The organism is Leptolyngbya sp. O-77 (assembly GCF_001548395.1).
Taxonomy (GTDB): Bacteria; Cyanobacteriota; Cyanobacteriia; order Elainellales; family Elainellaceae; genus Thermoleptolyngbya.
The window spans coordinates 4,358,710-4,415,473 of sequence record NZ_AP017367.1; the positions used below are offsets into that span (position 1 = coordinate 4,358,710).

The following is a 56,764-nucleotide window of genomic DNA, read 5'->3' on the forward strand; positions in this document are numbered from 1 at the left end:
AAACCCAAATAGCTCGATCGCCGTGCCGATATTGAACGGGGTGCGGCGCTTGTCGTCGATCAGGTCAGAGGGGGTGGCCACGCCAAACAGCGCGAAGCTCAACTGCTGAAACAGCGGATTGGGCGATCGCTGGTTATAGCAATGCCGAATCCAGGCAAAGAAATCGCTCACGCCAAAGGGTAGGCTCAGCAGGCTGTCGATTTCGTCAATCAAAACCACAATGGACTGCTGCCCCGACCGAGCTGCTAGAACATCTTCTACAAACTGATGCAACTGCTGCACGGGCGACAGGTCGGCGTGGTCATCGCGCCACTGCTTCAAGCTAAGCTGCCCATCCAGACCTAAGCCGTGGTGCAGGATCGTGATAATGCCGCGATACCACTGGAGCGGTGTCAGGTTTTCGCTGCCCAGTTGCGTAATGTCGAGATAGATGCAGAGATAGCCCGCTTTTTGAAGACGGGCGCTCGTGCGCTGGAGCAGCGACGACTTGCCCATCTGCCGCGAATTCAGCACATAGCAAAACTCACCCCGACACAGCGCCTGATAAAGGTGTTCGTCGGCCTGGCGCACTACATAGGTCGGGTCGCTGGCACGGAGGCTGCCACCAACTTGATATCTCATGGCAAGGGCGACTCAGACAAAAACTGCTGCCGGAAATATTGGTGATAAAGCTGACAGCGCGACAGCACGCGATTTCCGCTGAGATCGCTTCGCGAATCGCCCTCGTAGCAAAGCAGCCCCCGACTTTCCAAACGATAGGCTTGGATTGGGTCAAGCCGCACGTTCTGGCACTGATCTGCCAGCACAACGGCGCGGAGCGCTGCCAGCATCTCCGGATGCTGCTGAAGGATCACCCAATGCCGCCATAAATGCGGACGAAAAATGCCACCCGTGGCGATCGCCCCCTGCACCAACTGCGGTAGCGTCAGCCCGTAAGTACAAATGTGATACAGCGCCACTCGCACCAGCGCCGGATGGCCGCCAATCAGGTCAATCAGTTGCTCTACCTCGTCCATGCCCCAGGGCAAGCCGTGCAGCTGTGCCAGATCCAGCACCTGCACCGCCGTAAACTCCGGCAGCCGCAGCGGTAGCCCGATATTAAAGGGCGATCGGTTGATATCCAGCGTCACGTATTCTTCGGTGGAATAGACCACCACCAGACGTAGTTTTTGCAGCTCTGGGTCACGGCGTGACTCCTCATACCAGGAGCGCAGCAGCGGAAAAAAGTCTTGGGCAAAGGCAGTATGTTCAAAAAAGCGATCAATTTCGTTCAGCACCAGCACCAGGGGCGTGTCGATCTGCTTGAGCAAGTAGGTCTTCAGATAAAAGCTACAGCTCAGCTTACTGCCAATGTCTGCATCCCAATAGTCATCTAGATTGGGCGGAACCCGCAGCGCCTGCGCCAGCCGCAGACAAAAACTCCGCAAAAACTTGTTGAGATCGTCCAACAGCGCCGAGTCAAACTGGTTGCAATCCAGCGTCACCGTGCGATAGCCCTGCGCCTCCGCCACCGTCAGCAGGCGCAGGGTCAGCGAGGTCTTGCCCATGCCACGCGGCGCACGGATGCGGATGACGCAACCCGGCTGGGAAATTTCCCTGATAGGCTAGGGCCTCGATGGGGCGGGCGATCAATGTAAAACGGCGAATCGAGTGGCACGGGCCCATCAGGATAGGGCAGCGCTCCTGACGGCAGCGGGTTTTGAGCCGTTGTCGGGATCTATTTCGAGGGCTGCTGACTGTGGGCAGAACTTGGCGACCTGGGCGCTGTCTCAGGAGGTTGTTCGGTTTCGGCTCCGGGCAATTGGGTAGCGCTAAGGCTATCTGGCTCGTTCACAGGGGCTTCAGGTTCCGCCAAATCGCCGACGACAACATAATCGCCAGGCTGCAAATCTAAATTAAAGCTACTAAAGCAGAGGTGCAGAGTCTTCCGATCGAGTCCGGAGTTGAGAGACCACAGACGGCTTAGGGTTTTGGTAGAAACTCGAATTCGATCGCCCAACTCTTCTAAGGTGAAACGATCGCCATTGTTTTCCGCGATTTCTACAGCGGCGATCGCCGCTTGCAACCGCTTCAGCCCTGCGTGGGTCAGCACCACTCCTCTCGCCGTCGTTCATTTTCGGCTGCTTTACTGTACCTGATTTTGATGTACCTGATATCGTCGCCTGATTCGCGTCTGTCGTCGCCATAGCCTCCTTCATTTCGCCAGTTCCGGTGACCGCCGCGCGGAGAGAATACTCTGCCTCGCCCTACCACAGATATCTCTAGATGTCTTCTCTAGATGTCTTCTCTAGATGTCTTTAGATATCTCTAGATATCTATCGTCTAGAGTCAGGTTTGATGCAGGCGATCGCCCGCTTAATTAATACCTCAGACTAGCCTCCGGGTTGCCCAGCCCTAACACCCGTTCATATTGTTTGTCATATTACCTGCAAACCTTCTGTAAAACCTTAGAGAACTCTCCGATAAGTATCTTAACTGTCTATCTTAACTGTCCTAGGGCGTGTCATCAATTAAGCCAAATAAGGGCAGCCGCCATGTAAATTGCACTCAGAAACGTCTCGGCTAACTTGTCATAGCGTGTCGCAATCGCTCGATACTGCTTGAGTTTGGCAAAGAAGTTCTCAATCAGATGCCGCGCTTTGTATAGCTCCTTGTCGTAATCACGCGGTGTCTTGCGGTTTCGCTTGGGCGGAATCACAGCCGTCTTGCCCTGTTGTTGGAGTCGCTCAATCACCCGTTGGTCTGCGTCATATCCTTTGTCAGCCAGGACTGTATCAGCTTGAATATTCTCTAGCAGCACATCAGCCCCATCAAGGTCACAGGTCTGCCCGGGTGTGAGGTGAAAGCCTGTCGGATTGCCCAGTGCATCGACAGTCGCATGAATCTTGGTGCTCAATCCCCCTTTACTACGACCAATGGCTTGGGCATTGGCATCCCCCCCTTTGCCCCAGCACTATGCTGATGAGCACGCACAATCGTGGTGTCGATCATGGCGTATTCGTTGTCTGCATCTTCAGACAGCACCTGAAACACCCGTTGCCATACGCCCGTCTTTGCCCAGCGCCGAAAGCGGGTGTGAACCTTGCGAAAATGACCAAACCGCTCTGGCAAGTCTCGCCAGGGAATGCCGGCTCGATATCGATATAGCACTGCCTCGACAAACAGACGATTATCCTTTGCTGTGACTCCTACCGCCCCCGCTCGTCCAGGGAGCAAATCTTGGAGCCGTTCCCATTGGTCATCGCGCAGGGCGTAGCGTCGGGTTGTCATAATCGTCAGATAGCTGAATCACTGCTGATTACAGCTTATCTAATTGATGACACTCCCTAGTAAAACATCTCCCCCAGCAACAAAAATCCACCCACAAAATTCAACCCTTATAGCAACTAGTGTCTCTAGTGTCTGTAGTCTTAGGTGCTATTTCAGACAAAGTATCGATTTTCTCCTGCTTTCCCTGAGTTGGGCATTCGGTCACCTCTAGGCAAGTCTCAATCCTATGTCTACAGGAATCTAGATCTCTCCGTACAGGCAACATAACCGTGAGTAAATTTGCAACTTTCTCATGGCATGGGCTGCATTTTGGACTTTCTTTTGTAAACATCCATGCCTGCTTAGGTATCCCCTCTAAATTATGGGTATCCTGGTTTTTAGTGAAAACTTCCAAGATATCGCTTTATTCAGGCTATTTTGACTGCTTTTCAAATTTTAGCAGTTTCGTCAACCCTCCAACGGATGATTCTTCCTTGGCAAACTTGTTGCTTTTGCATCTTTGTTGATAGTTGACTTGACTCGTTGTGTAAGCGCTTTCTTCCTGGCTGCTTTCTGCCTGTGGTGAGATCAGTGCGTTTCTTGTGGTGCGTTTCTTGCTAGTTCACGGTTTAGTAGAAAAATGTTCAACCTCTTGAGTGGTCTTCTGTCGTCTGAGCAGTATATACCTCACGGGCATTGCTATCTTTGGCAGACACCGCTGGTCAGCTTGCATGTGGTCAGCGATGCCTTCGTGGCGATCGCCTATTTTTCCATTCCGGCGATCCTGATTTACTTTGTTCGCAAGCGCGAAGACCTGCCTTTCTCCAAGGTGTTTGTCCTGTTCAGCGCGTTTATCGTGCTGTGTGGCATTGGGCACCTGCTTGATATTTGGACGCTGTGGCATCCTGACTATTGGTTTTCTGGGCTGGAGCGGGCGCTCACAGCGCTGGTGTCTTGCTATACGGCGCTCCAGCTTGTGGAGCTGGTGCCACAGTTTTTAGCGCTCAAAAGCCCTGAGCAGCTAGAGCAGCTAAACCTCCAGCTTGCCCAAGAAATCGAACAGCGCAAACAGGCAGAGTCTTTGCTAGAAGCCCGCGTGCAGGAGCGCACCAGCGAACTGCTGAAAACCAACGAGGCGATGCGCCAAGAAATCGAAGAGCGCACCCTTGCCGAACGCAAGCTAAAGCAGTCGATTAATCGAGAACAGGCGATCGCCCGTATTGTGCAGCGGATGCGCCAGAGCCTCAGCCTGAGTCACATTTTTGAAACCACCACCCAAGAACTACGCCAGGCCCTAGCGTGCGATCGCACGCTGATCTATCGGTTTAACCTAGACTGGAGCGGCGCAGTCGTCGCAGAGTCAGTCGCTGATGGCTGGAGCAAAATTGTCGTGTCGCCAGAACCCGCTTCTCAAAACTCGTCCCAATTCTCTCAGCTACGAGCCGCAGAAGCTAAGCCTGCCGGGACTGACAGACTGATTGACCAGGCAGGTTGCACGGTCAAAAAGTTTGACGGCACTGAAACCTTGATCCAGGACACCTACTTGCAAAATACAGAAGGCGGTATCTATCGGCAAAAGACAGGCGCCTACTGCTGCGTTCCCGACATCTATACGGCTGGCTTTTCTTCCTGCTATATCAATGTTCTAGAAGCCTTGCAGGCTCGCGCTTATACCACCGTTCCTATTTTTTGCCGCGATCAGCTTTGGGGGCTACTCGCCGCCTATCAAAACAACGCTCCCCGCCAATGGGAAGACGACGAAGTGCAGATGATTCTGCAAGTTGGTAGCCAACTGGGGGTTGCCGTGCAGCAGGCAGAACTGCTCGCCCAAACTCAGACCCAGGCAGAGGACTTGCAGCGGGCAAAAGACCAGGCCGACGCTGCAAACCGAGCCAAAAGCGAGTTTTTGGCCAACATGAGTCACGAGCTACGCACCCCGCTGAATGCCATTCTGGGTCTGAGCCAACTGCTCAGCCTAGATCACAGTCTTCATCAGGACTATCGAAATGACTTGGATACCATTCAAGCCAGCGGGGAACACCTGCTCCAGCTGATCAACGACGTGCTGGAGATGTCGAAGATTGAGTCAGGACGACTCACCGTTCAAGAGAGCGTGGTGAATTTCCACGATTTGCTCGACGGTTTGCACAGTATGATGCAAGTCCGAGCGGCTGAAAGGGGGCTGCGGCTGGTGTTTGAGCTAGATGCGGATCTGCCAGTGGCGATCGCCACCGATGAAGGCAAGCTCCGCCAGGTTCTCATCAACCTACTGGGCAATGCGATTAAATTCACAGAAGAAGGTAGCGTAACGCTACGGGTTCATACAGGCCTGTATTCTAGCGATTTGACTGCCTCGGATCTGCTGACGTTCTACCGTTCCCCGGCCGACTCCTACGTAGATTCCATCAATTCAAAGGCTCACTCAGCCGCCCACTCTGAAGCAGGGGTGAAGCTCGCAGCACGACCCGCATCCAACTCCACAGCCCCCCCCTCACCGTCAGATGCCGAATCCGGCGGCGCTGCTGCTCAAAAATACACACCTATGTATCTGGTGTTTGAAGTAGAAGACACAGGCTATGGCATCGCTGAGGACGAGCTAGGCCAGCTCTTCAAGCCCTTCAAGCAGACTCGCAGCGGCATGAACGCCTCTGAAGGAACCGGTCTGGGGCTGACCATCAGCCGCAAGTATGTGCAGATAATGGGCGGCGACATCACGGCTTACAGCAAACTGGGGCAAGGCAGCGTGTTTACCTTCTGTATCCAGGCAGACGCGGTAGATGAATCCCTCTGCACCTCCGAAGCAGCAGAACCGAAGGGACGGGTTTTGGGGCTGGCGACGGATCAGCCCACTTGCCGTCTGCTGGTGGTAGAAGATCATCCGGTGAATCGAGATTTGTTGATCCGCTTGCTTAGTATTCATGGATTTGAGGTGCAGCAGGCGACCAATGGGCAAGAGGCGATCGCCCTCTGGAAAGCCTGGCGGCCCCACCTCATCCTGATGGATATGCGAATGCCCGTGATGAACGGCTACGAGGCAACGCGGCAGATTCGCCAGGAAGAAGAGAAACTGTTAGACACTGACCCCACCGCCAGCCGCACCTGCATCATTGCCCTCACGGCCAGCGCCTTTCGAGAGCAGCGCCAGGAAATCCTGAATATGGGCTGTGACGACTTCATCAGCAAGCCCTTTAAGCGAGAGCAAATTTTTGAGGCGATCGCCCGCCATCTCTCTGTGCGCTATGTCTACGACGAGGTTCCGTCAGAATTTGCAGCGGGTAGCGCCAGCACCACCCTCCCCATGCAGCTAGAGCCAGAGCAGTTTCAGTCGATTTCCGTTTCCTGGATTGCCAATCTCCATCAGGCCGCTCTTCAGGGGAACGATCTGCGGATTTTAGACCTGCTGGGCGAACTTTCTTCCGATCAAGCCGAACTGCATCAAACCTTGTCTCACCTGGCCCAAGAATTCCAATTCGACAAAATTCTGGCGGCGACTCAGCCGCTTCTTCCCAATGCCGAATCCTAATCCCCTGATGGCTGAGACGGCTCAGCACACCAGTATGCCAGACGCTATACCCGACTCCACCCTAGACCCGTCGTTCATCTCAGCGTCGGAGCAACCACTGGACTCGCCCCAGCCCGATCTGTTGATCGTGGACGACGTCCCTGACAACATCCGCTTTTTGTCAAAATTTCTGATGGCGCAGGGCTACGAAGTCCGCAAAGCCACCAGTGGGGCAATGGCACTGCGGGCGATCGCCGCCTTGCTGCCAGATCTAATCTTGCTCGATGTCAACATGGGCGAGATGAGCGGCTATGAACTTTGCACCCGGCTCAAGACCGATCCGGCAACCCAGCACATCCCGATTATTTTTCTCAGTGCAGGCAGCGATGCCCTCGATAAGGTTCGGGCTTTCCAGGCTGGTGGTTCGGACTACATTACCAAGCCCTTCCAGCTGGAAGAAGTGCTGGTGCGGATTCAGACTCAACTCATGTTGCGATCGCTCCAGGAATCCCAAAAAATTCAAAACCAAAAGCTGCGGCAAACCCTGGAAGACCTCAAACGGGCGCAGGCAACCCTGATCCAGCAGGAAAAAATGTCCACCCTGAAAAAAGTTGTGGCTGGCGTTGCCCATGAAGTCAACAATCCGCTGAACTTTATTTCTGGCAACGTCGAACCGGCCCGCCAATACGTGCAAACTATCCTGGAATTTGCCCGACTCTATCAGCAACACTACCCAGATCCACCTGCTGCCATCCGCGACTTCCAGACCGAAATAGATCTAGATTTCGTCATTAACGACCTAAACAATATCTTGCAGTCGATGAAAACAGGTGCAGCCCGCATCAAAACCGTCGTGTCGGCCCTGCGTAGCTTCACGCATCTGGACGAAGCAGGCCTCAAGCGCATCAGCCTGCAAGATACGGTCGAAACGGTCTTAACCCTCCTCCGCTATCGTCTGGAAAACCGCTCCACAGACACGACCATTCAGATTCGCAAAAACTATCAGCCGATTCCCTTGGTAAACTGCTATGCCGAGCAAATCAGTCAGGCAGTTTTTAATCTATTGGTCAATGCGGTCGATGCTGTCGAAGCAAAACTAGACCTTCTGGAGAAACATCCCTCAGAGGTTCCCTACACGCCAGAGGTCGTGATCACAATTCAACAAGAGTCGGAGCGGCGCGTCCTGCTTCAGATTCAAGACAACGGCATCGGTCTTTCCCAGGAAAAGCAGAGCCGTTTGTTTGAACCATTTTTTAGCACCAAGCCTGCGGGGAAAGGGCTGGGACTGGGGCTAGTGACGACTCGCCGCATTATCGAGGAGCAACACTACGGGCGACTCACCTATGCCTTCGAGGATCATTGCACTACATTTTCAATTTCCATGCCCATTAGCGATCTCGCGCTCTCTCCTGTCTCTCGCCCTTAGAATAGGCACACTGTCTTAGAGAGAGCAACTTCAGGGTACCTTCAGTTTGTAGGTTTTGCTTTGCGACGCTGGTTTTATGCCAGTGTAGTGACTAATCGAACTCTTCAGTAACAGAAGTGTTGAAAGATAGATTAAGCGACGAAAAAAAGGGACAGAATGCAGTATTCTGTCCCCTAGTAAACAAAAAATGATGCCTGATGATAGCCTCATTTCCGAAGCTTGTCAAATCGATCTTGATGCAGCTTTGTCCGCATGACTATCCCGTTTTGAACTCGCGCTTGTTCTTTGAAATCTGGTTGACCTTTGTGTTGGACAAGGCTTAACCAGCATGAGAGACTTATTTTACCGCCTAAATCGTACAGGTGTTGAGGTCGATATATCCACCTTTTCTAAAGCTTGCAAAACTCGAACGGATGGGCACTTTTGTCGAATCTATGCACAGTTAATTGAGCAAGTAAAGCGCAAACAGCCGACCGCGGCTCAGATACTTTTTCCGATTGATTCAACCATCGTTACACTTACCAGCAAGCTATTTTGGCTGCAAGGATATCACCAAGTTAAATTACTGAATGGAATCAACTTAGAGCAAGGATATTCGAGTGAATGCTTGATTCATTTTGGGCAAGGACATGATGCAAAGTTTGCCGATTCGATTAGCACGATGATTCCCGAAAACGGCATCGGCATCATGGATAGAGGCTTCGCAAGCTGGGAATTTCTCGACCAAATGAGTCTCACTCAAACAAAGTTTGTGGTGCGAATCAAGAACAATATGAAGACTGAACTTGACCACGACCGTTACCGCGTGGTTTGGTTCTGTGATTTGGAGAGTCGGAGCGAGTTTCGTCTGGCAACTAATGTCAATGAGATGAGCGACGAAGAAATCAGTGATACCACAAGTGTTGAATCTTAAGATTTTGGCGGGTAGTGCCAAGTTGTGCGTTGGTGCTGGTGATACCGAATTGGTCTGACTATTGACCCCATTCTCATTAACAGAAGCTCAAACTCGCCAAAAATCTCCAGGTTTGTAAAGTTGTGTATCGAGATTCAACACTTCTGCAGTGATACCTATCGGCATCGTTGGCAAATTGAGGTGTTATGGAAGTTTCTCAAGATGCACTTAAAGCTCGATCGTCTCATCACCAAGAATGTGAATGGGGTGAGTATTCAGATTTATATGGTGCTCATCACGTATTTAATCTTATTGTTAATCGAAATTCCAGCATTCTATGGCAGTGAATTGCTCGACAAGTTTCGGTATTTACAACTGGAACTGAGCCGTCGCTGCTCAATGGTTCATTGGAGCTACGATCTGCTGCCCGAAACACTCGTATGACTCTTGTAAGCTAAAATGTAAAGTTTTCTATCTGGATTTAACACTTCTGCACCTTTACCTAAAGAATACTTAGATAGCCATTACACTCAAATAGATACAGACGGTCGGCGATATCAGTTGGTTTCTGCTCACGGTGCAGGTGGAGGATCACCGCGAAGATTTTTTGGAAGAGAATTATCACCACCTCCTGGAAGACATTGGGCATATACACAAGAGAAAATTGATGAGCTAATTGATAAAAAGCGGATCGTCCTGACATCAACAGGGATGCCAAGAGTAAAAAGATACGCAGATGAAGCATCTATGCCAGTCCCATCACTTTGGACTGATTTAGCTGTTATTAACTCTCAAGCAGATGAGCGTGTTGACTATGCAACTCAAAAACCAGAAGCTTTAATTGATCGCATTATCCAAGCCTCTTCCAACGAAGGCGATCTGGTTGCCGATTTCTTTTGTGTACGGAAGGGTACGCAGGTCTGGCGGGTTGACAGCCCCCCTGAGCAGCCCCCCCTGTAGTCCCCCCCGCGCACGGGGGGGACAGGACTCTGACTCTTACTCCCTCCCCGCGTGCGGGGAGGGCTGGGGAGGGGCAAATTCCAGCATTACCCCCGAAGGAGCCACCCTCTCCCTAGTTCCCCAGGTCGGGCGAGTTAGTCCCCTGAGCAGCCCCCCCTGTAGTCCCCCCCGTGCACGGGGGGGACAGGACTCTGACTCTGACTCTTACTCCCTCCCCGCGTGCGGGAGGGCTGGGGAGGGGGCGAATTCCACTGCCGCGTGCGGGGAGGGCTGGGGAGGGGCGAATTCCACCATTACCCCCGAAGGAGCCACCCTCTCCCTAGTTGCCATCGAAACCATCCAACCCGGCGATTTTGTCCTCGCCCATGACGGCAAAGCCCATCGCGTTCTGCGCACCATCCACCGCCCCTACCAAGGTCAAATGATTGGCCTGCGGCACTCTCGCACAGAAGCAACCCTCTGGCTCACCGCCGATCACAAAGTTCTCGCTAAAACAGCCCCCCGTACCCTGGGCGGCCACTCCGACTGGTCAGGCATTCCAAGACATATGCGGGGTCGCAGTCGTGAATTGCGTCAAACCATGACCCCGCCAGAACGCAAACTGTGGGGTGCATTACGGAACAACCAACTGGGGGTTTCCTTTCGCCGTCAACATCCGATCGGCCCCTACATTGCCGATTTCTACTCCCGTGAGGCACACCTGGTTGTCGAAGTCGATGGTGCCATTGCTCACAGCAGTCCAGAGGCGATCGCCCATGATGCCAACCGGGATGCTTACCTGCGATCGCTAGGATTACGGACAATGCGGATTCCTGCCAAAAAAGTCATGACTAACCTAGAGGGAGTCGCAGCGTGGATTCAGACCATCAGTGCCGAGCCATTTAGCCCCCAAGGGGCTAAGTGGATTGCCGCCAGCGATCTCAAAGCCGGTGACATTGTTTTTTGGGGTACCGCCCTAGAAGGTGTGCGTTTGACCAACGTGGTCGCCGTCCCCAGTGAAGAAGAAGTCTATGACCTAGAAGTAGAAGCAGCCCATTCTTACCTCACAGAGGTTTGTGCCATCCATAACTGTGGCAGTGGCACCACTGGGGCGGTTGCCGAGCGGTTGGGGCGCAGGTGGTTGATGTGTGATTTGGGGCGGTTTGCCATCCACACCACCCGCAAGCGGATGATTGAGCTTCAGCGCAAGTTGTACAGTAAGGGCAAACCCTATCGCGCCTTTGATGTCTATAACCTGGGGCGCTACGAGCGGCAGTGGTGGCAAAAAGACCGCTTGCAGGGGGCAGATGAAGAACATCGGCGGGTGATTCTGGAGTTTTTCAAAGCCGAGGTGCTGACCAATCCGCCCTCACCGCTACTGCATGGGCGCAAAGCGGGGGCATTTTGCCATGTGGATGGCATCGACTCCATGTTTACCCGCGAAGAAGCCAAACAGGTGGCGCAGGCAACGGCGCAGGCGGGCGGGCGGGAGTGCTATTGCCTCGCCTGGGAGTTTGAGATGGACTTGCATCTGCTGGTGAATGCCCTGGTGCAGGAGTTGGGCGTAAAGCTGAAGCTGGTGCAGATTCCCCGCGAAATTATGGAGAAGAATCGCAAGGCACCACCCCCGTTTTTGGAAGTGGCTGTCCTCGCCGCCGAACCCGTCTACCGTAAAGCAACGACTAAAGTCGTTACTACAAACCAAGCTCGTAGTGAGGACTTTAGTCCTCAAACCCAACCGCAAGGAACGACTGAAGTTGTTACTACAAACCAGGCTCGTAGTGAGGACTTTAGTCCTCAAGCCCGCACCGTAGACATCAAACTCACCCAGTTTCTTCCATCCCTTGCCGAAGTGCCCACCAAGGAACTGGAAGCCATCAAAGAACGGGCGATCAAAAGCGGCTTTGATTTTATTGATTTCTGGGCAGTGGATTTCAACTGGCATCCCGGTAAACCCTTCACCCACGACTGGCAAGACTACCGCACCCGCAAAGATCGCAGCCTCAAAACCATCAGCGATGCGGGCTACACCTACCCCGCTCCCGGCAAATACACCGCCTGCGTCAAAGTCGTCGATACCTTCGGCTGCGACACCTCGATTACCGTAGAGGTGGAAGTATGACCCCAGTTCGTAGTAAGGGCTTTAGCCCTTATCACCAGGAAATAACGACTAAAGTCGTTACTACGAACCTTGATGTCGGAGGTACTTGCCATGTATGAGTATCGCCAACTAACACCCGTGCAGCGGGCTGAACTGGTGCAACAACGCTTAGCGAAGGGCTATCCACCCCACAGCCCACCTCATCCGATTCAGGATCAATCGTTCTACTTGCTAACAGCAGCTTGCTACGAACACAAGTGCCATATCAAGACTGAGCAACGACGCAAACAGCTTTTAGATTTGCTATTTGAGCAGTTTATAGATTGTGGTATTGAACTGCGAGGATGGGTGATCTTGCCCAATCATTATCATGTGTTAGTTTATTTGGGTGATTTTGGTGAGGACTCAAGTCCTCACTATGAACCTGTTTGTAGTAAGGGCTTTAGCCCTTATCAACAAATCGGGAAAGTTTTACAACGAGTGCATGGCTCTACCTCTCGACAGTGGAACCTGGAAGATCAAACAGTCGGGCGGAAAGTTTGGTATGCCTATAGCGATCGCGCTATCCGCTCCGATCGCCATTACTACACAACCCTGAATTACATTCACTACAACCCGGTTAAACACGAATGGTCAAAATCACCCTATGACTGGATTTGTAGTAGTGTGCATTGGTATTTGGCGCAGCAAGGACGTGATTTTTTACGGGATGCTTGGGTGCGCTATCCCATCAAAGACTATGGAAGAGAATGGGATGAATTTTTAATGCCTGAATATGCCTCGCTAAAGCGAGAACTACAAACTCATTCAGGAGAAACTCTATGGCAGAGCGAGTAAAAGTTTGGTTTGATCCGGAAGCTGACTTTCTAGAGGTGATTTTTTCGGACGCTCCGGGCTATATGCGGGAAACCGAAAATGATGCCGTTATGGAGCGGGTGGATTTAGAGAGCAACCTGCTCGGCTTCTCCATTCTGGCGGTTAGTCAGCTTGCCAAATCAAAGCCATTGATGGCTGAGTTGCTTTCAGGAAGAGGAAGTGTAGCATGATCTCTATCAGTCAAATTCAGGCTTTTAGTCAACAAATTGCTGAGAAATTTCAGCCAGAACGCATTATCTTGTTTGGCTCTTATGCCTCTGGACAGCCCACCGAAGACTCAGATGTAGATTTATTGGTAATTTTGCCCTTTGAGGAAATGCCAGTGCAAAAGGCGATCGCCATTCGGCAACAAATTAAGGCTCCCTTCCCCCTAGATCTGATAGCAAGAACTCCTGAACAAATTCAGCAACGCCTGGAAATGGGTGACTTTTTTATTCAAGATATCATGAAAAATGGTCGTGTTCTCTATGAAGCCAATCACGCAAGAGTGGGTCAATAAAGCAGAAGGTGATTTTGCCACCGCTCAGCGAGAGCTTCAGGTTCAGCAACTGGCTAATTACGATGCCGTATGTTTTCATGCTCAGCAATGCATCGAAAAATATCTGAAAGCTTGCCTCCAAGAAGAAAATATTCCGTTTACAAAGACTCACGACCTCAGCGCATTACTCGATCTGTTCTTACCCATCCAGCCGGGGTGGGCATCTTTGCGTCCGATTCTTGATGCCCTAACAACCTATGCGGTTGAGTTTCGCTATCCGGGTGTCTCAGCTAATCAGGCGATCGCCAATCAAGCCTTTCAAGATTGTGCCGCTATTCGTCAAACCATTCGCCAGCATCTTTCGTTGTAAATCTCACACGCCCTACCCATGACCTCCTCCACTCTCAACCCCACCGTTCTCGAACCCCTCTTTGCCCCCTGGCAGGAACCCAACGCCCATCGCGTCCGGGCAGAAAAATCTGGCGACCCTGCTGTGGTAAAACAGGGACGCAGAGCTTCCCCGATTGAGGTGGTCAATAACCTGCGCTCAGCGGTGCGAGAATGGCGAGAAGCGTTTTATATCGGAGCCAGCGACACCACAATTCAATTGCTCAACCACTGGTTCAACCGCGCTCATCGCAAAACCACCCCCGATGGTGAAGAATTCGAGTTTCGCTATTACTTCTGCCAGCGAGAAGCCGTCGAAACCCTGATTTACCTCAAGGAAGTGCGGCGGATCGAATGCCTATCCCAAATCATTGCCGAGTTTGGCGGCACAAATGCCGAATTGCAAGCCTTGGGCATCACTGAAGACGAAGATGCCTGGAGCCGCTACGCCTTCAAACTGGCAACCGGGGCAGGTAAAACCAAAGTCATGAGCCTGTGCATTGTCTGGAGCTACTTCCACGCCCTGCGGGAATCCGACTCTGAAATGGCGCGGCATTTTGTCGTCATTGCCCCCAACCTGACGGTCTACGAACGCCTCAAAGACGACTTTGGCAACGGGCGCGTGTTTGACGAAGACCCCCCTGATTCCCCCCCGAATGGCGCGGCGATTGGAATTTATCCGTGGTGCTACAGGACGAAGCCAGTGGTGCCGCTACGGGTGGGACGCTCTATCTCACCAATATTCATCGTCTCTACGACACTGCCAAACGCAAAAAGAAAGCCGAGGAAGACACCTATGCCTGGATGGGGCCAGCCGTCTCAAAAACCAAAGCGCTGGATACGGGAGCGGCATTGCGGGACAGGATCACGGCCCACCGCCGCGTCATGGTGCTGAATGACGAGGCTCACCATGTTTGGGATGCTGGCTCCGCCTGGAACGAAGCCATCCGCACCCTGCACGAAACCATCCTGGCTCGGAGTGGTTGCAAACTGGTGACGCAACTGGATTTTTCCGCCACGCCCAAAGACAACAAAGGGCAACTGTTCAAACACATTGTCTGCGATACACCGCTGGGGGAAGCGGTGGATGCCGGAATTGTCAAAACCCCGCTGATCGGACAAGCCAGCCGCAAACTGGTGGAGCAAGCCGACGACAACGCCGCCTATCGCTGGGAACAGCATTTACTATTGGGTTACGAACGCTGGAAAGCCAGCAAAGCCGAGTGGCAAGCCAGCGGCAAAAAGCCGCTCCTGTTCATCATGTGCGACGATACCGATGCCGCCGATCAAATCACTCAACGCTTCAACACTGACCCGCTATTTGAGCAACTCAACGGCAAAACCATCAACCTGCACACCAACCTGAAGGGCAAGCTGAAAAAAGTCGGACGGGGCAAGGATGCCCGCTATGAATTTGTCGAAGACGAAAAAGCCATCAGCGACGATGACCTAAAGGCATTGCGAAAACTCAGTCGAGAACTGGATAGCAACGCCAGCCCCTATTTCTGCATTGTCTCAGTATTGATGCTGCGGGAAGGCTTGGGACGTGCGCAACGTGACGACGATCGTGCCTTTGCGTCCCTACAGCTCTAAAGCCAATATTTTGCCCGAGCAAACCCTGGGTCGGGGCTTGCGCCGTATGACTCCCCCCGGTCAAGCCAATGAACTGGTGACAGTAGTGGAACATCCCGCCTTTGCCAGCCTCTATCAGCAAGAACTGGCTCAAGAAGGCTTGCCGCTGGAAATTGTAGAACTCAATCGCGTTCCTGCCACCACGATTTCCATCTTTCCCGATGAAGCCCACAAAGATGTGAATGCCCTGAATATCCAGATTCCCACTCTTTCCGCAGGTTTTCGGATTGTGCCCAAGCTGGAGGGTTTGACGATTCAGGATGTGAAAAAAGCCTTTAAGCGGTTTCAGCCGTTGCCTTTGGGGATGACTAAAGTTGGCACTACGAACGAGTTTGTAGTAACCACTTCAGGGGTTAATGATGTTACTGGGGAGCCGACTAAAGTCGGCACTACGAACGAGTTTGTAGTAACCACTTCAGGGGTTAATGATGTTACTGGGGAGCCGACTAAAGTCGGCACTACGAACGGGACAAATACGATCGAATACGAAGGACGACATCTCTTTACAGGGGAAGTCGTCGAAAAAATGCAGTTGAATCTGCCTCTGTTGGAGTCGGGCATTGGCGCGGTTTCCTACTATGTCAAGCAACTGGAAACCATTTGCAAACTGCGAGGACTCCATCCCATTCTGGCTCCTCTGATTCAGACCTTTCTGGAAGAAATCCTATTTGAGCAGAAAACTACCTTGTTCGATCCGGCTCTGGTGGCTCGATTAGCCGATTCTGATGTGGGCGAACACCTGCGGGCAGTGTTTGTGCCCCTGATCCGCAGCCGCACCACCACCACCGAAGAACGGCTGATGGTCGAACCGCCCAAATCCCTGAATGCCTGGAAACCTTTTCAAGTCACTCTCAGCGAACGCCGTCCCGCCCTGGAAGCCGCAAAAACTCTCTTCAACCTCGTCACCTGCAATCGGGAATTAGAAGTGGCAGTCGCGAAGTTCTGCGATCGCGCCCCCGATGTCGCCGCCTTTGCCAAAAATGCCGGACCACAGTGCTTGCGAATTGATTACCTGGCGAATGGAGACAGACTTGCCTTCTATACCCCCGATTTCTTTGTCCGCACGATTGATGGTCACTACTATTTGGTCGAAACCAAGGGGCGAGAAGATCGGGATGTGCCACTGAAAGCAAAAGCGGCGATCGCCTGGTGTGAGGCTGCTTCTGGGGTGACGACTGAAGTCGCCACTACAAACCAAAACGTTCGTAGTGCTGACTTTAGTCAGCAAAAAGCAGGCACCTGGCACTATCTTTACATTCCCCAAAGCGTGTTTGAACGCATGGCAAACGATACCGTTGCTGAACTGGCTCGTGCCTGTGCCCCTGCCCTGCAAAACCTGCTCCAGGCTGAGGAATTTCAGGATTTACCGCTGTTCGTGAATTTGGGGCAGGTGGATGAAGAAGCTTCTGCTGTCGATAGCCTGATTGATCCAGCCATTCTCAATGCTCTGCCTTCTCGCTATCGCCGCGCCGCCGATCAAGCCGTCATGCTCTACCGCTTCTTCGAGAACAAAGAGGGGATGAATTATGCCCCTGTTTTTACCGCTCTGTTGGGTTCGATCGATGAAGTGGCGAAAGGCTTCCTGGCGCGGCGACTGCGACCAGAAATGCCCGTCACCGTAGAAGACCAAAAAACCTGGTTCGCTCCCTATCTGGGCAGTGTTGACCGTAAATCAGAGGACTATTACCGCAAATTGGCACAAAATCTGAAGCGGACGTTGGTGTTCAATAATGGCTTGTCGCTGATCGGGTTGCTGCGCTCGTGTTTAGACTATGCTCTCAATGACACCACGAAAATCGGCGGTGTGTTTGAAGCCTTACAAACTCAGTTACGGTTTCAGGGTGGGCGTAAGTTTTTGGAAACCGTCACCCGCATCAATGACTTTCGGAACACCTACATTGCCCATCAGGAAAAAGAATTAACCGATAAGAACTTAGCTGAGCAAGAACTCAAAATCTGGATCGAGGCATTGCATATGATTGGAAAGTAAACGAAATGTACTTGCCAAGCGAGATGACAAACCGTTGACTTAGCCTTGCCGCCGGAGTTTGGAGCCGACCGCCGAGGGGTTATCCCTCTTTTGCCAGTTTTGTGAGGGAAAAGTTTTGTGAGGGAAAATCTGAACCAGCGGTTTCTCGTGCTGCTACAGCGTGTGCATAGGAGGAGTGTTCTACAGAAAGTTGTCACTCTGGATTTTCTTTGTCCACAGTGATAAAAGAAGGGTTATCTGTGGGCGTCAAAAGGGATTTGTGGCAGATTATCTTGATCGATCACTCCATCGCGAAAGGCTGCTGCCCCTAGACAGAACCCTGCAAACAGTTCATAATAAGGGCGAGTTTACAAATCTTAAGAAATAGTTAAGAATTCTCCTTTCCATAAATCCGGTTAGGTCGCTGCGACCATTCACGACGATTCGCTTTCTGAATGCCCCATAGAAAGCTCTAGAAGGCTTCCCACCGCTTGAGGACGATCTATGCCCGGATTGACCCTACCCCTTGCCCCCGCGCCGCCAAGCGCAGCGTTGCTGTCTCAGGCCGTTACCCAGTTTGGAGCGCCGCTTTATCTATACGACTTGGCGCTGATTGAATCCCGATTTGCGGATCTCGACCACAGCCTCCCTCAGAACTTTCGCCTGCACTACGCCCTCAAGGCAAATAGCAATCTTACCCTCTCGCACCTGCTGGCGCGGCGGGGCGCAGCCGCAGAGGTCAGCTCTCTGGGTGAATTCATCGCCGCGCTGAAGTCGGGCTATTCTGCTGAGGAAACGGTCTTCACGGGCCCTGGCAAAACCAATGATGAACTGGCAGAGGCCCTCAATTACCATATTGGGCTGATTGTCGTAGAGTCGGCCAATGAAGCGCGACGGCTGAACCAGATAGCGACGGAGCAGGGAAAACAGCAGCCCATCCTGCTGCGAATTAACCCCCAGTTTCGCACGCTGAATAGCTGTGATTCTGGCTGTGCGATCGACGCGAAGACGAATCGCGTTGTACATGCTGACGAGAATTTCAAAGCAGTTTCCGAAGCAATCTCTGAAACGGATGGCAGTCACAATGGCGACACGCTAAAACCCATTGCCATGAATGGGCAAGGCGCGAGTAAGTTTGGCGTAGATGAGGCGCAGACAGCAGACGAACTGTTGCAGATTCAGTCGCTCAGTCATGTACGGCTTCAGGGAATTCATGTGTTCACCGAAAGCAACGTGCTGGATTATCGGCAACTGATTGATGCGTGGCAAAACACTGTGGCGATCGCCCACCGACTGCGATCGCAGGGCTTTGACATTAACATTATCGACTTTGGCGGCGGTATTGGTGTGCCCTACAACTCGGTCGATGCCGCGTTTGATGTGCCTGCGTTTGGGGCGGCCCTGCAAGCTCTGTTTAGCCACGAGCCGTTTCATTTCATTTTGGAAATGGGGCGCTATCTCGTTTGTGAGGCAGGGATGTATTTGACAGAGGTGCTGGACATTAAGGAATCGCAGGGCAAACGGTTTGCGATTCTCAACGGCGGTGTTCACCATCTCTACCGCACCCCCGCGATGCAAAACGCCAGCAAGTTTCTGCGCGTCCTGGGAAAAGAGTCATCCGACACAATGCCCACCACGATCGCGGGTCAGCTGCCAACGCCTATCGATGTGTTGGTGCGCGATGCGCTGCTGCCTGTGGATTTGGAAATTGGCGATCGCCTGGTCATCCGAAACTGCGGGGCTTACGGCTTCAATCACTCGCTAACCAACTTTGCGCTGCACCCTGCCCCCGCAGAGGTCGCCATTTGGGGCGATCGCCTGGAGCTAATCCGGGCCCGCAGTCGCTACGAGGACTTCTTCCAGCATCAGCGACTGATTCAGTTTTAAGTCTCTAGGTTTGAAACCGCCGAGTTGATTTTTAGCTCGACTCTGTTGAACTCTTCGCAGGTTAGTTCTGCACTGAGATGTGCAAAGTTCTATGTAATGAACTGATTCAAAAGGTATCATGACTGATCCAAGCTACGTAACAATTGGCATGCGTCGAGAGAATGAAGATCGCAAGTTTGAGGCTAGAGTTCCACTAGTTCCGACTGACATACGCCGTTTGAAAGGGCAGTTGGGCGATTGCGTTCGGTTTATTGTGCAGCCAGCGCGACTGCGGACGTTCTCTGATGCTGAATTTGCGGCGGCGGGAGCCGTGATTCAGGAAGACCTATCCGAGGCAGAGATCATCTGTTGCGTCAAAGAGCTTTACCCAGAGCAACTGCTGGATGGCAAAACGTACCTGGTGTTTGCCCATGTAATCAAGGGGCAGCCCGACAATATGCCCCTGCTGCAACAACTGCTCGATCGCCGCGTGACGCTGATCGACTATGAATGCATCACCGATGAAGAAGGGCGGCGGACGGTGTTTTTTGGGCGATCGGCTGGACAAACGGGGATGTTTGAGACGCTGCGAGCCTTTGGACAGCGCTGTGTGGCGTTGGGCAAGCCCTGCGTGTTTGCAGACCTGAAGCCTGTGTATGAGTACGTAAACCTGTCTGAAGCGAAGGCGCATCTACAAATTCTGGGCGAGCGCCTGCAACAAGATCTGGCGCTGCTGGGCGTGACGGACTATCCGCTGGTGGTGGCGATCGCCGGATTGGGCAACGTCGGTCAGGGCGCGATGGAGATTTTGCAACTGCTGTCGCCCCAAACAGTTTCGGCAGAGGCGTTGCCCGCGCTGTTTGCCTCTGGTCGCACAGGGCTGTTTCAGTGCCCTCTGCAAAAGTCCGACACGCTCCGCAATGGGGACGGTCTTTTCGACAGTGCCGAGTATGCAACTTTTCCTGAGCGCTACAGCAGCCGCATCCCTGATTTATTACCTTACGTATCCATCTTGCTGAACTGCGTTTTTTGGGCCCCGCAATATCCGCGCATCTTGCCCCACGATGCATTTCAAGCCGCATGGCGACGGGGTAATCATCGCCTGCAAGTTGTCGGAGATCTGAGCTGCGATCCGCCTGCGGGCAGCGTTGCCTGTACGGTGCAATCGGGTGATTTATACAACCCGGTGTTTGGCTATGATCCGATCTCGCGGGCAGTGCTGGAGCCATTTTCTGAAAGCGGTATAACCGTGATGGCGGTAGACAACCTGTCGGCTGGTCTGCCTCATGATGCGTCTGTTGCCTTTAGCGCAATGCTGCGCGATTGGATTCCGCCACTGGTTGCTGCGAAGCTGAGTGGAGCCAACTGGGTAGATGCGCTTCCCCCGGCCCTGCTGCGGGCTATGGTAACGCATCAGGGCCGCCTGATGAGGAATTTTCAGAGGTTACAGCCTGATCTGGAACGGTATGGTTCTGTCGTTCAGCCCGTGTAGCGTTTAGGAAGTTTAAGCAGCGATCGCCCGTGAAGATTTCTCGACTTCTAGCGTGCGATCGCTGTTCGTTCCCACTTACATTTACCTATCCTGATTCCATTCTCTAGCTTGACAAATGTTCTGATTTGTCAGGTTTATTTTGCGTGAAAACTTGCCTCCTCTCAACGTGCTGCCTTAGTGTTCTAAAAAATCCTAAAAAATCTCGCTGAATGTTTTCTAGATATCATCGGAAGCGCTTTGGCTAATTCTAAAATTAACATTAAGTTTTATTAAGCATTCGCTATCATATTCATCCTCGATACGACTCAGCTTTTCAATTTTGGATTTCTTCTGAATCTTCCCGTCCGATGGAGTGCGTATCGTGACCCTATCTGTTTCTACTGCAAGCTTTCTGAAAAAGCTGGCGATTTATGGAGCGATCGCCACTGTCACTATCCCCTGCATCCTCCTGTTCCCATTTCCGTTCAAGCTGCCGTTCCAGTTCGTGCTGGGCGTGATGTTTGCCCACGGGGTCGAGCTTTCTCACGAAATGATTCACCAGAAGCACTTTGGGCGACACTGGGGCGGGGCGATCGGCTTCCTGCTGGGGCTACCTATGGGAGTGGAGTTTACCCGCTACAGCATCACCCACAGCTATCACCACCGGGCCGTGGGCACGCCCGAAGACGAAGAATCCTTCTCCTATGACTTTGGTAAGCTGAGCGCACCGCTGAGCTTTTTGCTGCACCTGTCTATGCTGAGTCACTACCGCACGGTAGTCCGCAGCTTGCTGGGTTCTTTATTGGGCAATGAAACTGCGATTCGGATCAGCATGGGCCCGGCAGGCACAACAGCACCCCGCTGGGCGATCGCCAACGTGATGCGTGGCTATCGAGTCATGGCGCTGCTGCTATTCGGCATGGGGCTAATAACGGCCGTTCTGCAAACTCCTGTGTTCGTTCATCTCTGGCTCGTGCCGCTGCTGTTTGCTGGCCCCGTTCATGCGCTGATCGAACTGCCGGAACACTGGGGCTGTCAGCGAGATACCACGGATATGATGGTCAACACGCGCACGATCTTACCGAGCCGCTTTGCCGACTGGCTGACCAATGGCAACTGCTGGCACGTCGAACACCACTACAAGCCTGCCCTGCCCATGGCCGACCTCCCTAGGCTACATGAGGCGATCGCCCCCCAGATCAAGTATCTGAACTTGGGCTACGGGGAGTTTTATCGCGAGTTTTTCACCGAGCTATGGAGATCGCCAGTTGCCCCAACTGATTGAAGCCTATCGCAATCTTGGTCGCCTGACATTTCGCCAAGCAGTGAGGGACTGGGTTGAACGACAGATAGAACAAGAGTCAGCACAGGATTAGACCGTGTAATCCAATTTTTAGAGCCTTTTGCGTGATTTTTTTGTGTGTGGCAGCGGTACAGGTTTAGCCTATCTCTGGGAACGCAAGAGCGAATGCAAAGACGAATTGCTATTACAGGCGTTGGGCAGGGATTAGGGCGATCGCTCGCGCATCGGTTCATCACGCTGGGGCATACGGTCTGTGGCTGTGATCTGAATGGAGGGGCGATCGCCCAGTTGCAGCAGCAATACGCCGCCCTGCATCAGCTTCAGAACCACCAGTTTCAGAGCGTGGACGTGACCCGACCCGATCAGGTCAATGCTTGGGCTGAAGCGGCACTCGAACAGGGCGCACCAGATTTGCTGATCAATAATGCGGGCTATACGCCGCCGATGTCCGCTTTTTGGGACTTGTCCGCTGCCGAGTTTGACCGGACGCTGGCGGTCAACGTGCAGGGAGTTGCCAATGTGCTGCGGGCGTTTCTTCCGGCAATGGTGGCGCAGCGGCGGGGCATTATTGTGAATCTGAGTGCCCGCTGGGGCAGACAGGGAGCCGCCAACGCCGCCGCCTATTGCGCCAGCAAGTGGGCGATCGAGGGGCTGACCCGGGCGATCGCCCTGGAATTGCCGGCTGGGATGGCAGCGGTCACCTTTTCGCCCGGAGCTGTCCACACCCACGCGCTGGAAGTGGTTTACGGTGCAGAAAAGGCTGCGACCTATCCCAGTCCCGATGAATGGGCAGAGCAGGCCGCTGAAACCCTGCTGGCGATCGCCCCAGAACAAAATGGTCAAGCCCTGCCCTGAGCGCAAAATCCTGCCGCCAACTCAAAGACTTAAAGATTTTCTGGCAAACACCGTGATTTCCGAAGTGTGGCAATCCGAACTGATCGGGTTGCGAAGCGTTGCGAAATGAGAATCCTGTCGTTGGAATCCACCTATATACCAATTACTGGATTGTCACAGTTATGACTGCTCCTTCACCCCAGGGCCAATCGCTACAAGTCCCGGTTACTCGTTTGATGGAACTGCTGCGCCAAGAGCCAGCGCTGCGATCGCACCTCGACACGACTCCGGCCGAAGCGTCGCTGGCAAAGGCGATCGCCCCGACGTTTGAAATCGTCTTTGCAGGAGCCTTCAGCGCCGGAAAGTCCATGCTGATCAACGCGCTGCTGGAGCGCGAACTGCTCTATAGCGCCGAAGGACACGCTACGGGTACGGAATGTCGCATTGCCTACGCCGAAGCAGGTAAAGAGCGCGTCGTGCTGACCTTTATGAGCGAGGCAGAAATCCGCGAACAAGCGGCGGCGCTGTGCCAGCGGCTAGGCGTGACGGCTCCGGCCGACATTCGCCAGCCCGACGTGGTGAACCTGCTGCAAGGGCTGTGCTGCGACGTGATTGCCACCGAGGGCGGCGAGAGCAAGTCGGAGCGGGCCAAGCAGGCCAGTGCGCTGAATTACCTGCTGGACGGGTTTGTCACCAATGGCGATCGCATCCACCCGACGCAAAACCAGACCTATTCGATGGAGCAGTTCCAGTTTGCTACGCTCCAGGAAGCCGCCGCCTACGCCCGCCGGGGAGCCAATAGCGCCGTCCTCAAGCGGATTGAATACTACTGCCATCATCCGCTGCTGCAAGACGGAAACGTGCTGGTGGATACGCCGGGAATCGATGCACCTGTAAAGCGCGACGCGGAACTGACCTACCGCAAGATCGAAAATCCCGATACGTCCGCCGTGGTGTGCGTGCTAAAGCCTGCTGCTGCGGGCGACATGACCAGCGAAGAAACGGAACTGCTGGAGACGACCCGCAGTAATCCCGGCGTGCGCGATCGCGTCTTTTATGTGTTCAACCGGATTGACGAAACCTGGTATAACACGCAGCTCCGGCAGCGGCTGGATCGGCTGGTGCAGGAGCAGTTTCAGGATACCAACCGGATCTATCGCACCAGCGCCCTTTTGGGGTTCTATGGCAGTCAGATTCGCAATACCAGTGCGGGCGATCGCTACAGGCTGGATTCCATCTTTGCCGACAGCATTCGCATTAATGGTGAAATCGAAGACACGCCGCAATTCATTAATGAATTCAACCGCTATTGCGCCAACTCTGGCAAGCTGCCTGCCGATCGCTTTCGCATTGATGTGCGGAGTTATGAATCGCCGAATGAAAACTACGTGCGAATCCTGAGCGAACAGGGGCGATCGCTCATTGACCAACTGATTCACGATAGCGGGATTGAAAGCTTTCGCAATGCTATCACTCGCTATCTGACCGAAGAGAAGCGTCCCCAACTCCTCGCCACGCTGGCAGACGACTTGCAGCCCCTCTGCATCGCCCTCCGCAAAGCCTACCTCGACGCTTGGCAGCACATCGGCAGCCAGCCCCGCGATCTGGAGGGCATTAAGGCAATGGAACTGCGCCAGCTGAGCCACGACCTGAAGCGCGTTGGCGAAGCCTTTCAGCAGGATATCGAAGCCTCGGTGAATGAAGCCGTTGCCAGCAGCCTCAACACTGCCTTTGAAGACGATTTCAAGCGCCTCAAAGCCCGCATGGTCAGCCGCCTGGACGAACTGCTGCAAACCTTTTCCGTCAGCCAAGTGCATCGTCAGGCGCAAGCCAGCCACAAGCGCAATTCCGTCGTGCCGCTGTCGGGCATTCTGGCAGAGGCGTTCTATTACCTGGCAAACGGGCTAGAAGAGGTGCTGGTGGAATCGTCGCAAGACCTGATGGGGCGCTTCTTTCAGCGGCTGATCGACCGGGTGCGCCAGCAGGACTATTACCGCGATTTGTATCGACTGCTGGGCAACGACGGCGGCATCGAGCAAGCCCTGCGCCGACTGCGCGACCAAGCGACCTTGGCACTGGAAAACGAAGCCAGGACGGAGTGCGATCGCTATGTGCGGGAACGCCCGGAGTTCTACACCGAGGGCACCTGCTCGATCTGGCAACTGCGGCAAACGCTGCAACAGGCCTGTCGCGGCTACGACTACCAGACCATGATCGAGGCAGAACCCGCAATTCGCCAACTGCTCAAGCTCGACTTTGAGCAAAAGGTGAAGGACACCATCACCCGCACCTTCCGCCAGACGATTAACCAAACGCTGAACGCGCACCTGCTGCCCAGCGCCCAGCAACAGGCAGACCACATCCTCCAGCAATACGACGCGGCCCGCGCTTATCTGGCCCGCGTGCTGGAAAAGGAAGCCGAGGAAAAAATTCGCCAGCTCGATCGCCAAAAGGCAGACCTAGAGCAGCACATCGCCACCTACAACGAGGCGATCGCCACGTTCAACCAGCATCTAGAAGCTATGCAGCTTGACCGCAAGGCGCTGCCCAGTATCAGCGAGGCAGATCTGGTCATTTTGCCCGTCGAAGAACCCGCCGAGACGCTAGAAACGCCGCAAGTTGCGGGCAGAAAGAAGGGGCGATCGCCTAACTTCAGCACCTTAGGGAACCCGGTCGTTCTAGACGGGCGATCGGGGTTCTACCCAGCTTTAGGGATTGATTTTTCGCGTAAAGCTATCATCTCTTGCTCAAACTGACTGAGTAAGCGAGTCACTGTCACCCGCGTTGTGCCTAGTGCATCGGCTATGTCTTGATGGGTCAGTCGCAGATTAATTAGTTTCCCTTGCTCGTGTGTTTCTCCAAATTGACTTGAGAGCCACTCTAGCGAACGTTAAAGCCTCGGATGAATTTGTTGAATTTGTCCACTGCGAATACCAATTAGCTCTTGCGCTTGATGAAGATGGGAAAGCAGCGTTTGGGGCAAGTTCACGCAGTCATCCAGGGCGATCGCCCTAGCCTGCACCTCAGTCAGGCACTCCAATTCATAGGGCTGAATGCAGGTCAGATGCTGTCCGACCTAATCGCCTGCTCCCCAAAATCCCAAACCGACAATCGTGCCGTCTCCCATCAGCGTATAGGCTCGCACCGCACCGCTTTCTATCAGCCAGAGGTGCTGCGGATAGGCGGGGAGAGACTCCCGACGCTTGAATGAGCGCTTGGTAGCCGGATTAAGCTTTAGCATGGTTGGGGTCAACGATAGGCGGGGCTGGAGCAAACGATTCAGTGGGCAACTGCCTGTTCAAGCAGTTCTGCTATGGAACTTAACTCAGTGAGCTTGCACCTGTTTCACACCCTGATGGCACAGGGTGATCGCGCACCTTGGGCAGGATTCTCAACTGCTGGGGCAAAGCTCGGCATTTCTTGTCGGCAACTTGGACAGAACCAATACACTCCTGAGCTACGAAAATGGCGCAATAGGCTTGTGTTGCAGCAAAGACATCGGCTCATAGGCTGTTTACTTTTCGAGGGGCTTGTGAAATCGAGCAATGCGCCTAGGTAGACGGGTCACACCCAATCCAGAGATTGGCGCGACTTATTCACCCTATTTTTGACATTAATTCTCAATAAGTCAAGCGAAAGTAATCCAGACTCGCAGAGAAAACCTAGGCGAAAACTGAGACAAGGGCAGAGCAACAGGCTACCCTATGTGCCTTTCCCTAACCGCGAGTTTCGCTTCACGAAGTCCGAATCTCGCGAAGTGCTGGATTCCCTGGAGCGCTCCGGAAAGTGAAGTCTGCTCAGGGATTGATGGCAACGATTGAGCGTAATTGTGCGGGGGATGGGTAGGATGAAACTAGGAAAACTAGAGCGGCAATGCTGTTTTCAATGGTTCAGACGATTAAGATAGATTAAGAACTGTTTGTCTGTTACCCAATGACTCCAATTCCGACTGTGCTAGAGGCGAGCAAACCGCCTCGTCTCAATGCGCCAACGGTTCACCGACTCCCGGATGGGTTAACCATTGTTGCCGAACAAATTCCCGTAGAAGCTGTGAACCTGAGCCTGTGGCTGGGGGTGGGGTCTGCGGTTGAAACAGATGCCATCAACGGCATGGCGCATTTTCTGGAGCATATGGTGTTTAAGGGCACGGCCCGGCTCCAGAGTGGCGAGTTTGAGCGGCTGATCGAACAGCGTGGCGCAGTCACCAATGCCGCCACCAGCCAGGACTACACCCATTACTACATCACCACGGCTCCGCAGGATTTTGCAGCGCTGGCCCCGCACCAGATCGAGGTGGTGCTGAACGCCGCGATTCCCGATGAAGCCTTTGAGCGAGAGCGCCATGTGATTTTGGAAGAAATTCGCCGGGCAAACGACAATCCGCAGCGACGCACGTTCTACCGGGCGATGGAGATGACTTTTGGGCGATCGCCCTACCGCCGCCCGGTTCTCGGTCCTGCCTCTGTGATTGAAGCGCTCACGGCGCAGCAGATGCGCGACTTTCACCAGACCTGGTATCAGCCGCAATCCATGACTGCCGTGGCGGTCGGCAACCTGCCCGTTGAGCAATTGGTGGAAATCGTGGCGGAGGGCTTCGCGCAGACCCAAGCGCATCGGGTCCAGCCCGCCCCCCCGACCCTGCAAGAGCCGCTGCACACCGAGCCAGAGCCGCCGTTTCAGTCTATCCATCGCTATGAGCAGACCGATCCCACCCTCCAGCAGGCTCGACTGGTGATGACCTGGCGCGTGCCGGGGATGGACAGCCTGCCCCAGACCTACGCGCTGGATGTGTTGGCATCGGTGCTGTCGCAGGGACGAACCTCGCGGCTAGTGCGCGATCTGCGGGAAGATCGGCGGCTGGTGTCGGGCATTTCTGCTAGCAACATGACTTACACCCATCAGGGCGTGTTCTATATTTCTGCCCAGTTGCCCGCTGAGAATCTGGACGAGGTGGAAGCGGCGATCGCCCAGCATATCCGCCGTCTGCAAACCGAACCCGTCACCGACTTCGAGATTCAGCGTATCCGCACCCTCGTCGCCAACCGCTTTGTGTTTGGCAACGAAACACCCGGCGATCGCGCTGGGCTTTATGGCTATTATCATTCTGTCGTCGGCGATTTGCAGCCTGCCCTGCTCTATCCCACCCACATCCAGTCCGTCGAAGCTGCTGACCTGATGGCTGCCGCCCAGTGCTACCTCTCTCCCGATGCCTACAGCGTGGTCATCCTTAAGCCTGAGACCTGATCCTCCACCCCTTATCCCTGCTTCATGTGGAATGCGATCGCCGATCACATCCGCCAAGTCACCGGAGCGCCGCTGGGCAGCCTGCGGCAGCGCCCCGTTGGCGGCGGCAGCATCAACCAGGGTTACGCGCTGACAGATGAGCGCCATGCCTATTTCGTCAAGCTGAACCAGGCGACTCGTGTGGCCATGTTTGAGGCAGAAGCTCTAGGGCTACGCCAGATGGCGGCGACCCGCACGATTCGTGTGCCGCAGCCGCTCTGTTGGGGCACGGCAAATGGCTCGGCGTATCTGGTTCTGGAATGGTTGGACTTTGGCTATGGCACGCACCGCAGTTGGGCGGAGATGGGGCGCAACCTAGCGGCGATGCACCGGGTCACGAGCGATCGCGGCTTTGGATGGGAGATGGACAACACCATCGGCTCCACGCCCCAGCCCAACCCCTGGACGGCAAGCTGGGTGGATTTTTGGGCAGAGCATCGCATCGGTTACCAGCTTCATTTAGCGAAAAAACGCGGCGGACACTTTCCAGAGGGCGATCGCCTTCTGGACGCAATTCCCAAGCTGCTCCAGGGACACAACCCTCTACCCTCGCTGGTTCACGGCGATCTGTGGTCGGGCAATGCCGCCGTCACGAAGCTAGAGGAACCCGTCATCTTTGACCCAGCCACCTACTTTGGCGATCGCGAGGTCGATCTCGCTATGACCGAACTCTTCGGCAGCTTCCCCAACGATTTCTATCGCGCCTACAACGAAGCCTTTCCCCTGGAACCCGGCTACGCCCAGCGCAAAACGCTCTACAACCTGTATCACATCCTGAATCACTTCAACCTCTTTGGCAGCGGCTATGAAGGGCAGGCGAGAAGGATGATAGAGGGTTTGCTGAGGCTGGTGTGAGAGAGGTAATAGAGTGATGGATGTAGTGGAGTGACGGAGTGATGGAGTGACGGAGTGATGGAGATTAAGTTTTCTCTGCCTCTTTCTCTCTCCTGCTGTCTCCTCAACCCAACCCCCAACCCCTAACCCCCAACCCCTAGATCCTCCCAGTGCCGCACTAGCTCCGCGACCGACCAGGCCTGGGCGATCGCCCCTTGCGGATCGTGCGGCGGGTCACCGTCGAAGATTTCGGAGATGGAGCCGAGGCAGGCTTGGTTGGTGAAGTGGTCGAGCAAGGGCTGGGCATCCCACGGCAGCGGCTCGTTGGGATAAAACCGCTGCCAGGCGCGAATGAAGGGCCCGATTAGCCAGCTCCAGACGGTGCCCTGATGATAGGCGTGGTCACGATGCACGGGGTCGCCGATGTAGCGGCCGACGTATTGGGGATCGCTGGGATCGAGCGATCGCAGTCCATAGGGGGTCAAGAGGCGATCGCGGGCGGTCACTAGCGCCTTTTTGCCTTGCAGGTCAGAAAATCCGCAATGGCTGAGCGACAGCGCAATCACGGCATTTGGGCGAATCTGCACGCTGGGATTATCGCCGGGGTCGATCAGGTCATATAGATAGCCCAGCCGTCCGTTCCAGAACTTTTGCAGAGAGGCTTTCACCTGCTCGGCCTGCTGCCCATAGCGGCGGGCGTGGTTAGCATAGTTGGCGGGTTCTTCGCCGTTGCCGCCTTTTTCGGCCAGCCAGGTGGCCCAGCGCTCCGCCCAGCACAGCGCCGAATACCACAAGGCGTTGATTTCTACACACTTGCCCTGGCGCGGCGTGGCGGGTTCGCCATTCACCACAGCATCCATCCAGGTCAGCGCAAACCCCGGATGCTCCCAAGTCACCAGCCCGTCCATCGCGTCGATGCGGATATTGTAGGACGTACCCGTGGCAAAGGATTTATGGATTTGCCGGACGACGGGATATTGCTGCACCAAAAAGTCCCAATCCTGGCTAGCTTCCAGGTACAGGCCCAGAACCTCTACCCACCACAGCGCTGCGTCGATGCTGTTGTAAATCGGGTGTGCGCCATTGTCGGGGAAGGTGTTGGGAATCAGCCCGCCCTGGCAGTATTTGCCAAACGACTCCAGCAGCCCCCGCGCTAGGTCAAACCGCTGCGTCGCCAAACACAGCCCCGGCAGGGCGATCAGCGTGTCGCGGCCCCAGTCGCTAAACCAGTGATAGCCCGCAATCACCGTCGGGCCGCCAATAGAGGCGCGATAGGCGATGAACTGGTCGCTGGCGCGGAGCAGGGCGGCGAGTGCTGACTCTGCGGGGGAAAGATGGGGCGCAGCAAAGGCGACGGCGGGCGATCGCCCCCGTTCAGTCGTCTTCAGCATTGGCATAAAGACTTGTCTGAGTCGCGCCTGTTCTGCCTGGAGCGCGGCTTCAAACGTCTCGTTACTAGGCGGCGCGAAGGGGCGCAGCGGATTTATGGTGCGGACGCGAGCCTCTAGTACCAGGCTCTGCCCCGGATGGAGCAGTATTGCCAGATGTCCGGGGCTGTACAAATCTTCGCGATCGCCCAGGCCGCGCCGCGTCTCTTCGGGATAGCGATAGTCCCAATACCATGTCCCGTCGGGGTAATAGTCGCCCTGGCTCCAGCTCAGTTGCCAGGACGTGCCCACCCAACTGCCGCGCGTCGCCTGGATCGACACACGGTTGGGTTCGACCAGTTGCGAAAAGTTCAAGTCGGAAGCGGGGTCAGAACTGGCGTGCTGTTGATGGTGAAAGTTGCGATCGCCCACCAGCGGCCGCAGGTTCACCCAGGCAGGCTCCCGACCGGCATAGCGATAGCGAATGTAAACCTGATGTTGCAATCGGGGTTCGGGTTTGCCGTCGGGATGGGGCAACAGCCCGTGCGTCATCAAAATTTCGCGGGTCAGCGTCCAGTTCGTCGTGCCCCAAACCCACGTCGGCACGGGGTCAATCGAAAAAGATTGCAGCAGCTTGTAGCCCACAGGCGACACCGAGCCGCTGCCCCAATAGTTTGTACCCAGCGGATAGCCCTCACCCGCAATATCCAGATACGCCTCCACTCGTGACAGCAGCAGCGTCCGCTGACCCGGCGGCGACACCGCTGCAAACAGCCAGCCGTGATAGGTGCGCGTGTGTGCGTCAGCAACGGTGCCGCTGGCGAAGCTGCCCAAGCCGTTGGTCAGGAGCCATTCGCGGGTATCTAGAAAGTCCATAAGGGTGTAAAGGCTAAGCGAACCGCTAGTCTACTACAGGCGCAACTCGCGAAGAATTAAGACTGTATGAGGAAATTAGGGGTTGGGGGTTAGGGGTTGGGGGTTAGGGGTTGGGTTCAAGCTGATTTTTGGTGCGCGGTGTAAGAAAATCCAGCCCTTTCAGGCAGCTTCTCCAGGCCGCGTCAAGATAGGCGCAAAAACTTTAGTCAAAATCGTTATGACTATGATATAGTCGTAACAGTTCTCAATCTCGGAACTGTGGCGAGGCAATGCCGAACGTTGCTCGCCAGATTATCTAAGGAAACTATAGACGCATTAGGAAGTTCTAAGGAGAGTACGTTTCATGACTCACAGCACCGAATGTCTTCGCGTTGGTCAAGCGGCACCTGACTTTACCGCCGAAGCAGTGGTCGATCAAGAATTTAAGACCATCAAGCTGTCTGACTATCGCGGCAAATACGTCGTTCTGTTCTTCTATCCTCTGGACTTCACCTTTGTCTGCCCGACGGAAATCACCGCTTTCAGCGATCGCCACGCCGATTTCAAAGCCATCAACACCGAAATTCTGGGCGTATCGGTAGACAGCGTGTTCTCTCACCTCGCCTGGATTCAGACCGACCGCAAGAGCGGCGGCGTGGGCGACCTGAACTATCCCCTCGTGGCTGATATCAAGAAAGAAGTCAGCGCTGCTTACAATGTGCTAGATCCCGAAGCGGGCGTTGCGCTGCGCGGTCTGTTCATCATCGACAAAGATGGCATCATTCAGCACGCCACCATCAACAACCTCGCCTTTGGCCGCAACGTGGACGAAACCCTCCGCGTGCTGCAAGCGATCCAGTATGTGCAGTCTCACCCCGATGAAGTGTGCCCTGCCAACTGGAAGCCCGGCGATGCCACGATGAACCCCGACCCTGTGAAGTCGAAGGAATTCTTCGCCGCTGTGTAGGTTTGGCGTAAGGTTTGGCTGTCTCGGTGAGCGTTCCGCAATGGATGCTCTGTAATTGCAAGACGGGAGGGTGCATTGCATCCTCCTTTTTTTTGGGAAAGGGCAATTTTTCAACAGAGTGCGGATGCTGTTTTTCTCTAAACTAAAATCCATAGCATCGAACCATCAACGTTAGAGCTTACCCAGTTGGATGGTTTTTCGCGGGCGCAGCGCACGAAAAATCATCTAAAATCCACGAAACTTGTTTCAACTGCGTAAGCCTTGAAAGTTTTTAATGAACAGGAGTAGGCCGTGAGGATTTTATATGGGCTGTCGGTGGCGGTGCTGGTGACGCTAGGTGGGGTGGGTGCAGCGGGGGCAAATCTGCCGCTCCAAGTTGGGGCATATCAGGCGGAAAATCGCAGCGCCCGCGTGGCAACGCTGAATGATCGCCTCTGTGTGCAGTTTTTTTCGCTGGGAACCATCGTGACGGCATCGATCGACCGTAGGCCCAATTCCCTGGGCGTTTATCATATTGAGCGGATGGATCAGGTGCTGGTGCAGCCGGATGTGCGATCGCTCTTGATTGGCCCACCGCATGAACTCGTCGTCTACACGCGAGTCGAGAACGTGCCGCCGGGGACGAATGTGCTGCTGCAAGAATGCCTGACCTCTCGGCGAGAATACCTGAACCAGACGAACGCAGTCGGCAGCCTGGAACCGGATGCGCTGGGTCAGACAGACTTTTACTCGGATAGCCTTCTAGGAAACTGAACGCATGGCATCAGAAACGGCTAATTCTCCAGAATCCAACGCTGACTGGATGGAAGTTGGGCGCATTGTCGGGGTGCAGGGCCTCAAAGGCGAGGTGCGCGTCTATCCGGATTCCGACTTTCCGGAGCGGTTTCTGGAGCCGGGGATGCGCTGGCTGCGATCGCCCGGAGCCGTCGCTCCCAAGCCTGTAGAACTGGTGTCTGGGCGGCTGCTGGCAGGAAAAAATCTGTATGTAGTGAAGTTTGCCGAAGTGGGCGATCGCACTCAAGCAGAGGCCCTGCGCGGCGCGGTAATGCTGGTTCCAGCGGGCGATCGCCTCCCGCTAGCGCCAGACGAGTTCCACGTCCGCGACCTGATCGGGCTGGAAGTCTGGCACCAGGTCACGCAAACCCAGGTGGGCACGGTTATAGATTTGATTGCCGCAGGCAATGACCTGCTAGAAGTGAAACTGTTAGCGCCGCAGGGTAAAACGACCACTGTGCTGATTCCCTTTGTGAGGGCGATCGTGCCCGTGGTCGATTTGCCCAGTCGCCGCCTCGAAATCACTCCACCCGATGGACTCCTGCCTTAAAGAGGAGAGAAGCCTCAGAAGTCTTCTCCTACTTTCTCTTACTTAAGGGGGATTTAAGGATTGAGGGAGATCTCAGGGCGATCGCCTCACCAAAACTCAAACCAGCCCCTAAGCCGTTGCCTTCAGCAGGTCAGTCAGCATCGACACCATCTGGTCAATATGGTGCTTCTCAATCATCAGCGGCGGCGATAGGGCAATAATGTCGCCCGTGGTGCGGATTAATAGACCCTGCTCATAGGCCCGCACAAACACATCAAAGGCGCGGGCGGTCGGCTTGCCCGGAATCGGCTCTAGCTCGATGCCGCCCACCAGACCCAGATTGCGAACGTCGATGACGTGGGGCAGCCCCTTCAGCGAGTGCAGCGCGTCTTGCCAGTAGCCCGACAGGTCGTTTGCCCGCTGGAATAGACCGTCTTCTTCATAGACATCCAGCGTCGCTAGGGCCGCCGCGCAGGCCACCGGATGCCCGGAGTAAGTGTAGCCGTGGAATAGCTCGATGGCGTTTTCGGGCCCGTGCATAAAGGCATCGTAGATATGCTTGCGGACGAAAACCGCGCCCATCGGCACGGTGCCGTTGGTAATGCCCTTCGCGACGGTGATCATGTCGGGCAGCACGCCAAAATAGTCTGCTGCAAAAGGCGCACCCAGCCGCCCAAAGCCCGTAATCACCTCGTCAAAAATCAGCAAAATGCCATACTTGTCGCAAATGTCCCGCAGGCGTTGCAAGTAGCCGACAGGGGGAATCAGCACGCCCGTCGAACCGGCCACAGGCTCCACAATCACTGCCGCAATGTTCGACGCATCGTGCAGCGCGACGATTCGCTCCAGGTCATCGGCCAGGTGTGCGCCCCAGGCAGGCTGTCCTTTGCTAAAGGCGTTGTGTTCCAGGCTGTGGGTGTGGGGCAGATGGTCTACGCCCGTCAGCAGCCCGCCAAAGAACTTGCGGACGGTGGGAATGCCGCCGACGGAGATGCCGCCAAAATTAACGCCGTGATAGCCGCGCTCGCGCCCGATCAGCCGCTGGCGAGTGCCGTCGCCTTTAGCCCGGTGATAGGCGATCGCAATTTTCAGCGCCGACTCCACCGCCTCCGAGCCAGAGTTTGCAAAAAACACATGGTCGAGATCGCCTGGCAGCATCTTCGCCAGCCGATCTGCCAGTTGAAACGCGCCCGGATGCCCCATCTGAAAGGCGGGCGCATAGTCCATTGTGTTGACCTGGCGGCTGACGGCTTCGGCAATTTTGACGCGGCAGTGTCCGGCATTGACGCACCATAGCCCCGCCGTGCCATCCAGCACTTGCCGCCCATCAACGGTCGTATAGTGCATGTCCTTCGCTGCGACAAATAGCCGGGGCTGCGCCTTAAACTGGCGATTCGCCGTAAACGGCATCCAAAATGCCTCCATCTCCGCCGGAGTGCTGGCGGCCCAAACTGGGTGGGTCAATTCTTGCACCATAATGCTGCATCGCTCCTCGCCAAATGGCTTCAGTTAAATAGCCTTCAAACGTCTGAAATACTTACCATTCAGCCATTCTAGCGCCCGCCATCACTACCTACCCCCAATTATGTCCATCCATTAACACGGCGTAAGACGAAGGGGGCAATTGAGATTACTGGGATGAGGGAGATTGTTGGGCTTTGAACCTCCCACCGTGTCACCTCCATTCCTTTGTCCCCTTGCTATACTGTAAGCAGGCGCACAAGTGCCCTTATGGGGCTGTCACGGTTTCGACGTTTTGGCGAACACTACCTTGTGATGCAGGCCGAGAGCGGGCTACCTCTCGTTAATCAATGGCTCAAACCAACGTACATGCGAACAACATCGTACCTTTTGCTCGTAAGCGCGTAGCTGTTGCTGCCGCCTAACAACCTCCTTACGGTTCGAGCGTCTGCGATTTGACTCCGTTAAGGATTGCAGACCAACCCCCAACGGATGCTCCGGATGATTGCCTCTGGTCAATCTCCGGCTAAGACTTTACCAGAGCATCCCACTGTCCGGGATAAGTGACAGTCCCCGCCCTGAGGGTAACCAGGGCTAAGCCTGTGAATGAGTGAGGTACTAATACCCAAGGCGGACAGGAGTTCGACTCTCCTCAGCTCCACTTCTTATATCGAAACCCCCGAAATCTTAAAGATTCCGGGGGTTTTGAGTTGGGAGAGAGGAACCGAGGGCGATCGCCCTCTATGTTCACCCGCCAAAATTCAACACAGTTTCCTTGAACAAATCGATCGCAGCGCGAACCGCAGTGTACCCAAAGGTCAGGACAGCCGTGGTCAGCGTTGCCCCCATAACGCACAGCACCAGCCCGCCCAGGCTGATGGCACCATCGTCGTCTAGCAGTCCGAACCCCGTGACGAAAATGCCCATCGCAGGCAGCGTGTTGGTGAGGGGGATGGGGATCATCATGGAAATGGCCATGAGGGCGATCGCCACGCCAATCACCACGCGCCCCGGCAGGCTCGTACAGACAGGCGTGAGTCGCGGCCGAGACAGCGCCTCAATCCGCCGCAGCCAGGGCAGACCGGCTTTCAGTACGCCCTGCACCTGCTTCAAATCGAGCGCGTGCTGCTTAAACTTTTCGGGAAACCAGGGCGTTTCGCGTCCTGCAATGAGCTGCACCGCTAGCAAAAACAGCAGAATGCCAAAGGGCACAGAATAGCCCGGAGCCGGAATCGGCAGCGCCGACGGCAGCGCCAGCAGCACAAACAGGAATCCAAAGATGCGTTCGCCTGCCAGATTCAAAATATCGGCTAGCGTGACTTTTTCAGGCGGGTTTTCGTCGAAAAAATAACGTTGCAGTTCCGTTGAAAGTCGAGCCACGTTGAAAGGAAATAAAAGGGACGGTGAGCGCTGACGTTTCGGACGCGACACGCCCGAAACGTCAACCGAGTGCTTTAAGTGCCAGAAGTCCAGGAGTTGATGTACTCGATTTGCTCAGGGGTGAGCGCATCGATCGCAATGCCCATCGCTTGCAGCTTCAGGCGGGCGATCTCTGCATCAATTTCCTGAGGAATGGAGTGCAATCCGGGCGAAAGCTTGCCTTTGTTTTTCACCAGATATTCGCAGGCGAGGGCCTGGTTGGCAAAGCTCATGTCCATCACGGCGCTGGGGTGCCCTTCAGCAGCGGCCAGGTTCACCAGGCGACCTTCGCCCAGCACGACGACCGATTTGCCGTTGGACAGCTTGTATTCTTCTGTGAAGGGACGGACGGTTTTAATTTCGGCAGCGCGGTCTTTTAGCGCTACCAGATCGATTTCGATGTCGAAGTGGCCGGAGTTGCAGATGATTGCCCCGTCCTTCATGCGGTCGAAGTGTTCGCCGCGAATGACGTGCTTGTTGCCCGTCACGGTGATGAACAGGTCGCCCTGGGGAGCGGCGATCGCCATCGGCACGACGCGGAAGCCATCCATCACGGCTTCTAGCGCTTTAATCGGGTCGATTTCGGTGACAATCACATTTGCGCCCATGCCGCGTGCCCGCAGCGCTGTACCCTTGCCACACCAGCCGTAGCCCGCGACGACGACCGTCTTGCCCGCCAGCAGAATATTCGTGGCGCGGATGATGCCGTCCAGGGTAGATTGACCGGTGCCGTAGCGGTTGTCAAAGAAATGCTTGGTGTCGGCATCGTTGACATTCATCGCTGGGAAGGTCAATACGCCATCGCGCAGCATCGCTTGCAGGCGCACGATTCCCGTAGTGGTTTCTTCCGTCGTGCCGATCAGGTCGGAGATTTGCTCCTGACGCTCCTGAATCAGCGTGGCCACTACATCGCTGCCGTCGTCGATGATCAGGTTTGGGCGGTGATCCAGCGCAGTCTGCACATGGCGATGGTAGGTGGCGTTGTCTTCGCCCTTGATAGCAAAAACGGGAATGCCGTAGTCGGCGACTAGACTGGCAGCCACGTCATCCTGCGTAGACAGCGGGTTGCTGGCGATGAGCAGGGCATCGGCTCCGGCGTTTTTGAGGGCGATCGCCAGATGAGCCGTTTCCGTAGTGACATGGCAGCAGGCGACGAGACGAATCCCCGCCAGCGGCTTTTCCGCTGCAAAGCGGTCTTGAATCTGGCGCAGCACGGGCATTTCCCGTCCGGCCCACTCAATGCGCTGTTTCCCCAGGCTGGCTAGGGACAGATCTTTGACTTCGTGTTTTACCTGAGTTGTCGTGGTCATTGAGGTTCGAGGTTGAGGGTTTGCATGTAGAAATTTATGCCAGGACGATCTTAACGCTCTTGACCCCGAACACCTAAAAAGTTGGCGTGGAAGTTGGAGCAGAAGAGGCTTGCGCGGGTGGAAAAGCCTTAAAAACTACTGTCGGGAATCCGTATTTTTGTCCTTGTATCAAGTAGATACGCTATACGGCATAGTGAAAATAGATGGGTAAGCGCAGACAGGCTGCTAGCTTTGGTTTGCGTTTTACTGCCGTTTTCGAGCAGCTTAGCCTGGAGGATGATCGCAGATACGAGCAACGTTAATTGGTTTACGTAGCTTTAATAACTTTCTCTTATGAAAGTTTCGGATATGATGATACTTAAGGACAGCGTGTTCAATCGCTCTTTCCCATTAAGCTGGGTAAGCTTCAGATCAGCGCTCTGGTTTTCCTGAAGTTGCAGGAAATTCGGGGGCTTCTCCGTTTCCCAGCGCCAGCCCAAACCCGGACTAGGGTTCTGTAGCTTCAAGGCTGCAACTCCAGAGATGTTGAGGGTTTTAGGCTGTTTGTCGAGTTCTAAATGATTCATTTATGGAACCTGGTAGTCGAAACGACACCTCTCCTGAACCTCCGCTTTACCGCGCTGCTGAGATTGCAGGCACCTTCATTGCCGTGTTGACGCTGGTTGTTCCTGTGGCGGCGATCGCCTATTTTTCAACCCCGATCACGCCCTCCTCATTGCCGACTCGAACCATCCGAGCGCCTGCGGTCGCAGCACCTGCGGTCACTGAGTCATCAATTTGGAATCGTCACCATCCTTTGCAGCCCAAGTGATTGACCGACCAGGGATGGGGGTGCTACTGCTGGATGAGCCAGCAGGCAGAGGGAAAAATCAGGTATTCCAAGAAAAAGAGCTTCCAGATGAACTGATAGAATCGAGCGATCGCCCTGCGGTCGTCCAAGTTGACCTGTCGCTGCTGCCACCAGAGGGCCGCCAGCGCCAGTCCGTGCGTCGCCACCAGCCAGCCCGTAGAGGCGCGAGACAGAGCGGGTGCAGCCACAATGATGCCCCCATAGCAAGCGCTGATCAGTCCCAGCACGATGCGAAACACGGGGCGCTTGCCCAGGCTGAGGGCAAAAGTGCGGATGTGGTAGCGGCGATCGCCCTCCAGGTCGGGAATGTCTTTGCAGAGGGCGATCGCCCCCGTGAAGCCAAGAATGAACAGCGTCAGTGCCCAAACTTCTGCCGGGATGTCGCTGGGCAGCCCCAGCACATTGCTAAAGTGCAGAAACAGCCCCAGGTTTACAATTGCGCCGCGCACCGTGAAGATACACAGCGAGGCCCACACGGGAAACCGCTTCAGACGGATGGGCGGCAATGAGTAGGCTGTGCCAATCAGCAGGCTAAGTCCGACCGTCGCCAGCAGCCATGGCCCACCCCCCGCCGCCAGCATCAACGCCAGCAGCCCACAAGTTGCCACAATTGCCCAGCCCTGCTGCCGCGAAAACTCGCCCGATGCCAGCGGCAGGTGCGGCTTGTTGATTCGGTCAATATCCACATCCTCAAGCTGGTTTAGCCCGACGATGTAGACATTACCGCAGAGACAGGCGAAGAGGGCAATTCCCATGAGGATCGCTTCGCGAATCGCCACGGCTTCCCACGAGACACTGAACGGTTGGGCAACCTGAGAGCGGGCGATCGCAAAAATTCCTGCCACGCTGAGCGTTGTCCCGATAATCGTATGGGGTCGAGAAAATTTCCAAAAAGCGTAGAGCGCAGTAGATGCGGTAGAAGCTGACTTGGGCGAACGATCATCCATTAGAAATTCATTAAGCGTGTATAGGTATAGCAGGTGCAACATCTGGTGAAACATCTGATGCAACTTCTAGCGCAACATCCGGTGCAACGGATCATGCAATCATGCAAAACATTCAACTCCCGCCTCTACCGTGCCGATCCTCGGTCAGCGGATCAGTGGAAATACGGGAAATCCTGTCAGGACTTAGGATAGTTCACCTGTTGGGCGATCGCACGTTCCCTGCCCAAAAGTCCCGTGGCCAGTCCGAAAAACTGACCCGCTTTTTCCCGACTCGCAAATTTGCTGCATAACCTGGGAATCAAGGGGTTAGGGTTCACAAAGACGAAGCCAAGTCAGGACTGACCCGCTCGAAGCCGCCGAGCCTGAATCCCTCAGCCCTCTTACTCTCAACTCGCGCTCTCACCGCCATCCATGTCTACCTACGCCCAGCACGCCGGCCAGCACCTCGCGCAACTGCTCCAGTCGCGCACCGTTCCTCAGCTTGAGCAAGCCCTCCAGCCCAAGCCCCAGGAGCCGCCGCCCCAGTTTCCTGGCGGGTCGCGGATTACGCCTGCTGCCGTCGATCGCCGCTGGAAGGCCCTGGGCGCAGCGGAGAACCTGCAAGCTGCCCTGCTCGATCCGCAAACGGCTGAGCAGATGGAGGCTTACCGCAACAACATTGAGAACTTCATCGGGCACGGTCAAGGTTCCTGTCGGTATTGCCGGGCCGCTGCGGGGTGAATGGTCTGTTTGCCCAGGGCGATTACTACGTGCCCTTGGCAACGACGGAAGCAGCGCTGGTTGCCTCCCTATAGCCGGGGGGCACACCTGCTAACGGCGGGCGGGGCGGCTGCACCACACTGCTGCTGAATGAGGGTCTGAGTCGCGCTCCAGGCTTTGCCTTTGCCAATTTGATCGATGCAGGCAAGTTTGTCATGTGGGCGATCGCCCAGCAAGACACCTTCCGCCAGGTCGTCGAAGCCACCACGCGCCACGGCAAGCTGATCGACCTGCGGGTGACTGTCGAGGGCAACCACGTCTACCTCGACTTCCAGTTCACCACGGGCGATGCCTCCGGGCAAAACATGGTAACCATCGCCACCCAGGCCATTTATGACTACATTCAGCAGCACGCGCCAATCCAGCCGCAGTATGCCTTCGTAGAAGCCAACCTGTCGGGCGACAAGAAAGCCAGCGCCCAGTCGTTTCTGTCGGTGCGCGGCAAGAAAGTCACCGCTGAGGCCACCCTGCCCGCCGATCTGGTCGCAAAATGCCTGCACGCCACACCCACCCAAATGGTGGACTATTGGCGGATGTCGGCCCTGGCGGGCACGCTGACGGGCACTATCGGCGTGCAGGGCCACTACGCCAACGGCCTCGCCGCCCTCTATCTCGCCTGCGGGCAGGATGTCGCCTGCGTCGCCGAGTCTGCTGTGGGGGTTACTCGCTTTGAAGTCACGCCCGACGGTTCTCTATATGCCGCTGTGACCCTGCCGAATCTCGTGGTGGGCACAGTCGGCGGCGGCACGGGACTGCCCAGCCAGCAGGCGTGTCTAACCCTGCTGGGACTGGCTGGTAGTGGTCACGCCCGCGCCTTTGCCGAAGTTTGCGCCGGACTGCTGCTGGCAGGCGAACTTTCGATCATCGGCGCACTGACCTCCGGTGAGTTTACCCGTGCCCATGAACGGCGGGCCCGGCGCAAGGGAACCGGAGAGGGAAAGCAGCAGTGAAGGAATGGGGCGGTTTGTACGTTCCTCGATACGCCACTCATGCCCAACCCTCACTCTCCCCAAACATGCACCACCAACTCCCGCGTATGACTGTGGCGGCGGTGTTCCCAGATGTAGATGCCCTGCCAGGTTCCCAACAGTAAGCGACCATTGCCGACCGGGATTTGCTCGGAGGTATGGGTTAGCACGGTGCGGATGTGGGCGGGCATGTCGTCCGGCCCTTCGGCGCTGTGAATGTATTGATAGCCTTCAGGAACCAGTTTTGACAGAAAGGTTTCTAGATCCCGCAACACGTCGGGATCAGCATTTTCCTGAATGATTAGGCTGGCAGAAGTGTGGCGCAGGAACAGATTGCACAGTCCGGTGCGAATGCCCGACTCGGCGACGATCTGCGCCACCTGAGCCGTGACTTTTTGCAGCGTTTTGCCTTGGGTGGAGATGCGGAGAATTTGCTGGTGCTGCATGGTCGAGGCGGAGTTCTGTTGAAAAAGAGTTAGGAATCAGGAATTGGCGTGGAATTTGCGGGATTGCCAGACGTAGAGCCGCCAGATCAGCCGACACAGGGCGTAGAAGGCAACAGTGAGCAAGACCACGCCCAGCGCCAGGAAAACGAATTGCAGCAGGGCACTGAGAAAGACGGCGGCGACGAGGGCGATCGCCATCAGGTTCACCACCCAGTCGAACGGGGTGCGGCGATGGGGGGCGATCGCCTCTGGGCAAAACGGCTGGGGATACAGCACCTCCGACCCCTCAGCAGACAGGTCTGAGCAGGGCAGCGGCTTGGCGAAGGTGGAATGGACGACATTCATGAATCGTCAAAAATTCGTCAGAAGCAACGCGAACCATTTTGACCCAAAGTGGGAAGACTGAGCAGTGTTTGCAGTGACACAAATGAGGGCTGACCGGGACTGACGTTGTTGAATGATTTCTCGCAGATGCAGTATAAAAATTTTCCTCTGATTCGAGTGAATCAGCCTTATAAACAGGAGGACTTTCGAGCTGCATCCCTCTGCCCGACGTTTCCCCTCGCGCCCTTGATCATGACCTCAGTATCGATGCCCACCTATCCCCAAGTCTTCATTCAGGATCAGCATGACGCTGGCACTGCTAGATTATGAATCAGGTTCGATTCGCCTCAGCGGACAGCATGAGGAAATGCTCGTCGTTCGCGATGGCGGCGTTGTCGAGCGCATTGACACGATAGATCTAGGATTCCCGGTGGGGCTAGTGTCGGAGATTACGGATTTTGTGAACCAGACCGAAGTAAAACTCAACCCAGGCGATGGTGTGGTGCTGTACACAGACGGCATCACCGAAGCCGCAGATCTAGATCGAAACCTGTACGGACTGGAGCGGCTGTGTCAGGTGGTGAGCCAAAACTGGCATCTTCCTGCGGATATGATTCGTCAGCGAGTCATTAGGACGTTGGAGCATGGCATTGAATCAGGACAAGGGCAATTCGCGAAGCGATCCCTCCGGCGATCGCCCCATGATGCGCCGCTGTTTGGAGCTAGCCCAGCGGGCCCGTGGCAAAACCGCCCCAAACCCGATGGTGGGTGCGGTGGTGGTCAAAGACGGGCAAATCGTGGGCGAAGGCTTTCATCCGCAGGCAGGGCAGCCCCACGCCGAAGTATTCGCGCTGCGAGAAGCGGGCGATCGCGCTGCGGGGGCGACGGTTTACGTCAACCTGGAGCCGTGTAGCCACTTTGGCCGCACGCCGCCCTGTGCCGATGCGCTGATTGCGGCGGGCGTGGCGCGGGTGGTGGTGGGCATGGTCGATCCCAATCCCCAGGTGGCAGGGCGCGGGCTGGAAAAACTGCGGGCGGCGGGCATTGCCGTCACGGTGGGCGTGGAGGAAGCTGCTTGCCAAGCACTCAACGAACCGTTTATCTATCGCGTCACGCACCAAACACCGCTGGGCATTTTGAAATATGCCATGACGCTGGACGGCAAAATTGCCACGACGACGGGCCATAGCGCCTGGGTTACATCGCCCGCCTCGCGCCAGGTAGTGCATGAGCTACGGGCTGGGTGCGATGCAGTGGTCATAGGCGGCAATACGGTGCGGCGTGATAATCCGCTGCTGACCAGCCACGGGCAGGGCCACAATCCCCTGCGCGTGGTCATGAGTCGTCGGCTAGATCTGCCCGCTGACGCGAAGCTCTGGCAGACCGCCGAAACGCCCACCGTCGTTTTCACGGAAACGGGCGCAAATCCCGACGTTCGGCAGCACTTGCAAAAACTTGGCGTGGAGGTAGTGGAGCAACCGGATTTAACGCCCGCAGCGGTTATGGCGGATTTGTATCATCGGGGCGCAATGGCTGTGCTGTGGGAATGCGGCGGCACACTGGCGGCAAAGGCGATCGCCGATGGGTCTATCCAAAAAGTCCTCGCCTTTATCGCACCCAAAATCATCGGCGGCGCAGCGGCTCCGTCTCCCGTCGGCGATCTGGGTTTGACCCTGATGACCGAGGCGATCGCCCTTGAGCGCGTCCAGTGGCGGACGATTGGGCAAGACCTGCTGATCGAGGGCTACTTGCCGCGTTGACAGTCAGCATCACGTTCGTCGGATTCCGGCTCGAACTGATTGATTTCTGAAATCCACTCCCTGAACCCCTGCACCCGTTCTCGAACCGCTGCACACAGCCAGCCGTCGTATTGCGGATACACGGGCAAGCGGGGTACGAGTTGCCAGCCAGCAGGCTGAATCTGCGCTGCTAATTTCTGGGCGTTTGGATGGGCGTAGTCAGGATTCACTTCATCAATGGGGCTGATGCCGCCGAGATCGGTGGCTCCGGCGGCGAGGCAGTCCAGCAGGGTTTGGAGCGATACCAGGTTGGGGGGAATTTGGATCGCGATATCGGCGGGAAGAATCTGGCGGGCGATCGCCACCACCTCTGTCAGCCGCTCTAGCGAAAAGGGTTCGCCAATTTCCGCCTGCGAGGAGCCGGGGCTGTGGGGCTGCAAGATCACTTCCTGGATGTGGCCATAGCGGCGGTGGAGTTGGGCGATCGCTTCTAGCGTCCCTGCCCAGTCGTCCGCCGTTTCGCCAATGCCCAGCAGCAGCCCGGTGGTAAACGGAATTCGCAGTTCCCCGGCCCACGCAAGCTGTTGCAGTCGCACCTCCGGCTGTTTACTGGGCGCGTGGCGATGCACCGTCTGCATCAGGGCGGGCGTGACTTGCTCCAGCATCAGCCCCATCGAGGCGTTTACCTGTTTCAACTGCGCCAACTCCTCATAGCTCAGCGGGCCCGCGTTGGTGTGTGGCAAAAAGCCCAGCCGCAGCGCCAGTTCGCACAGGTCATAGATCCGCTGAAACCAGGCGGCGCGGCGACGGCTCTGGGGATGCACTTCGCCGCTGAGAATCAGCGCTTCGATCACGGAGCCACCGGGGAGCGATCGCAGCCTGGATTCTGCCTGTTCCAGCGACAGCCACCGATCCGTTCCAGGTTCGGCGCGAAAGTTGCAATAGGTGCAGCGATTAAAGCATTCGTAGGTCGGAACGAGCGTGTAGGACGGGCTGTAGGTAACGCGGCGCATTTGGACGGACGCTGGCGATGAGGTTGATCCGCATAAAGTTTGCAATACTGTGGACATGACCCATTGTGCGGCAGTGTCAGCGTTCATCAAATCTGCTCCTGTCCTAAGCATCCCATTGTCCTGATACAAACCCTTTCCCCACAATGCATCCCCTGCTCACGGGCCCGCTCACGCTCGAAAGCGTCACGGTTCGTATTGCCGACCTGCCGCCTTCCTGCGACGGACTGCGAATCGCCCAGCTTTCCGATTTTCACTATGACGGGCTGGGCCTATCGGATACCCTGCTGGAAGAGGCGATCGCCCTCGTCAACCGACTCCAGCCCGATTTGGTGGCGCTGACGGGCGATTTTGTCACCCATGACCCCAGCCCCATCGAGCCGCTGTCTGAGCATCTCAAGATGCTGCACAGCCGACTGGGAAGTTTTGCGGTGCTGGGCAACCACGATTCCTATCGGCCCGGCGCGGCGGATTATATTACTCGCACGCTCACTGCGGCCGGCATCGAGGTGCTGCGAAACCAGATTGCCTATCCACTGGGCGAGATGTTTCCGGTAGTAGGGCTGGCGGATTTTTGGTCGAAGGCATTTTCGCCCAAAGTGCTGGAGGCGCTGCCGCCCGACACGCCGCGCCTGGTGCTGTCGCATAATCCCGACAGCGCGGCAGAGTTGGCAAACCATCGCGTCGATTTGCAGCTTTCGGGCCACACCCACGGCGGACAGATTGTGCTTCCCGGCGTGCGATCGCCCCAGCGTCTCTATTTCAGCTTTTGCGCCAGGCTACCCCGTTCTATCCGCCGTCGGCTGCCCTTTGGCAAAAAAGAGTGCGCCCGTGTCGTCCGCCACTGGGACTGGGCGCAAGGACTGCACCAGGTGGGTAGCAATCAGCTTTATGTGAATCGCGGACTGGGCACGTATTTACCCGGTCGCTTTCTCTGCCCGCCGGAGGTGACGCTGCTCACGCTCCGCACAGCTTGAGGAATGCTGAATCGAAGCAATCTGGAATCAAAACAAAACAACCAAAAAGCAAAGTGCTGCTCACGAAGGGCAACAGATCAGAGCAAGCTCCAAGATTAGTTACCACACGCCAAGCAGCACCCTGGGCGATCGCCTTAATGATGAAAACTGACACGTCAGCGAGATTACAGTCCCAAATCTGCAAGAATGTCTGTTGCGTGGGTTTCGGTCTTCACCGAGTCATAGACCTTGGCAATCTTGCCGTCACCGTCGATCACATAGGTCACGCGCTTAGAATAGCCGCCGCCATCTACGTCGTAGGCGCTGGTTAAGATGCCGTCCACATCTGCCAGCAGCGGGAAGGGCAGGTTGAACTTCTGCGTGAAGGCCTGATGCGAGGCTTCGTCGTCGCGGCTGACCCCGAATACCACGATGTCTTTGTCCTGATAGGCACTATAGGAATCGCGAAAGCTGCACGCCTCCTTGGTGCAGCCGGGGGTGTCGTCCTTGGGGTAGAAATACAGCACGACGGTCTTGCCTGCATAGTCCGCCAGGGAAACCGTGTTGCCGTTCGTATCTTTGACCGTGAAGCCGGGGGCGTGAGCGCCAACAGAAAGAGCCATATGAAAAATCCCTTAAGTGTACACTCCGTCACAGATTGTAAGGGAAAGGTGGCTCCGGGAATTGACCTATCCAAAAATGCCGCCAAAAAACTCGATTGCTTCTTCTAGTGCGGCGATGAAGGTGTCAATTTCTTCCTTCGTGTTGTAGAAATAGAGGCTAGCGCGGGCGGTGGATTGCGCCTTCACTTCGCGGTGCAGCGGGTTTGGGGTGCAGTGGTGCCAGCGCGGATAGCGATGCCCGCCTGGTCGAGAATGGTGGATAAGTCGTGGGGATGCACTGCGCCGGTGGTGAAGGCGGCTAGGGCGGCGCGACCTTCGCCCTGGACATCGGGCTTGGGTCCGTAGGTTCGCACTTCGGGCAGTTCTGCCAGCCGCTGGAACAGGTAGGCGGTGAGGTCGGCTTCGTAGGCGTGAATTTTGTCCATGCCGATGCCGCTCAGGTAATCGACGGCCGCACCGAGGGCGATCGCCTCTGCAATGGCCGGGGTTCCTGCTTCAAACTTGTGGGGAATGTCGGCGTAGGTGGCGTGGTCAAGGAACACATCGGCAATCATTTCGCCCCCGCCCAAAAATGGCGGCATGGCCCGCAGCACTTCTTTTTTGCCATAGAGGAAGCCGATACCCGTCGGCGCACACATTTTGTGACCCGATGCCACCAGCCAGTCGCAGTCCATCGCCTGCACGTCGATCGGCATGTGGGGCACGCTCTGGCAGGCATCGATCAGCACTTTTGCGCCAACCTTGTGCGCTGCCGCTGCGATTTCCGTTACCGGGTTAATGCAGCCCAGCGTGTTGGACACATGCACCACCGACACCAGCTTGGTTTTATCCGACAGCAGCGATTGGTAATGCTCGAAGTCAAACTCTTCCGTCTTCGTCAGCCGCACAAACTTCAGCACTGCCCCGGTCTTTTGCGCCACCAACTGCCAGGGAATCAGGTTGCTGTGGTGTTCCATCACCGTCAGGATGATTTCGTCCCCCGGTTGCAGCGTGTTCATGCCCCAAGCATAGGCGACGAGGTTAATCGCTTCGCTGGCATTGCGCGTGTAGATGATTTCTTCGCGCTGTGCCGCATTCACAAACCGCTGCACCTTATCCCGCGCCCCCTCATAGGCATCGGTGGCCAGCCCGCTGAGGGTATGCACGCCGCGATGCACGTTGGAGTTATAGCGCTTGTAATAGTCCTCCAGCGCATTCAGCACCGCCAGCGGCTTTTGGGACGTGGCGGCGTTATCAAAGTAAACCAGCGGCTTCCCGTGAATGTCCTGGTGCAGGATGGGGAAGTCAGCGCGGACTTTGGTGGCGAGGGTGCGTTCTTGGGCGAGGGTCATGGCAGGGGTTTGGAACTAAGGGTCTGGAACTAGGAGTTTGGGCGAAGGAGGGATGAGGAGGCAAGCGATTCCCGCAGGGAGGCGATGGGAATCTTCTCCAAAATTTCGTAGGCGAAGGCGTAAATTAGCAAACTCTGGGCACTAGTGGCATCGATACCTCGGCTTTGCAAGTAAAATACTTCGTCAGCCTCAAGCTGGCTAACGGTTGCGCCGTGGGTGCATTTCACGTTGTCGGCGACGATTTCGAGCTGGGGCTTGGTGTCGATCCGCGCTTTGGACGACAGCAGCAGGTTGCGGTTCAGTTGTCCGGCATCGGTAAGCTGCGCGGCTTGCGGCACGAATACCTTACCGTTGAAAATGACATGAGCGCGATCGCCCGCAATATTTTTCTGCAACTGGCGCGTGACGCAGTGGGGCCGACTGAGGGCGATCGCGCTGTGCAGGTCGCTTTCCTGGTCGCCTGTGGCCACGGTCAGCCCGTTCAGCGTCACCTCAGCCTGTTCGCCCGTGGGATGTACCTCCAGGTGATGACGCGACAGGGAAGCACCCAGGCTAACAGCATTGCAGGTGTAGCGGGCGCTGCGCTCAAGGGAAACAGCAGTTTTGCCTATGTGGACGGCGGCTCGGCTATCGCGCTGGAGGCGGGTGTGGTTCACTGAAGCGTTTTCACCCACCCAGACTTCGGTGACAGGATTGACAAAGTAAGATCCCTCGCTCAGGGCCAGATAATCTTCTAGCAGCGTAATCGAGCTATTCGCCTCGGCAAGCACCAACACACGAGGCTGGCTGAAGGTCGGCGTGTCTGCTGCCGTAGACACGAACAGCAACCGAATGGGTTCTGCGGCTTCCACGTTTTTGGGTACAAACACAACCGCGACATCGCTCAAGCCAGCAGTGTTTAGCGTGGTAAATAGCTCCTCAGCATTGGGCTGCTGCGCCAAGTAAGGCTGGAGTCGCTCAGTCCAGGCAGCATCCAGTCCTGCCAGACTGGACACCGTTACGCCCGACGGCACATCCCCCAAGGCTGACAAGTTCTCAGAATACGCGCCGTTGATAAAGACCAAGCGACGGCTAGCGGTTTCTGGCATGAAAAACGCTTCCAGGTCATCCAGCCGCATGGTAGGCTCGGCCTCAGCGACCGCTAGCTTCAGATTCAGCAGCGCCGACAAGTCGTTGAATCGCCATTCCTCATCGCGGCTGGTCGGAAACACCCGCCCCTGAAGCTGGCTCAGAGCGCGATCGCGCAGTGGCTCCAGGGCTGCAACTTGCGAAGGAATCGCCCGCGCCAACTGCCGCAAGTGCTGAAGAAACTCCGCCCGCTGAGCAGCGGCTGGCGATATGGGTGTATTCACCTCTGGGGAAACTTGGACTGTCATCGTGCGATCGCCCCCTATGCCTTCACCGTCGAGTCTTCCAGCACCCACTCATAGCCGCGCTCCTCTAGCTCCAGCGCCAGTTCCTTGGTGCCGGTGCGGATAATTCGACCATTCGCCATCACATGCACATAGTCGGGCACGATGTAGTTCAGCAGGCGTTGATAGTGCGTGATCACCAGCATGGCGTTCTCAGCGTTCGCAAGCTGGTTTACGCCATCCGCCACCACCTTCAGCGCGTCAATGTCCAGTCCCGAATCCGTTTCGTCCAAAATCGCCAGCTTCGGCTCTAGCAGCGCCATTTGCAGAATCTCGTTGCGCTTCTTCTCGCCGCCCGAAAAGCCCTCGTTCACACTGCGGCTGAGAAAAGATGCATCCATCTTTACCACGTCCAGCTTTTCGCGCACCAGCTCATCGAAATCAAAGGCATCCAGTTCTTCTAGCCCCTGGTGCTTGCGCTTGGCGTTGTAGGCGACGCGCAAAAAGTCCAGATTGCTAACACCGGGAATCTCCAGCGGATACTGAAAAGCGAGGAAAATACCAGAGCGCGATCGCGCTTCGGGTTCCATCTCTAGCAAATTCTGCCCCAGGTAAATCACCTCGCCACCCGTTACTTCATAGTCCGGATGTCCAGCAATCACCTTAGAAAAGGTGCTTTTTCCAGAGCCATTCAGCCCCATAATGGCGTGAATTTCGCCCGCCCGAATTTCCAAATCCACACCCTTCAGGATCTCCGTGCTGTCCACCTCAGCCCTGAGATCCTTCACCGATAAAATCACCTCGTTGCTGCCTTCTCGAATCACCGTCTCACCTCGTTACACCGTTAATGTCTGTTCATCTCAAGAATTTCTAACAGTCCCGGATCTTCTTCAAAATGCGAAGCACCTCGTACAGATCATTTCCTGGATTGCGAACTGCAAAATATCGAGAAGTCGCGTATACAGGAAAGTCCTGGCTCATGAGCTTAATAAACAGAAAGTTCTCACCGTTTGTAACCAAACCGTAGCCTGGGCGATCGCTATCTGGTCTGCCCAATAAGGGTCTGCCCAATAAGTAAGAGAGTAACTGCGCCAGACCAGATTCAATTGAAAGCGCCGCGCGTTTCGATTCAATTACCAACAGCCACAGCTTCTCCTTTAACACCAGAATATCCAATGTGCCCGTAACAACAACGCCCTCATTTTCTTCGATTACTTCAATGACTTTTTCGGTTTTCACTTGATAAGGCGACAAGTAAAAATCTGCTAGCAGCAGCAAAGGAGAAACCATCACCAACTGAATAGGCTTTTCCAAAACAGGCGGATCAGTGACTAGGTTGAGATAGGCAGACTTTACCTTGTCTAGAATTTTTTGTTCCTCTGGCGAAATCTCTGGCAAATCGGTCTGCCATTCTGGAAAAAAAGACGCATCTTCGACATATCGCAAGTGGAACTTGTCGCTCAAGTCGCGGAGCGTAATAGCGTTGGCAGATAAAACTTGCACCATAAAATCGTGAGGCATTCCTCTAGCCGACGCTGCCTTCGAGCTTCAGCGCCAGGAGGCGATCGGCTTCCACCGCAAATTCCATCGGCAGTTGGTTAAACACATCCTTGCAAAAGCCGCTAATCATCATCGAGATTGCGTCCTCAACCGAGATGCCACGCTGCTGCAAGTAAAAAACAACTGTCTTCACCAATCTTGGACGTAGACGCTTCATGTTCCACCCGTGCTGTGTTGTTTTGCACCTGGATGTAGGGAAATGTATTTGCGCCTGCGGTGTCGCCAATCAGCATCGAGTCGCACTGGGAATAGTTGCGTGCGCCGTCTGCCTTGGGGCCAATTTTCACCAGCCCGCGATAGCTATTTTTCGACTTCCCTGCGGAAATGCCCTTGGAGATAATCGTGCTGCGGGTGTTTTTGCCAACATGCACCATCTTCGTACCCGTGTCGGCTTGCTGCATGTTGTTAGTCAGCGCGACGGAATAGAATTCGCCCACGGAGTTGTCGCCCACCAGCACGCAGCTCGGATACTTCCAAGTAATGGCAGACCCCGTTTCGACCTGCGTCCAGGAGATTTTGGAATTCACACCCTGACACAAGCCACGCTTCGTCACAAAGTTATAAATGCCGCCCTTGCCGTTTTCATCGCCCGCGTACCAGTTTTGCACGGTAGAGTACTTGATTTCGGCATTGTCCAGCGCCACCAACTCTACCACTGCGGCATGGAGCTGGTTCGTGTCAAACATCGGCGCAGTGCAACCTTCTAGATAGCTGACGTGACTGCCTTCTTCCGCGATGATCAGCGTCCGCTCAAACTGTCCCGAATCGCCGTTGTTGATGCGGAAGTAGGTGGAAAGCTCCATCGGGCAGCGAACGCCCTTGGGAATGTAGACGAACGATCCATCGGAAAACACAGCGGAATTCAGCGCTGCAAAGTAATTGTCTGCAACTGGAACGACACTACCCAGGTATTTCTGAATCAGATCTGGATACTCACGCATTGCTTCCGAGATCGAGCAGAAGATAACCCCCTCCTTCGCCAGTTTTTCGCGGAAGGTCGTGGCGACCGAAACGCTGTCGAAGATGGCATCCACCGCCACGTTGGACAGCCGCTTTTGCTCCGAAAGTGGAATGCCCAGCTTTTCAAAGGTTTCCAGCAAGGTTGGATCAACGTCTTCCAGGCTGTTGAGTTTTTTTGCCTGCTTGGGCGCGGAATAGTAGACGATGCTCTGATAGTCGATCGGCGGATATCCCACCGCAGCCCAGTTGGGTTCCTCCATTTTGAGCCACTGGCGATACGCCTTCAGACGAAACTCCAGCATGAATTCTGGCTCGTTCTTTTTAGCAGAGATGAGCCGCACCACGTCTTCGCTTAGCCCACGCGGAATCGTGTCGGACTCAATCTCGGTGACAAAGCCGTATTTGTAGGGCTGATTTACGAGAGATTTGACAGAGGTAGACATTTTGAGGGTTAAGGGATTGGGTGTTTGGAATTGAGGACTAGGCGCGAAGGGAAGGAATTGGGCACTCAGATTCAGCTTGGATCAGATTCAGCTTGGAGGAGAGAACCAGTTGGAATAGGGAACCGCATAAGCCAAATGCATCTGTGATGAAATGCTTCTGCAATGGCTGCTCCCGTTCCCTAGACTCGACCTCTAGTACTGGCTTGTAACTCCGCGGATTTCGTCGAGGCTGATTTCCTGCTTGTCGCCTGCAAAGTCGTTGTCGGGGGTGAGAAAAAGCATACAGTGACATTCTTTGCGTTCGCGCATGGGGACGCAGGGGCAGTTCCAATAGGCTGCGGCCGCTTCGGCTTCTTTATCTTCGTAGTGGCGGCAGGGGCAGAGGGGCGCACCCAGGTCGTCTTTGTGCTTGGCGAGGCCTTCGATGACCACTGCCGTAACGCCTGGATCAACGCAAAAGTAGGTGCCAGTGCGCTTTGCGTAGCTTTCTGCGAAGCTCCGCATCAGTTCCAGGTTCTTTTCAGAAGCTTGAGTTGTTTTTTCCATGAGTAGGGCGACAGCGCGAACGATTCATGCCTATAATTAAAACAACTTGAGAGTTGCTTTAGTTCTATTGTAAAGGTACTTTAGCAACACTTCAGTTGTCAAAGTTAATTGTAAGGCGTTTTGGCGCTTTTGAGGGACGATGACCGCAACTCAGCAACCGTCCACCAAGCAAGACATTCTGCATTACCTCGCTAAGCAGGGGCAGGTGAGCGCTCAGGCTTTGGCAGAGCACTTTGGAATTAGTCCTCAAGCGATACGCCGTCATCTAAAAGATCTGACGGATGAGGGGCTGGTAGAACACGAGGCAATGCAAGTGGGGATGGGTCGCCCCAACTATCTGTACAGATTGAGTCGAGAGGGGCGCGATCGCCTGCCTGAGCGCTACGACGAGTTTGCCGTTTCGCTGCTGACTACCTTGGCGGAAACCGTCGGCCCTGACCAGATGGGGTCGATTCTTCGCAAGCAGTGGGAACAGAAAGCGCTGGAATATCGCAAGCAGGTCGGCAGCGGCACGCTGCAAGAGCGGGTGATGCGGCTGGTTGATCTGCGAAAAGCTGAGGGGCTATATGGGCCGAGTGGCATTTTGTGGAACCTGAAGGCGAGGAGACAGAACCGCAGTTCATTATTACGGAATATAACTGCGCTATTTCGCATATTGCCGAGTCATTTCCTAGTGTCTGTGGGCACGAACTGGAAATGTTTGAGATGGCGTTGGGGGATTGTCGAGTGCAGCGGACCCACTGGCTAGCCAATGGAGAACATCGCTGCGGCTACTTGATTCAAGCGCAGTAATGAGCGCAGAAATGTAGGGGGTTCCCGATGCAGTTATGGGGTTCATTGGGCGATCGCCCGAGGGGTCTTGCTTCTGTCTGAGCTTCTCAGCACAAGTTTTTACGACTGTTGCAGGGTTGTTAAACCTGACGCTTTGCGTGAAGAGTTGGGGCATAATGAACAAAACTCTTCCCAGGCAAAATCTTAGTCGCTTTCGATTTTGTCCAGATCTGTTCTAGCTAACCGTCCCCACTCTTTCAACAACTCACCTTACTCATGACGCACTTTCGCTCGCTCAATGCCTCCCTGCTCCTGTCTGTGGCTTCTCTCCTAATCGGGCTGGGGACACCAGCCTACGCCCAAAGCGCCACTCAACAAGGCAGGACGATGTATAACCCCATTCCTCTGCCTTCCAGCAATGAGGTAACGGATACCCTCTCGGACAAGGATATTCCGACTGGATTTGGGGGCTTTGCCCGCGATTACGTCGTAACTTTTCAAAAGGGCGACCAAGTGGTGATGGATCTGCTCTCCGACGAGTTCGACACCATCATTACGCTGATTGCGCCTGACGGCACTACCATTGGCGAAAATGATGACGGCCCCGATGGAACCACAAATTCGCTGCTGTTTATGCGGATTAATCAAGATGGCAATTACATCCTGCGGGTGCGTCCTTACGGCGGCCAGGGCAGCGGGCGGTTCACGCTCAAGGTGACTCGGCTACGGCCCATCTAGCTGTGTTGATACATCTAGCTGTGTTGATAAAAGCCAGAGAAAATGGCGATCGCCCTTCAAAAGGGGTTGCCAAGATCTCTCAAAGTCTGTTAGCTTAATTAAGCGCTGAAGTTTTCCAAAAGTGCTTGGCCTTCTCCAAGGCTTTAGGGAGCTTCATCTGCCGGGATAGCTCAGTTGGTAGAGCAGAGGACTGAAAATCCTCGTGTCGGCGGTTCAAGTCCGCCTCCTGGCATTGTTTCAGTATGCACATCTTTTTCTATTAGGAAAGATGTTAAGAAAGGGTGCCTTTTGAGGGGCACCCGACGCATCAGGAAGATTTAGTTACGAATGTGGATTCAACCCGCCGCTATTCTTGCGCCCACTCGAAGGCTTCGCGCTTGGCGTAGATATTGCGGACATGCTTTTTCACGGTGTCTACGGTGATGTGCAGATTGGCGGCGATCGCCTTATAGGTCCAGTTGAGGTGGCGCAACAGCCACACCTCTGCCTCGCGTTCCGTCAGTCCGTAGCGTTCTCGTTCGGCGATCGCCCGTTTGCGGGCAGACTGCATCCGGTCCTCGATCGTCACACGCAGGCACGGCTGCTCTACTGATTCCAGCGAGATCCACTCCACCCGAACTCGCAAAGGATTGTTGTTGCTGGTGAGGATTTCGTCTTCTAGAATCACGGTCGTATCCTGGTGTAGCGCTCGGTTATTCACCAGCATTTGGCAAATGCGCCAGATCTGGTTGGGCAAGCGCATAGTTTTCAACCCATCAGGCGATAACATTCGGCAAATTTCATGGGCTGAGCGATTGGCGTAGATGACCTCGCCGCGATCGCTCACAATCAGCACACCATCGATAAAGCTCTCGAAAATCGCTTGCAGTAAAAAGTTGCTGTTCATGGGGGCTTTCCAAAATACACTGCATTTGCCTCGGCGAATGAAAAAGTCAGTTTCCCTGATTCAGAGGTTCCTGGCTGATTGCTCTGGCGGAGCTTTGGGGCAAAGCACAAACGTCAGAGTCATTCGTTGAGGTCGCAGCATTTTCTCGCTGGGTGAGGGATATCTAAATCGCCCTACGTTTGGGCTTCGGAGTGCGATTGAGGTATCTCACTGCTTCAAAAATGCTGTACCCCGATTGAAATCCACCAATCTTCTGTTCAGAAGTGGCACTGTGCCACTATGCAAACTGCTGTTCCGGATGGGGCGTGTAGACGATAGAAAATCATGGATTGAGCGTTTAACTGAGTTGCCACACCGGAGATTGGTTGCTGGAATGAACTGGAACTACTCAGCAGTGTGGGGCAAATCACTGCGGATTGTGCAGGTGCAAAAACGCCGCCGAAAACACCTCGCCTAGCGGTGCGCCATTGCGCCCCCTGGAAGAATCCTGAGGGCGATTGCAGCGGCATCCAGGCAGACGATGTGAACAGGACGCGATCCGGACGCGAAATCATTCCAAATGCCGAGTTGATTGGGTAGTGCTATTGCAGTTATCGGCTCTGTTTCCAGGTTTTACGCAGTGAATTTTGGGGTTAAGCTGGGGTTAGCTTCAGTGGGTGATTGGTCTGCAAAAGGGCGTAAAGCTCCAGATTTGCCAGAGGCTTTTTACTCTTTCCTATCAGTGTTTCTGAGGGCCTACGAAAGAAGTTGCCAGAAGCCTTGCAGATGCACGACTGGCAATCCAAAATCTAAAATCCAAAATCGAGATCAGCTTGCTGCTTCCCAAGGTTCGATTTTGGCGCGGACGCTTTTCAGGTGTTTTTTCACGGTTTCCAGCGTGATGTAGCAGAGGTCGGCAATTTCCTGGCGGCTGTGGCCAGCGCGGTGCAGTTCCCAAATTTCCGTTTCGCGTCGGGTGAGGCGAAAGCGACGGGCTTCGGCGCGGGCGGCTCGGCGGCGCAGGCTGTCCTGGTCTTCCAGAATCACCAGCAGATAAGGGCGATCGCCCTCAGCTAGGGTCATCCAGTGCGATCGCATCCGAATTTGCTGGCGCGGTTCTACGAAGGATTCGCCATCTTGAACCGTGAGGTTGGCGATGTGTCCAGTGGTAACCAACTGGCATACCTGCCAGAGATCCGTCGGCACCTGGAGGGGCGATCGCCGCTCAGCCTGAACCCGATGCCAAAGCACTTTACAAATCTGTCGAGCCGCATCGTTTGCAATAATTAACTCACTTTCCGTCGCGATGAGAATACCGTCTAACAAACTCTCGAACAGTGAAGTAGGGGGCATATTGGGGGTCATTTTAGGGGGCATTATGGATGACTATCCGCCGAAAATCTCTAAATCACGGCGCTAGAAATAGCACTAGACAGCACAAACTCTCGACTTCATAGATCGCTTTATAGATCAAAAGTCCTGTATTTCAAGCAATTTGGAAGAAACGATTGGCGCTGTAGCGTTTAACCAGTAGCGCTAAAGGGGCAGATCTCAACTGTTCAAAGGTGAGGACAGGAATTGAAAGAAAATGACGAATTCAGGCGCTCGGAGCGATCGCATCACTGGCCGTCAAATTGCTCTACAGGTTTTACAATCTGCCATAGCATTTTCTTGCGGGGTGAGGCACGCACAGTCCTGACGAGGCAAACGCTTCTTGACTATCCGTGTACCTCACTAGCTTCAAAAACGCTATAGCTAGATTCGTGCAAAGTCATGGGGGCGATCGTTTAAGTGAAATCAAGTCGTGTTGTACTACAAGGTATTACATTTTCACGATAGGCTATTCCGGAGA

The 56,764-nt window shown here is 55.1% G+C and carries 52 protein-coding genes, 1 tRNA gene, 1 other RNA gene and 4 pseudogenes (1 of these 58 cut by a window edge); 32 read left to right on the forward strand and 26 right to left on the reverse strand.

Annotated elements, in window-relative coordinates:
• The 4 genes from O77CONTIG1_RS18425 to O77CONTIG1_RS23795 all read right to left on the reverse strand — a co-directional run.
• On the reverse strand, positions 1 to 621 hold the 5' end (the start) of the coding sequence (locus tag O77CONTIG1_RS18425; RefSeq protein ID WP_068513582.1) for an AAA-like domain-containing protein. 2,976 nt of this gene lie to the left of the window's left edge; the window shows 621 of its 3,597 coding nt (coding positions 1–621); its start codon is at positions 619 to 621; its stop codon lies off the left edge, out of view.
• On the reverse strand, positions 618 to 1,547 hold the full coding sequence (locus O77CONTIG1_RS18430; protein WP_286132397.1) for an AAA-like domain-containing protein: 930 nt from the start codon (positions 1,545 to 1,547) through the stop codon (positions 618 to 620). The genes O77CONTIG1_RS18425 and O77CONTIG1_RS18430 overlap by 4 nt, the downstream gene beginning before the upstream one ends.
• 170 nt (positions 1,548 to 1,717) lie before the next feature.
• Complete coding sequence (locus O77CONTIG1_RS25705; protein ID WP_197673233.1) at positions 1,718 to 2,092, reverse strand: hypothetical protein; 375 nt, start codon at positions 2,090 to 2,092, stop codon at positions 1,718 to 1,720.
• Between the two features lie 414 nt (positions 2,093 to 2,506).
• Positions 2,507 to 3,270 (reverse strand): IS5 family transposase gene (locus tag O77CONTIG1_RS23795; protein WP_410503465.1). Its coding sequence is split into 2 segments (ribosomal slippage): positions 2,507 to 2,940 and positions 2,940 to 3,270, totalling 765 coding nucleotides; the frame shifts between segments, so codons are not numbered across the junction.
• Positions 3,271 to 3,901: 631 nt separating this feature from the next.
• Between O77CONTIG1_RS23795 and O77CONTIG1_RS18445 the strand changes: the two genes are divergently transcribed.
• The 16 genes and pseudogenes from O77CONTIG1_RS18445 (at position 3,902) to O77CONTIG1_RS18525 (ending at position 25,681) form a co-directional block, all read left to right on the forward strand.
• A complete protein-coding gene (locus O77CONTIG1_RS18445) occupies positions 3,902 to 6,772 on the forward strand; it encodes a response regulator (protein ID WP_197673234.1) in 2,871 nt (956 codons plus the stop codon).
• The gene (locus tag O77CONTIG1_RS18450) at positions 6,759 to 8,177 is read left to right on the forward strand and encodes a response regulator (RefSeq protein ID WP_197673235.1); all 1,419 of its coding nucleotides are present in this window, start codon (positions 6,759 to 6,761) and stop codon (positions 8,175 to 8,177) included. The genes O77CONTIG1_RS18445 and O77CONTIG1_RS18450 overlap by 14 nt, the downstream gene beginning before the upstream one ends.
• Positions 8,178 to 8,374: 197 nt before the next feature.
• Positions 8,375 to 9,513: pseudogene (locus tag O77CONTIG1_RS28460) on the forward strand (transposase).
• Between the two features lie 117 nt (positions 9,514 to 9,630).
• On the forward strand, positions 9,631 to 10,029 hold the full coding sequence (locus O77CONTIG1_RS25710) for a DNA methyltransferase (protein WP_197673236.1): 399 nt from the start codon (positions 9,631 to 9,633) through the stop codon (positions 10,027 to 10,029).
• 421 nt (positions 10,030 to 10,450) lie between these two features.
• A complete protein-coding gene (locus tag O77CONTIG1_RS25235; RefSeq protein ID WP_172799724.1) occupies positions 10,451 to 12,130 on the forward strand; it encodes a DUF559 domain-containing protein in 1,680 nt (559 codons plus the stop codon).
• 90 nt (positions 12,131 to 12,220) lie between these two features.
• Positions 12,221 to 12,946 carry a transposase gene (locus O77CONTIG1_RS23815; RefSeq protein ID WP_084783059.1) on the forward strand — a complete coding sequence of 242 codons (726 nt, stop codon included), beginning with the start codon at positions 12,221 to 12,223 and terminating at the stop codon, positions 12,944 to 12,946.
• The gene (locus tag O77CONTIG1_RS18485) at positions 12,931 to 13,155 is read left to right on the forward strand and encodes a DUF2283 domain-containing protein (RefSeq protein ID WP_068513599.1); all 225 of its coding nucleotides are present in this window, start codon (positions 12,931 to 12,933) and stop codon (positions 13,153 to 13,155) included. The genes O77CONTIG1_RS23815 and O77CONTIG1_RS18485 overlap by 16 nt, the downstream gene beginning before the upstream one ends.
• Positions 13,152 to 13,484: a nucleotidyltransferase domain-containing protein gene (locus O77CONTIG1_RS18490; protein ID WP_068513602.1), complete on the forward strand. Its 333-nt coding sequence runs from the start codon at positions 13,152 to 13,154 to the stop codon at positions 13,482 to 13,484. Before O77CONTIG1_RS18485 ends, O77CONTIG1_RS18490 begins: the two co-directional genes overlap by 4 nt.
• Positions 13,453 to 13,833 carry a HEPN domain-containing protein gene (locus tag O77CONTIG1_RS18495; RefSeq protein WP_068513605.1) on the forward strand — a complete coding sequence of 127 codons (381 nt, stop codon included), beginning with the start codon at positions 13,453 to 13,455 and terminating at the stop codon, positions 13,831 to 13,833. The genes O77CONTIG1_RS18490 and O77CONTIG1_RS18495 overlap by 32 nt, the downstream gene beginning before the upstream one ends.
• An 18-nt stretch (positions 13,834 to 13,851) precedes the next feature.
• The gene (locus O77CONTIG1_RS28465; protein ID WP_410503473.1) at positions 13,852 to 14,745 is read left to right on the forward strand and encodes a DEAD/DEAH box helicase family protein; all 894 of its coding nucleotides are present in this window, start codon (positions 13,852 to 13,854) and stop codon (positions 14,743 to 14,745) included.
• Positions 14,746 to 15,396: 651 nt separating this feature from the next.
• Entirely contained in the window at positions 15,397 to 17,472 is a 2,076-nt protein-coding gene (locus O77CONTIG1_RS23825) for a hypothetical protein (RefSeq protein ID WP_197673238.1), read from the forward strand.
• A gap of 483 nt (positions 17,473 to 17,955) precedes the next feature.
• Positions 17,956 to 19,338 (forward strand): diaminopimelate decarboxylase family protein, encoded by a 1,383-nt coding sequence (locus tag O77CONTIG1_RS18505; RefSeq protein ID WP_068513608.1) that lies wholly within the window; start codon positions 17,956 to 17,958, stop codon positions 19,336 to 19,338.
• 148 nt (positions 19,339 to 19,486) lie between these two features.
• On the forward strand, positions 19,487 to 20,809 hold the full coding sequence (locus O77CONTIG1_RS18510; RefSeq protein WP_172799725.1) for a hypothetical protein: 1,323 nt from the start codon (positions 19,487 to 19,489) through the stop codon (positions 20,807 to 20,809).
• Between the two features lie 361 nt (positions 20,810 to 21,170).
• On the forward strand, positions 21,171 to 22,073 hold the full coding sequence (locus tag O77CONTIG1_RS18515) for a fatty acid desaturase (RefSeq protein ID WP_084782832.1): 903 nt from the start codon (positions 21,171 to 21,173) through the stop codon (positions 22,071 to 22,073).
• Positions 22,074 to 22,256: 183 nt separating this feature from the next.
• Entirely contained in the window at positions 22,257 to 22,946 is a 690-nt protein-coding gene (locus O77CONTIG1_RS18520; RefSeq protein WP_068513619.1) for an SDR family oxidoreductase, read from the forward strand.
• A gap of 161 nt (positions 22,947 to 23,107) precedes the next feature.
• Entirely contained in the window at positions 23,108 to 25,681 is a 2,574-nt protein-coding gene (locus O77CONTIG1_RS18525) for a dynamin-like GTPase family protein (protein WP_084782833.1), read from the forward strand.
• Here the strand turns inward: O77CONTIG1_RS18525 and O77CONTIG1_RS28470 are convergent.
• The 3 genes from O77CONTIG1_RS28470 to O77CONTIG1_RS24865 are packed head-to-tail and all read right to left on the reverse strand — an operon-like array spanning position 25,624 to position 26,166.
• Positions 25,624 to 25,758: a helix-turn-helix domain-containing protein gene (locus O77CONTIG1_RS28470; protein WP_084782834.1), complete on the reverse strand. Its 135-nt coding sequence runs from the start codon at positions 25,756 to 25,758 to the stop codon at positions 25,624 to 25,626. The two genes, O77CONTIG1_RS18525 and O77CONTIG1_RS28470, sit on opposite strands and share 58 nt — an antisense overlap.
• Before the next feature lie 57 nt (positions 25,759 to 25,815).
• Complete coding sequence (locus O77CONTIG1_RS24860; RefSeq protein ID WP_156435457.1) at positions 25,816 to 25,965, reverse strand: hypothetical protein; 150 nt, start codon at positions 25,963 to 25,965, stop codon at positions 25,816 to 25,818.
• Between the two features lie 36 nt (positions 25,966 to 26,001).
• Positions 26,002 to 26,166: a hypothetical protein gene (locus O77CONTIG1_RS24865; RefSeq protein WP_156435458.1), complete on the reverse strand. Its 165-nt coding sequence runs from the start codon at positions 26,164 to 26,166 to the stop codon at positions 26,002 to 26,004.
• A 692-nt stretch (positions 26,167 to 26,858) separates the two neighbouring features.
• Between O77CONTIG1_RS24865 and O77CONTIG1_RS18535 the strand changes: the two genes are divergently transcribed.
• Positions 26,859 to 28,169, forward strand: coding sequence for a M16 family metallopeptidase (locus tag O77CONTIG1_RS18535; RefSeq protein ID WP_068513625.1), 1,311 nt, complete (start codon positions 26,859 to 26,861; stop codon positions 28,167 to 28,169).
• Between the two features lie 24 nt (positions 28,170 to 28,193).
• Positions 28,194 to 29,063, forward strand: a complete 870-nt coding sequence (locus O77CONTIG1_RS18540; RefSeq protein ID WP_068513627.1) for a fructosamine kinase family protein — start codon at positions 28,194 to 28,196, stop codon at positions 29,061 to 29,063.
• A gap of 122 nt (positions 29,064 to 29,185) precedes the next feature.
• Here the strand turns inward: O77CONTIG1_RS18540 and O77CONTIG1_RS18545 are convergent, their stop codons facing one another.
• Positions 29,186 to 31,285 (reverse strand): amylo-alpha-1,6-glucosidase, encoded by a 2,100-nt coding sequence (locus O77CONTIG1_RS18545; RefSeq protein WP_068513630.1) that lies wholly within the window; start codon positions 31,283 to 31,285, stop codon positions 29,186 to 29,188.
• 343 nt (positions 31,286 to 31,628) lie between these two features.
• Between O77CONTIG1_RS18545 and O77CONTIG1_RS18550 the strand changes: the two genes are divergently transcribed.
• From O77CONTIG1_RS18550 to rimM, 3 genes are all read left to right on the forward strand, one after another.
• Entirely contained in the window at positions 31,629 to 32,231 is a 603-nt protein-coding gene (locus tag O77CONTIG1_RS18550) for a peroxiredoxin (RefSeq protein ID WP_068513633.1), read from the forward strand.
• 291 nt (positions 32,232 to 32,522) lie between these two features.
• Positions 32,523 to 32,984: a hypothetical protein gene (locus O77CONTIG1_RS18555; protein WP_068513636.1), complete on the forward strand. Its 462-nt coding sequence runs from the start codon at positions 32,523 to 32,525 to the stop codon at positions 32,982 to 32,984.
• Between the two features lie 4 nt (positions 32,985 to 32,988).
• On the forward strand, positions 32,989 to 33,555 hold the full coding sequence (gene rimM / locus O77CONTIG1_RS18560; protein WP_068513639.1) for a ribosome maturation factor RimM: 567 nt from the start codon (positions 32,989 to 32,991) through the stop codon (positions 33,553 to 33,555).
• Between the two features lie 108 nt (positions 33,556 to 33,663).
• On the opposite strand, the gene O77CONTIG1_RS18565 is transcribed toward rimM, so the two are convergent.
• Entirely contained in the window at positions 33,664 to 35,010 is a 1,347-nt protein-coding gene (locus O77CONTIG1_RS18565; protein WP_197673239.1) for an aspartate aminotransferase family protein, read from the reverse strand.
• Positions 35,011 to 35,267: 257 nt separating this feature from the next.
• On the opposite strand from O77CONTIG1_RS18565, the gene ssrA reads away from it, so the two are divergent.
• Positions 35,268 to 35,659, forward strand: a transfer-messenger RNA (tmRNA) gene (gene ssrA, locus O77CONTIG1_RS18570).
• Positions 35,660 to 35,742: 83 nt separating this feature from the next.
• Here ssrA and O77CONTIG1_RS18575 read toward each other — a convergent pair.
• From O77CONTIG1_RS18575 to O77CONTIG1_RS18585, 3 genes are all read right to left on the reverse strand, one after another.
• Positions 35,743 to 36,375 carry an exopolysaccharide biosynthesis protein gene (locus O77CONTIG1_RS18575; RefSeq protein ID WP_068513643.1) on the reverse strand — a complete coding sequence of 211 codons (633 nt, stop codon included), beginning with the start codon at positions 36,373 to 36,375 and terminating at the stop codon, positions 35,743 to 35,745.
• A 74-nt stretch (positions 36,376 to 36,449) separates the two neighbouring features.
• Positions 36,450 to 37,724 (reverse strand): adenosylhomocysteinase, encoded by a 1,275-nt coding sequence (gene ahcY / locus O77CONTIG1_RS18580; protein WP_068513645.1) that lies wholly within the window; start codon positions 37,722 to 37,724, stop codon positions 36,450 to 36,452.
• 317 nt (positions 37,725 to 38,041) lie between these two features.
• Positions 38,042 to 38,290, reverse strand: coding sequence for a hypothetical protein (locus O77CONTIG1_RS18585; protein WP_068513648.1), 249 nt, complete (start codon positions 38,288 to 38,290; stop codon positions 38,042 to 38,044).
• 2 nt (positions 38,291 to 38,292) lie between these two features.
• Here O77CONTIG1_RS18585 and O77CONTIG1_RS18590 point away from each other — a divergent pair, with 2 nt between their 5' ends.
• Positions 38,293 to 38,535, forward strand: a complete 243-nt coding sequence (locus tag O77CONTIG1_RS18590; protein WP_068513651.1) for a hypothetical protein — start codon at positions 38,293 to 38,295, stop codon at positions 38,533 to 38,535.
• 23 nt (positions 38,536 to 38,558) lie between these two features.
• On the opposite strand, the gene O77CONTIG1_RS18595 is transcribed toward O77CONTIG1_RS18590, so the two are convergent.
• Complete coding sequence (locus O77CONTIG1_RS18595; RefSeq protein ID WP_317134141.1) at positions 38,559 to 39,575, reverse strand: homogentisate phytyltransferase; 1,017 nt, start codon at positions 39,573 to 39,575, stop codon at positions 38,559 to 38,561.
• Between the two features lie 357 nt (positions 39,576 to 39,932).
• On the opposite strand from O77CONTIG1_RS18595, the gene O77CONTIG1_RS28145 reads away from it, so the two are divergent.
• A complete protein-coding gene (locus O77CONTIG1_RS28145) occupies positions 39,933 to 40,241 on the forward strand; it encodes a hypothetical protein (protein WP_197673240.1) in 309 nt (102 codons plus the stop codon).
• A gap of 25 nt (positions 40,242 to 40,266) precedes the next feature.
• Here O77CONTIG1_RS28145 and O77CONTIG1_RS28150 read toward each other — a convergent pair whose 3' ends face one another.
• Positions 40,267 to 40,410, reverse strand: coding sequence for a hypothetical protein (locus tag O77CONTIG1_RS28150; RefSeq protein ID WP_197673241.1), 144 nt, complete (start codon positions 40,408 to 40,410; stop codon positions 40,267 to 40,269).
• On the opposite strand from O77CONTIG1_RS28150, the gene O77CONTIG1_RS18600 reads away from it, so the two are divergent.
• A complete protein-coding gene (locus tag O77CONTIG1_RS18600) occupies positions 40,379 to 41,230 on the forward strand; it encodes a hypothetical protein (protein WP_286132719.1) in 852 nt (283 codons plus the stop codon). The two genes, O77CONTIG1_RS28150 and O77CONTIG1_RS18600, sit on opposite strands and share 32 nt — an antisense overlap.
• 50 nt (positions 41,231 to 41,280) lie before the next feature.
• On the opposite strand, the gene O77CONTIG1_RS18605 is transcribed toward O77CONTIG1_RS18600, so the two are convergent.
• Both O77CONTIG1_RS18605 and O77CONTIG1_RS18610 read right to left on the reverse strand, forming a co-directional pair.
• Complete coding sequence (locus tag O77CONTIG1_RS18605; RefSeq protein ID WP_068513654.1) at positions 41,281 to 41,694, reverse strand: secondary thiamine-phosphate synthase enzyme YjbQ; 414 nt, start codon at positions 41,692 to 41,694, stop codon at positions 41,281 to 41,283.
• Between the two features lie 36 nt (positions 41,695 to 41,730).
• Complete coding sequence (locus O77CONTIG1_RS18610; RefSeq protein WP_068513656.1) at positions 41,731 to 42,039, reverse strand: hypothetical protein; 309 nt, start codon at positions 42,037 to 42,039, stop codon at positions 41,731 to 41,733.
• Positions 42,040 to 42,322: 283 nt separating this feature from the next.
• On the opposite strand from O77CONTIG1_RS18610, the pseudogene O77CONTIG1_RS23840 reads away from it, so the two are divergent.
• A pseudogene (locus O77CONTIG1_RS23840) lies at positions 42,323 to 42,610 on the forward strand (PP2C family protein-serine/threonine phosphatase); the annotation flags it as partial.
• A 112-nt stretch (positions 42,611 to 42,722) separates the two neighbouring features.
• Positions 42,723 to 43,778, forward strand: coding sequence for a bifunctional diaminohydroxyphosphoribosylaminopyrimidine deaminase/5-amino-6-(5-phosphoribosylamino)uracil reductase RibD (gene ribD, locus O77CONTIG1_RS18620; protein WP_317134266.1), 1,056 nt, complete (start codon positions 42,723 to 42,725; stop codon positions 43,776 to 43,778).
• On the opposite strand, the gene cofG is transcribed toward ribD, so the two are convergent.
• Positions 43,763 to 44,857: a 7,8-didemethyl-8-hydroxy-5-deazariboflavin synthase subunit CofG gene (gene cofG / locus O77CONTIG1_RS18625; RefSeq protein ID WP_317134142.1), complete on the reverse strand. Its 1,095-nt coding sequence runs from the start codon at positions 44,855 to 44,857 to the stop codon at positions 43,763 to 43,765. The genes ribD and cofG overlap by 16 nt on opposite strands.
• Before the next feature lie 56 nt (positions 44,858 to 44,913).
• Between cofG and O77CONTIG1_RS18630 the strand changes: the two genes are divergently transcribed.
• On the forward strand, positions 44,914 to 45,744 hold the full coding sequence (locus O77CONTIG1_RS18630; protein WP_068513670.1) for a metallophosphoesterase: 831 nt from the start codon (positions 44,914 to 44,916) through the stop codon (positions 45,742 to 45,744).
• A 164-nt stretch (positions 45,745 to 45,908) separates the two neighbouring features.
• Here O77CONTIG1_RS18630 and O77CONTIG1_RS18635 read toward each other — a convergent pair whose 3' ends face one another.
• The 7 genes and pseudogenes from O77CONTIG1_RS18635 to O77CONTIG1_RS18665 all read right to left on the reverse strand — a co-directional run bounded on the left by O77CONTIG1_RS18635 (position 45,909) and on the right by O77CONTIG1_RS18665 (position 52,538).
• Complete coding sequence (locus O77CONTIG1_RS18635; protein ID WP_068513673.1) at positions 45,909 to 46,346, reverse strand: peroxiredoxin; 438 nt, start codon at positions 46,344 to 46,346, stop codon at positions 45,909 to 45,911.
• A 66-nt stretch (positions 46,347 to 46,412) separates the two neighbouring features.
• Positions 46,413 to 47,677, reverse strand: a pseudogene (locus tag O77CONTIG1_RS18640) (SufS family cysteine desulfurase).
• 29 nt (positions 47,678 to 47,706) lie between these two features.
• Complete coding sequence (sufD, locus tag O77CONTIG1_RS18645; RefSeq protein WP_068513676.1) at positions 47,707 to 49,053, reverse strand: Fe-S cluster assembly protein SufD; 1,347 nt, start codon at positions 49,051 to 49,053, stop codon at positions 47,707 to 47,709.
• A 14-nt stretch (positions 49,054 to 49,067) separates the two neighbouring features.
• The gene (gene sufC, locus O77CONTIG1_RS18650) at positions 49,068 to 49,853 is read right to left on the reverse strand and encodes a Fe-S cluster assembly ATPase SufC (RefSeq protein WP_068513680.1); all 786 of its coding nucleotides are present in this window, start codon (positions 49,851 to 49,853) and stop codon (positions 49,068 to 49,070) included.
• 46 nt (positions 49,854 to 49,899) lie between these two features.
• A complete protein-coding gene (locus tag O77CONTIG1_RS18655; RefSeq protein ID WP_286132401.1) occupies positions 49,900 to 50,493 on the reverse strand; it encodes a restriction endonuclease subunit R in 594 nt (197 codons plus the stop codon).
• A 61-nt stretch (positions 50,494 to 50,554) separates the two neighbouring features.
• Positions 50,555 to 51,992: pseudogene (gene sufB, locus O77CONTIG1_RS18660) on the reverse strand (Fe-S cluster assembly protein SufB).
• 192 nt (positions 51,993 to 52,184) lie between these two features.
• Positions 52,185 to 52,538 (reverse strand): ferredoxin-thioredoxin reductase catalytic domain-containing protein, encoded by a 354-nt coding sequence (locus O77CONTIG1_RS18665; protein ID WP_068513682.1) that lies wholly within the window; start codon positions 52,536 to 52,538, stop codon positions 52,185 to 52,187.
• Positions 52,539 to 52,677: 139 nt separating this feature from the next.
• On the opposite strand from O77CONTIG1_RS18665, the gene sufR reads away from it, so the two are divergent.
• The 3 genes from sufR (at position 52,678) to O77CONTIG1_RS18680 (ending at position 54,279) form a co-directional block, all read left to right on the forward strand.
• Positions 52,678 to 53,286, forward strand: a complete 609-nt coding sequence (gene sufR / locus O77CONTIG1_RS18670) for an iron-sulfur cluster biosynthesis transcriptional regulator SufR (RefSeq protein ID WP_317134143.1) — start codon at positions 52,678 to 52,680, stop codon at positions 53,284 to 53,286.
• A gap of 299 nt (positions 53,287 to 53,585) precedes the next feature.
• Entirely contained in the window at positions 53,586 to 54,047 is a 462-nt protein-coding gene (locus O77CONTIG1_RS18675) for a PPC domain-containing protein (protein WP_068513685.1), read from the forward strand.
• Positions 54,048 to 54,206: 159 nt separating this feature from the next.
• Positions 54,207 to 54,279 (forward strand) — tRNA-Phe (locus O77CONTIG1_RS18680).
• Between the two features lie 114 nt (positions 54,280 to 54,393).
• On the opposite strand, the gene O77CONTIG1_RS18685 is transcribed toward O77CONTIG1_RS18680, so the two are convergent.
• Positions 54,394 to 54,933 carry a helix-turn-helix transcriptional regulator gene (locus tag O77CONTIG1_RS18685; RefSeq protein WP_068513688.1) on the reverse strand — a complete coding sequence of 180 codons (540 nt, stop codon included), beginning with the start codon at positions 54,931 to 54,933 and terminating at the stop codon, positions 54,394 to 54,396.
• 396 nt (positions 54,934 to 55,329) lie between these two features.
• Between O77CONTIG1_RS18685 and O77CONTIG1_RS26375 the strand changes: the two genes are divergently transcribed.
• Positions 55,330 to 55,512, forward strand: coding sequence for a hypothetical protein (locus tag O77CONTIG1_RS26375; protein ID WP_156435460.1), 183 nt, complete (start codon positions 55,330 to 55,332; stop codon positions 55,510 to 55,512).
• Positions 55,513 to 55,740: 228 nt separating this feature from the next.
• On the opposite strand, the gene O77CONTIG1_RS18690 is transcribed toward O77CONTIG1_RS26375, so the two are convergent.
• Positions 55,741 to 56,265 (reverse strand): helix-turn-helix transcriptional regulator, encoded by a 525-nt coding sequence (locus O77CONTIG1_RS18690; RefSeq protein WP_172799726.1) that lies wholly within the window; start codon positions 56,263 to 56,265, stop codon positions 55,741 to 55,743.
• Between the last annotated feature and the right edge of the window lie 499 nt (positions 56,266 to 56,764).

Coding starts and splice junctions, on each gene's coding strand:
- O77CONTIG1_RS18525 (WP_084782833.1), top strand. CDS start 23,108: ATGACTGCTCCTTCACCCCAGGGCCAATCGCTACAAGTCCCGGTTACT.
- sufD (WP_068513676.1), bottom strand. CDS start 49,053: ATGACAGTCCAAGTTTCCCCAGAGGTGAATACACCCATATCGCCAGCC.
- O77CONTIG1_RS18545 (WP_068513630.1), bottom strand. CDS start 31,285: ATGGACTTTCTAGATACCCGCGAATGGCTCCTGACCAACGGCTTGGGC.
- O77CONTIG1_RS18505 (WP_068513608.1), top strand. CDS start 17,956: ATGCCCGGATTGACCCTACCCCTTGCCCCCGCGCCGCCAAGCGCAGCG.
- O77CONTIG1_RS18540 (WP_068513627.1), top strand. CDS start 28,194: ATGTGGAATGCGATCGCCGATCACATCCGCCAAGTCACCGGAGCGCCG.
- O77CONTIG1_RS18565 (WP_197673239.1), bottom strand. CDS start 35,010: ATGGTGCAAGAATTGACCCACCCAGTTTGGGCCGCCAGCACTCCGGCG.
- O77CONTIG1_RS18490 (WP_068513602.1), top strand. CDS start 13,152: ATGATCTCTATCAGTCAAATTCAGGCTTTTAGTCAACAAATTGCTGAG.
- O77CONTIG1_RS23815 (WP_084783059.1), top strand. CDS start 12,221: ATGTATGAGTATCGCCAACTAACACCCGTGCAGCGGGCTGAACTGGTG.
- O77CONTIG1_RS18595 (WP_317134141.1), bottom strand. CDS start 39,575: ATGTTTCACCAGATGTTGCACCTGCTATACCTATACACGCTTAATGAA.
- O77CONTIG1_RS18665 (WP_068513682.1), bottom strand. CDS start 52,538: ATGGAAAAAACAACTCAAGCTTCTGAAAAGAACCTGGAACTGATGCGG.
- O77CONTIG1_RS18585 (WP_068513648.1), bottom strand. CDS start 38,290: ATGAATCATTTAGAACTCGACAAACAGCCTAAAACCCTCAACATCTCT.
- O77CONTIG1_RS18495 (WP_068513605.1), top strand. CDS start 13,453: ATGAAGCCAATCACGCAAGAGTGGGTCAATAAAGCAGAAGGTGATTTT.
- O77CONTIG1_RS18630 (WP_068513670.1), top strand. CDS start 44,914: ATGCATCCCCTGCTCACGGGCCCGCTCACGCTCGAAAGCGTCACGGTT.
- O77CONTIG1_RS18635 (WP_068513673.1), bottom strand. CDS start 46,346: ATGGCTCTTTCTGTTGGCGCTCACGCCCCCGGCTTCACGGTCAAAGAT.
- O77CONTIG1_RS18485 (WP_068513599.1), top strand. CDS start 12,931: ATGGCAGAGCGAGTAAAAGTTTGGTTTGATCCGGAAGCTGACTTTCTA.
- O77CONTIG1_RS18675 (WP_068513685.1), top strand. CDS start 53,586: ATGACGCACTTTCGCTCGCTCAATGCCTCCCTGCTCCTGTCTGTGGCT.
- O77CONTIG1_RS18510 (WP_172799725.1), top strand. CDS start 19,487: ATGCGTCGAGAGAATGAAGATCGCAAGTTTGAGGCTAGAGTTCCACTA.
- O77CONTIG1_RS18690 (WP_172799726.1), bottom strand. CDS start 56,265: ATGCCCCCTACTTCACTGTTCGAGAGTTTGTTAGACGGTATTCTCATC.
- O77CONTIG1_RS18605 (WP_068513654.1), bottom strand. CDS start 41,694: ATGCAGCACCAGCAAATTCTCCGCATCTCCACCCAAGGCAAAACGCTG.
- rimM (WP_068513639.1), top strand. CDS start 32,989: ATGGCATCAGAAACGGCTAATTCTCCAGAATCCAACGCTGACTGGATG.
- O77CONTIG1_RS18450 (WP_197673235.1), top strand. CDS start 6,759: ATGCCGAATCCTAATCCCCTGATGGCTGAGACGGCTCAGCACACCAGT.
- O77CONTIG1_RS18550 (WP_068513633.1), top strand. CDS start 31,629: ATGACTCACAGCACCGAATGTCTTCGCGTTGGTCAAGCGGCACCTGAC.
- O77CONTIG1_RS18535 (WP_068513625.1), top strand. CDS start 26,859: ATGACTCCAATTCCGACTGTGCTAGAGGCGAGCAAACCGCCTCGTCTC.
- O77CONTIG1_RS18610 (WP_068513656.1), bottom strand. CDS start 42,039: ATGAATGTCGTCCATTCCACCTTCGCCAAGCCGCTGCCCTGCTCAGAC.
- O77CONTIG1_RS24865 (WP_156435458.1), bottom strand. CDS start 26,166: ATGCTAAAGCTTAATCCGGCTACCAAGCGCTCATTCAAGCGTCGGGAG.
- sufR (WP_317134143.1), top strand. CDS start 52,678: ATGACCGCAACTCAGCAACCGTCCACCAAGCAAGACATTCTGCATTAC.
- O77CONTIG1_RS18590 (WP_068513651.1), top strand. CDS start 38,293: ATGGAACCTGGTAGTCGAAACGACACCTCTCCTGAACCTCCGCTTTAC.
- O77CONTIG1_RS18685 (WP_068513688.1), bottom strand. CDS start 54,933: ATGAACAGCAACTTTTTACTGCAAGCGATTTTCGAGAGCTTTATCGAT.
- O77CONTIG1_RS28465 (WP_410503473.1), top strand. CDS start 13,852: ATGACCTCCTCCACTCTCAACCCCACCGTTCTCGAACCCCTCTTTGCC.
- O77CONTIG1_RS18520 (WP_068513619.1), top strand. CDS start 22,257: ATGCAAAGACGAATTGCTATTACAGGCGTTGGGCAGGGATTAGGGCGA.
- O77CONTIG1_RS28145 (WP_197673240.1), top strand. CDS start 39,933: ATGTCTACCTACGCCCAGCACGCCGGCCAGCACCTCGCGCAACTGCTC.
- ribD (WP_317134266.1), top strand. CDS start 42,723: ATGCGCCGCTGTTTGGAGCTAGCCCAGCGGGCCCGTGGCAAAACCGCC.
- cofG (WP_317134142.1), bottom strand. CDS start 44,857: ATGAACGCTGACACTGCCGCACAATGGGTCATGTCCACAGTATTGCAA.
- O77CONTIG1_RS25235 (WP_172799724.1), top strand. CDS start 10,451: ATGATTGGCCTGCGGCACTCTCGCACAGAAGCAACCCTCTGGCTCACC.
- O77CONTIG1_RS18430 (WP_286132397.1), bottom strand. CDS start 1,547: ATGGGCAAGACCTCGCTGACCCTGCGCCTGCTGACGGTGGCGGAGGCG.
- ahcY (WP_068513645.1), bottom strand. CDS start 37,724: ATGACCACGACAACTCAGGTAAAACACGAAGTCAAAGATCTGTCCCTA.